The organism is Aestuariibacter sp. GS-14 (genome assembly GCF_006494365.1).
Lineage (GTDB): Bacteria > Pseudomonadota > Gammaproteobacteria > Enterobacterales > Alteromonadaceae > Alteromonas > Alteromonas mangrovi.
The window spans coordinates 57,672-115,342 of record NZ_VHIP01000008.1; the positions used below are offsets into that span (position 1 = coordinate 57,672).

Consider the following 57,671-nt stretch of genomic DNA (forward strand, 5'->3'; position numbering starts at 1 on the left):
GCGTCCGGATATGTCAGGGGTAACCTGGACAGACAAAAAAGTGGCTATCGTAGGTGCGGGCCCGGCTGGTCTTGCCTGTGCGGATATTCTGGTACGTAACGGTGTTAAACCCGTTGTATTCGACAAGTACGAAGAAATCGGCGGCTTGCTGACCTTTGGTATCCCATCGTTCAAGCTGGAAAAAGACGTCATTAAACTGCGTCGTGAAATCTTCACTGAAATGGGTGTTGAGTTCGTTCTGAACACCGAAATTGGAAAAGACATTCCATTCCAGCAGTTACTCGACGAATACGATGCAGTATTCCTGGGAATGGGTACTTACAAGTACATGAAAGGCGGATTCGACAACGAATCAGCGCCAGGTGTATTCGATGCGTTGCCGTTCCTGATTTCCAACACCAACCGTGTTATGGGACTGGAAAAAGACGCGGCTGACTACATCGACATGAAAGGCAAGAAAGTGGTCGTGCTGGGTGGTGGTGATACTACCATGGACTGCGTACGTACCTCTATTCGTCAGGATGCCGCAAAAGTAACGTGTGCTTACCGTCGTGACGAGGCCAGCATGCCGGGTTCACGCCGTGAAGTGGTAAACGCCAAAGAAGAAGGTGTGTTGTTCGAGTTTAACGTTATGCCATTAGACATTGCTGTTGATGAAGCAGGTAATGCAACGGGTGTTAAACTGGTTCGCACTGAAATGGGCGCACCGGATGCACAGGGCCGTCGTAGCCCGGTTGTGGTTGAAGGTTCAGAATTTGTGTTAGAAGCCGACGCGGTAATCATTGCGTTTGGTTTTCAGCCTAGCCCTGCCCCTTGGTTTGGCGACTACGGTATCATCCTGGATGAAAAAGGCCGTGTTCGCGCACCAGCCAAAGGCAAGTTTGCATACCAGACATCAAACCCGAAAATCTTCGCCGGTGGCGATATGGTTCGTGGCAGTGATCTGGTTGTTACCGCGATTGACGAAGGTCGTAAAGCGGCTGAAGGCATCATGGATTACATTGGCGTGTAACACAAACAGCGCCATACATTGTGAATCGGAGCCAAATGGCTCCGTTTTTTATTGGCTATTCTGAGCTTTTACTGCTCTTGATATACATGACTTTCATCATAATCAGTGAAATAAGCACCACAATCGACGATATGCCTAACACCGGCGCGAGCGCGTCATCACCCGCAATACCGCCGTACAAACAATACAATCCAATGATAAGTACCGCTGTGCCAGCCTGATGTAACCAGTACTGCGCCACCGCGAGCTTTGAATCACTATTGGTTAGCCATAATTTATGGATTACCGCGTAAATCATGCTAACAACAAACCCCAGCAACATAATGTGTGCGTGGGTCACTAACTGCCCGTGATTTTTCGTTGCGGCCATGTGAATACCCAACAGTAATCCCAACAGCGCGTAACCCAAACCGGTTAATACATACTTTCTATCCATGTGTTTTCCTTTTTATTGTTATTGCTCACAACAAAGCCCGAAACACGTTAACTGTGCTCCGGGCTAACTTTGGTGTGCGGATTCAACTACACATGTATAAAAAGTAATCTAGTAGTAGTGATATGTAAACTCTACACCGTATTCCCGGCCTTTGGTCAGAGGAGCAAAGGTACCAAAACTTAATTGCGTATCATTACCGTGCTTCACATCATTGGTCAGGTTTTTCCCAAACAAGCTCACTACCCAGGTGCCCTCTTCATTTTGAAGATCGATACCGGCATTCAGAATCTTCTGATCGTCGATATAGCCCTGATTGTTGTCGGTGTAATAGGTTTTGTCGCGATACGAGTAATTGATGCGGCTGGTTAACAGGCCCCAGTCACTCACTTCCATATCGTGGGTTAATCCAATGCTGTACGTAATTTCCGGCACACGTGGGATTTCCAGAGCTTCATCATCCTTATCCACTACACCATCACCGTTCAGATCGTAAATCACCTTGCTGTACTCAGCATCGATCAGTCCCAGGTTGAACATCGCAACCAGGTTGTCGGTAATGCGGAACATACCGTCAACTTCTATCCCCATCAGAGTTGCTTCGGCGGTGTTTTTGATGATTTGAATCAGTGAGCCATCCGGCGCAGGCAAACTCACTTCGCGCTGCATATCGTCAATGTTGGTAATGAACGCGGCGGCGTTAAAGCGGCCCCATGCAGTGTCGCCCTTGTAGCCCACTTCAAAGTTATCAACAGTTTCTTCGTCGAATGGACCTGGGCCGTTGGCTTCGCGTAATTCAGGCGTGCTGATATCGGCGGTATTTCTGAGGTTATAACCACCCGAGCGGAACCCTCTCGACCAGTTGGCAAACAGGTTGGTGTCATCATCCAGTCGGAAGCGAACGCCGACTTTAGGTGACACATTGCTCCAGGTTTTGTTGTCAACAAAATCGAAGTTACAGTCATTGGCTTCGTAAATATTGCATTTCGGGCCCTGTGGAATAATAAACCCGCTGTTAATGCTACTCACGTTCAGGTTCATCGACGAGATCTGAACGTCTTTTTCTTCACGGGTGTAACGCAAGCCGGCAGACAAGGTCCACTGGTCATCCAGGTCATAATCTACCGCAGCAAACGCCCCAAGGCTTGATGTGTCATGCAAACCGCCACCGTCCTGATAAATACCCGCAGCCAGTAAGTCTGGCGTGCCGTCGCCATTAATATCGGCGTATACCGTGGTAATAGGCAGTTCTCGGCGTTCGTGGTACAGCATATCGTTGGTGTAGTGGTACAAACCGGTTGTGACGTTAGCTTTGCCCAACTGGGTGTTAAAACGCAGCTCATGGCTGTGCTGTTCACTGGTTGTCCAGGAATTAGAGTGGAATAGCGAAAATGGCTGCGCATCAATGTCACCGCGAGTTGGCGAGAAGTAATCGCGCCAGCCGTAGATATACGTCATGGTGCCACCTGCAACATCCCAGTTCAGATTCAGCGACAGCAGTTCGGTTTCGATTTTCTGCCAGCCTGGCTCGTTAATCGCGAAATCATGGCTGTCGCGATCAAATGTTACGGCATAAGGCGCTAATGGGTGCGCGCCAGAGAACGCCAGATTCGGATTAATCCCCAAACCATTGGTATGGTTCTGACCTGACGGGCCATCGCCGTCCAAATCCAGATTTTCATACTTTAATTCCAGTGTCAGATCGTCAGTGGCTTCCCACAAGGTAGAAGAGCGAAACAGCGTTTGCTCTACTGCACCGTGATTGCTGCCATCAAATTTGTTCTTAAACCAGCCTTCATCGTTGTTGTGGTATACCGATACTTTGGTAAACAGGTTGTCGGTAAGCGGAATATTAACCGCGCCCTGAATCGTTTTGTTCAGTCCACCCGGGCCACCGCCCGTTACCGAGCCTCGAACTTTTGCGTTGAAGGTATCGTCGGCCTTTTTCGTGGTGATCAGGATTGCGCCGCCGGTTACGTTACGACCAAACAGAATACCCTGCGGTCCGCGCAACACTTCCACGCGTTCAATATCAAACATATCCACTACCACGCCACCGTTGGTCCCAATGAATACGCCATCGATAAATACGCCAACCGTTGGGTCGATTGAGGTGATTGAGCTGTTAATGCCTAAACCGCGAATTGAGAAGTTAGCAACGCCACGCGCCGTTCCCACATCTTCCAGCACCACGTTGGCAATGCCCACAGACAGGTCATTCATGCTTCGGAATTTCATGGCATCTAATTGGTCTTCGCCAAATGCCGTAATGGCCACAGGGACATCCTGAATAGACTCAACGCGTTTACGCGCTGTAACTTCAATTTTCTCGAACAACTTGTCGGCCGTTTTGTTCGACTTGGCGACCTCCTGGGCCTGCACAGGTTGCAATAGTGCAGAGAGGCACAAAGTCAAAGCGGAATACTTAAACAGCGAAGTGTGATTCCTGGTTATGCTGGTAGGGCACATGGTTTTTCCTCAGTTCCAATTTATGTGTGTAATACGCGTTGTTAAATCTATGTTACTAACTGCACACAAAACTAACACCTGTGAAAATTAGTGTCAATATATTGGAATGATATTTCGCTATGTAAAACTAAATAGATAAAAATCGTTATATTGTTTTACTTACTTAGTACTAAAGGCGGATTGGATTTGCAGATTAATTGCTATTAAACAGCCACTTAACAGTACACAGCAGTACAGAGGGAAGTAGATATCAGATTGGTATAGCATTGCACCCAGCGGTGGCCCAAGGGTGTATCCCATCGCAGGAGAGGCTGTCATCAGACCAGTCACTTTGGCGCGTTCAGCATCTGAGCAGCGTTGCGTAGCTGCTGCCGTAACACTGGGATACCCTACCCCAACGCCAACACCGATACCCACCATACCAATGTAGATAAACTGCACCTCGGTGGCCGTTGCCACAGAAATATACCCCGCGGTCATCGCGATGGCCGCCAGATACAGCAGTTGTTTCAGGGTAAAATGGCCGCGTTGTACCAGTGTCCACTGCACGCTGAGCGCGGCTAATGCACTGATCATTAGCGCCGTGCCTGTGATCTGCGCAGCTTCTACGGGGGAATGATGAAAATAGTCAATCAGCAAAAAGCCCAGACTTTGCTGCAACATGGCCATACAGATGAATAGCACTACAGCAAAACTGAGTAACAGCAATACTGGTGACGAAGCCGAAACGTCGGCACTCGATGTTACTTTTTGGGGGACCGGCTGCGACGGAGGCTCGTCAGGCAATTTTCTCCACACCAAAAGCAATGCCAGGCACGTTAATACAATAATGGCGTACAGCGGTGCTACCAGCCCATAGGTAACCAGCAGACCAGCCAGCCCCGGCCCCAGTATTTGCCCAAGGTTATTTGCTGACGTGACCCTGCTTAGCGTAGCCACCGAATGCAGGCTCTGCCGCCGCGCATAGCCAATTACATAGCCCACAGCTGCTGGCGGCGTGGCCGACATAACAGTGGACTGGGCCACCCGCGTTGCCAGTAAGCAACCAAACAGCGCATAGCCGGTAAGCCATTCAGCCAGTCCAACACTAAACACACTAGCAAAACACAGGGTGCCAATAGAGTATCCCGACAAACCGTAAATAAGCGTACGCCGGTTACCTGCCCGCGCCGCATAATAACTCCAGCGGGTGCTACCCAGTGCAAAGATACAGGCTGACGACGACAATATCGCCGCCACCTGAAGTTCAGACAGTCCGGTCTCCCTGCCAAGGGCGGGTAGTATTGTCATCACCACGCTTTGCCCCATGGCCGTAGCCAGCAGGGCAATAAAAAGCACCAGCGTTACCATAGTCGACGGGTAAGCCGGTGCACGAGGTACAACTGTTTCGCCATATAAGGCTTAGTATTAGCGGTTGATTTCAAACAACGCTGCCATGCCCATACCGCCACCAATACACATGGTAGTGACCGCATAACGGGCTTTACGACGCTGTCCTTCCAGCAATACATGGCCCACCATACGGGCGCCACTCATGCCATACGGGTGACCAATGGAGATAGCCCCACCGTTTACGTTGAGCTTGTCATTGTCGATACCCAGCTTGTCGCGGCAGTACAATACCTGCACGGCAAAGGCTTCATTCAGCTCCCACAAATCAATGTCGTTCACGGTTAAGCCATGACGCTTTAATAGCTTAGGTACCGCGAATACCGGGCCAATGCCCATTTCATCGGGCTCACAGCCGGTGACAACCATGCCGCGATACGTGCCCAGTACCGGCAGGTTGCGTTTTTGCGCTTCCTTTGCCGACATCATGACACTGGCAGACGCCCCATCAGACAGCTGACTGGCATTCCCGGCGGTAATGGTGCCGCCGTCGATTACCGGGTTCAGACCCGCAAGGCCCTCCAACGTAGTGGTTGGACGGTTACATTCATCAGACGTAGCGGTTTTATTTACCAGCTCTGTGGTATCCGTGGCTTTGTCGTATTGCGCGTGCACCACGTCCATGGGCACAATTTCGTTATCGTAAATACCGTTTTGCTGAGCTGCCGCTGTGCGCTGCTGACTCTGTAAGGCGTATTCGTCCATTTGCTCACGGCTGATACCATAGCGCTTGGCCACAATTTCAGCGGTTTCAATCATCGACAAATAAATGCCTGAATGCTTCGCTTTCAACGCCTCGCTGTGGGCGCGGAATTTATTCATGTTGTTATTCTGTACCAGCGAGATGGAATCCAGCCCACCCGCAACCGCAACCGGTGCGCCATCTACAATAATGCGCTGTGCCGCCATACTGATGGCCTGCAAACCTGAAGAACAAAAACGATTAATGGTTACGCCAGCGGTAGTCACCGGTAAGCCCGCCATGAGAGCTGCCTGGCGACCAATGTTGCCGCCCGTTGCCCCTTCCGGCAGACCACAGCCAATTAATACATCCTCTACTTCTGCGCCGTCGATACCGGCACGTTGCACCGCCTGGGCAATGGCATGGCCAGCTAACTCTGCGCCATGGGTATTGTTGAACGACCCTCGGTACGCTTTGCCAATGGGCGTGCGTGCGGTACTTACAATTACTGCATCAGTCACAATCTCTCTCCTCAACTATTTAGATGTCAGGTCAGCAAAACTGCGACCTTGTTCGGCAAGGGTTTTCAGTAATGGCGCAACCTGCCAGTCGTCGCCGTAGCGCGCCTGGAACTGTTCCATGTCAGCCACAATCGCAGGCAACCCCACGGTATCGGCATAAAACATCGGGCCGCCGCGGTATACCGGGAAGCCATAGCCATAGATGTACACCACATCAATATCAGACGGACGCTGGGCAATGCCTTCGTCCAGAATCAGGGCCGCTTCATTGATCAGCGGGTAAATAAGGCGTTTTACGATTTCCTCGTCGTCGATTTCACGAGGTTCGCAGCCCAGTGCATCCATCGCCTCTTTAATGATGGCGTCGACTTCCGGATCAGGAACAGGTGTGCGTGAGCCTTCTTCATAGCGGTAGTAACCTTTGCCTGCTTTCTGGCCCAAACGCCCTGCCTCTACCAAACGGTCTGCAATGGCGCCGTCGGTCTCAGGGACATATTCTCCTCGTTCACGGCGTTCTTTTCGCACGCGGTAACCCACGTCCAGTCCAGCCAAATCGCCCATGGTGAGCGGTCCCATGGCCATACCAAAGTCATACAAGGCTTTGTCGATACGTGCCGGCGATACGCCTTCCAGTAACAGTGCACCGGCTTCTCGGCCGTAGCCTTTCAGCATGCGGTTACCGATAAAGCCGTCACACACACCAGACACCACGCCCACTTTATTAATGTGCTTAGCCAGTTTCATGGCGGTAGCGAGTACGTCGTCGGCTGTGCTATCTGCGCGCACGACTTCCAGCAAGCGCATAATGTTAGCCGGACTAAAGAAGTGCAGACCAATCACATCCTGTGGACGCGAGGTAAATGACGCGATGGTGTTAACGTTTAGCGTTGACGTGTTACTGGCCAGAATGGCACCGGGCTTACAGTATTTGTCGAGCTTGGTGAACACATCCTTTTTAACCGCCATGCTTTCAAACACCGCTTCAATCACCAGATCTACGTCGCCCAAGTCGGCATAGTTGTCGGTGCCCGACACCAGTTGTTTTGCGGCCGCGGCCTGATCTTCACTGATGCGTCCTTTGGCTACCTGGCCATCGTAATAACGGTGAATATGTTTAATGCCGCGCTCCAGTGCCTCAAAGCTCAGCTCAAGCATGGTCACCGGAATGCCTTTATTGGTGAAGTTAATGGCAATGCCACTCCCCATGGTGCCTGCACCAATGATGGCAACACTGTTGATATCGCGGGTCGGCGTGCCTTTCGACAGGCCCTGCACCTGAGCAGCCATGCGTTCCGCGAAGAACATATGACGTTGCGATTTCGACTGCGTGCCTTGCATCAGTTCGAGAAACAGCTCGCGCTCTTTTTTCATGCCTTCAGCAAAATCCAGCTCTACCGCTGCCTGCACGGTATCGACACAGCGCTGCGGCGCGTCAAAACCGCGACGGGTTTTCGCCAGCTTGGCGCGGTACTGGTCAAATATGGCAGGGTCAGACACCGTTGCCGTTAATTCGCTGATACGACGAAGCGGTGCTTGGTTACTTACCACCTCTTTAGCAAACGCAATCGCCGCGTTTTGCAGATCGTCGCTTACCACTTTGTCGATCAAGCCTGCCTTGGCGGCTTCTTTACTCGATACCTTACGGCCGCTGGTGATCATATCCAGCGCCAGCTCCACACCGGCGATACGCGGTAAACGTTGAGTACCGCCTGCGCCAGGCAGAATACCCAGTAACACTTCAGGCAGGCCAACTTTGGTAGAATCCAGTGCCACCCGGTAATGGCATGTCAGTGCGACTTCCAGACCACCGCCTAGTGCCGTGCCGTGTAATGCCGCCACTATAGGCTTGTTCAGGGTATCCATTTCGCTTAATAAATCCGGCAATGCCGGTGGCTGCATGGGTTTGCCAAACTCCGTGATATCCGCCCCGGCAATAAAGGTATTACCGCGACAGCTCAGCACAATGGCGTCAACTGCCTCATTTTGTTCGGCTGCACGCAGCGTTGTTTGCAACCCACTTCGTACAGCAAAAGACAATGCATTTACCGGCGGGTTATCTACTTCGATGACGGCGACGTTGTCGACGATATGCATCATTACAGCAGAAGTCATAGTGTGTTTCCTGTATGAGTAAGTTGTGGGCATACTAACCCAACACAATTAAATTTGTAAAATATAATTTCACTATGCGGTATTTAAGAATCATTTAGTCGGGAATATTTAGCGATAACGACGTCATTCTCGGTGTGTTTCGCTCTTCCAAGCCTATTTCAGTCCTGTTTCGTTCACGATTCACACTAAATTGTTAAGTTTATGTAGACTTAAAGTTTCGCTGTGCGGTATTATTTTTCGCGATTTACGAAATTGAACACAGACATTGAACGCATTGAAATAGGACGATTATGAAAAGTGAACAGTTTTCAGATTATGGCGAGGCGCTCTGTAGCCATGATTACCCGACACCCGTTCCAGAAGCGAACCAGGTACTGATTAAGATTGATGCCTGTGGCGTGTGTCACAGCGATATTCACGTATGGGAAGGCTATTTCGATTTAGGCGGCAACCACAAAATTGATATGCGCGGCAGCCATAAACTCCCTTTTACACTCGGCCATGAAATAGCGGGTGAAGTCGTGGCCTGTGGCGAACAATCCGATGCTAACGTTGGCGACAAAGTGATTGTGTACCCGTGGATTGGATGCGGCAAATGCCCGCTGTGTAAGGCCGACAAAGAACACCTATGCTATCAGCCAAAATCGCTGGGTATAGCCGTAGACGGTGGCTTCAGTGACTATGTGGTAGTGCCAGACAGCAAGTATCTGTTCCCGCTTAAAGACCTGCCTGCCGAATTGGGCTGTACCTACGCCTGTTCCGGTGTTACGGCTTACAGCGCCATCGAACAAATAAAAGACATCGTACAAGGGCGTCAGCTATTGATCATTGGTGCTGGCGGTGTGGGCCTGAGCGGTCTGGCGGTAGCCAAAGCCCTGCTCGACTGCGAAATTATTGTGGCCGATATCGACGAGTCCAAACGTCAGCTTGCATTAGATGAAGGCGCCGATGCGGTCATCGACCCTCGCGATCAGGACGCCATTAAAGCACTCATTAAACGTACCTACGGTGGCGTTGCCGCAGCGGTAGACTTCGTGGGTTCCGACCGCAGTGCCGGTTTCGGCGTTCAGGCCCTGAATAAAGGCAGCACATTGGTTGTGGTAGGTTTGTTCGGCGGAGCCATGCCGCTGTCGGTGCCGATTCTGCCGCTGAAAGCCATTACGATTAAAGGTTCGTTTGTGGGTAGCCTCAGCGACATGCACGCGCTCATGGCGCTGGTACATGCAGGCAAGATAGCCCCTATCAAAATTTCTCAGCGCGACATGTGTTGTGCCCACCAGACACTGGAAGATCTGCGCGACGGCAAAGTCGCCGGCCGCGTGGTACTTACCCCTGACACAGCAGGAGACAAATAATGAAAGCCGTGATTTGCAATGAATTTGCCCCACTGGATCAGCTTGTTTTTGGCGAATGGCCCCTGCCTGTTGCGGGTAACGACGACGCCTTAATAAAGGTAAGTGCCATCGGCGTAAACTTCCCGGATGCATTATTAGTACAAGGCTTATATCAGGCCAAACCCGAGCGCCCGTTTGTACCCGGTGCCGAGTTTTCCGGCGTGGTAGAAGCCGTAGGCGACAATGTGACTCACCTTAAAAAAGGCGACCGCGTTGTGGGTCTTAGCACCCATTACAGTGCCTGTGCCGAATTCATCAGTGTACCGGCTGCACGTTTAATTCCGGTACCAGAAGCTATTCCCATGAACGAAGCCGCGGGGCTTATTCTGGCTCACGGTACCGCCCACTACGCGCTTATACAACGCGCTAATTTGCAAGCGGGTGAAACCTTACTGGTATTAGGTGCCGCAGGCGGCACAGGCTTGGCAGCGGTTCAAATTGGCAAGGCCATGGGTGCCCGGGTCATTGCAGGTTGCTCAAGTGACGAAAAGCTAGCGCTTGCTAAAGAAAACGGCGCCGACGAGCTGATTAACTACAGCAGCGACGATCTGCAGACCCAACTGCGCGCATTAACCAACGGCAAAGGCGTAGACGTAGTGTATGACCCGGTGGGCGGCCAGCTGTTTGATGTATGTACCCGCAATATGGCCCCTGAAGGGCGATTACTGGTCGTCGGTTTTGCCGGCGGTGATATTCCCAAGTTCCCGGTAAACCTGGCGCTGGTAAAAGAGTATGCAGTAGTTGGCGTGTTCTTTGGTGCTTTTACACGACGCGACCCGGCAGCCTATGCCGACAATATGCGTGAGCTGCTCGATTGGTATCAATCCGGCAAAGTACACGTGCACATTGATGCCACCTACCCGCTTGCCAACACCGCCGATGCATTTGCCGATGTGATTAATCGCAAAGCCCGCGGCAAGCTGATTATTTCGCCCCTTATCACTGCTTAACACGGCTTAACACCGCGAGGACACTATGCATTTTGAACACAGCGAACGCGTAAAACAGTTGCAGCAGCAACTGACCGCCTTTATGGACGCGCATATTTATCCGCGCCTGCAGCAATACCGCGACGAAGTAAAAGCCGGGCAATATCCGGTGTCATTTATGGCCGACCTGAAAGCGCTGGCGAAAAGCGAAGGGCTATGGAATTTATTCCTGCCGGGATTGCAGGACAACGAACCCGGCACGCGCCTGAGCAATTTGGAATACGCCCCGCTGGCGGAAATCATGGGCCGGGTGCCCTGGTGCTCAGAAGTATTTAACTGCAATGCGCCGGATACCGGCAACATGGAGCTACTGCATTTATTTGCCACACCCGAGCAGCGCGAACAATGGCTGAACCCCTTACTGAACGGTGAAATACGCTCAGCCTTTGCCATGACCGAACCCGACGTAGGCTCGTCCGATGCCACCAATATTCAGACCCGTATTGCACGCGACGGTGACGACTACATTGTATCGGGACGCAAATGGTATATCTCCAACTCGGCGCATCCCCACTGTAAGCTGTTTATATTAATGGGCAAAACCGATCCGGATAACCCCAATCCGCACCACCAGCAAAGCATGGTGCTGATCCCTCGCGATGCCCCCGGCGTGAAGATTCTGCGTAACTTAAAAGTCATGAATCACACTAATCCCCATGGGCATTGTGAGATCCTGTTCGACAACGTACGCATACCAGCCAGCAATTTACTGGGCCAGGAAGGCAAAGGCTTTGCCATGGCCCAGGCGCGATTAGGCCCGGGCCGCATTCACCATTGTATGCGCTCCATCGGACAAGCCGAGCTGGCTCTGCAACTATTAATAGGCAGGGCACAGGAACGCAAAACCAACGGCAAGTTTTTATACCAGCACGGTGCCGTAGCCGACTGGATAGCTCGCTCGCGAATAGAAATAGAGCAAGCGCGCTTACTGGTACTCAAAGCCGCCTGGAAAATTGATGAGGTGGGCTCTAAAGAAGCCGCCGATGACATTTCTCTTATCAAAGCACTCATCCCTACCCTGCACACCACGGTAGTAGACCGGGCAATGCAAACCTTCGGTGCCATGGGCACCTCGGAAGATCTGCCATTGGCCGATATGTGGTCGCAGGGGCGCGCACTGCGCTACGCAGACGGTCCTGACGAAGTGCATATCCGCAAAATTGCCCGTATGGAAATCAAACGCACCAACGAAAAAGCAGTGGATGTCAGCCATTTTTATTTTCGTCCTGATTATGACGAAATAAATTAAAAATGAACTGTTGATTTCGCTATGTGAAACTGTATACTGCAAATGATGATTGATTAACCTATTATTGGGCGTCACTTTTGCAGGATACAGTTTTATGAATATTAATTTCTCCGAACAAGAACTGGCCTTCCAACAGGAAGTGCAAACCTTCTTCCGCGAAAAACTGCCAGAATCCGTTCAGGCTCACATCGACAACGGGTTAAGCTTTAGTGCTGAAGTTACCGTTGCTTACCAAAAAGCGCTATACAACAAAGGCTGGGCTGGCATTAACTGGCCGGTTGAACACGGTGGCACCGGCTGGACGCCCACACAGAAATACATTTTCCAAACCGAGTCAGCCAAGGCAAAAGCGCCGCGCCAGATCCCGTTTGGTTATTCTATGGTTGCGCCAATCATTTATACCTTTGGTAACGAAGAACAAAAGCAACGCTTCCTGCCTGACATTCTGGCGTCGAACACCTGGTGGTGTCAGGGCTACTCTGAGCCAAATGCCGGATCCGACCTGGCCGGGTTAAAAACCCGCGCCGTACGCGACGGCGATCATTACATTGTTAACGGCACCAAAACCTGGACAACACTGGGTCATCACGCCGACTGGATCTTCTGCCTGGTCCGTACCAGCGATGAAGGCAGCAAACAAAAAGGCATCAGCTTTTTGCTTATCGACATGACCTCACCAGGCGTATCGGTAAAACCCATTATTACCCTGGATGGCCGCCGCGAAGTAAACGAAGTGGCATTCCAGGACGTGAAAGTACCGGTAGAAAACCTGGTAGGTGAAGAAGGCCGCGGTTGGACTTACGCCAAGGTACTGCTAACCCACGAGCGCACCAACATTGCTGGTGTGGCGGTTTCCAAGCAGCGCCTGAGTGCCTTGTACGACTTGCTAAACCAGCCACCCGCAGGCTGCCCGGATCTGAAAAACAACAGTGTGTTTATGAGCCGTGTTGTACAGGTTGAAATGGAGCTAAAAGCACTGGAGTTCACCGACTTACGCGTGCTGTCTTCAGTCAGTACCGGTACCGCACCGGGCCCGGAGTCATCCATTCTGAAAATCAAAGGCACCGAGATCCAACAGGCACTGGACGAACTCTACGTAGAGATCGCCGGCATATATGCACTGCCTTTTGTACCCGAGCAGTACGACGAAGCCGGTTACGAGCCTCGCATTGAGCCGTTCTTCGCACCGAATGCCGCGCCGCATTACTACAACAACCGTAAGGTCACTATTTATGGTGGCAGTAACGAGATTCAGAAAAACATTATTGCCAAGCAAGTGCTTGGACTGTAACGGGAGTCAATCATGGATTTTGCATTAAATGATATTCAGCAAATGCTGAAAGACAGCGCCGGTAAATTCATTCACAACGATTACGACTTTGAGACGCGCCAAAAATACAGTCATTCCGAGCTGGGTTATAGCGAAGACAACTGGCAGTTGTTTGCAGAACTGGGCTGGCTGGCCCTGCCCTTTGCAGAAGAATTTGGTGGCCTTGACGGCAACGCAACCGACCTGATGGTGTTAATGACCGAACTGGGCAAAGGCCTGATTGTAGAGCCTTACCTGTCTACCGTGGTACTGGCCGGTAACGCTATTCAGCGCGGCGGCACGGCTGAGCAAAAAGAGGCCTTGATTGGCGGCATTGTGGGCGGCGAACTAAAACTGGCGTTTGCCGGTTTGGAAGCCCAGTCAGCTACCGACATCAGCAGCATTAATACCCAAGCCAGCACAGCAGGCAGCGGTTTAGTGCTCAACGGCAAGAAGCAGGTAGTGCTGCACGCTCAGAGCGCCGACAAACTGGTAGTGGCCGCGCGCTCACATAATAACAATGGCAACATTGCCCTGTACTTGGTAGACGCCAACGCCGAAGGCGTTGCAGCGCATCACTACCCGACTAACGATGGTGCCCGTGCCAGCGACCTGACCTTTACCAACGTCGCCGCCGAACTTCTGGGCGACAGCGACGATGCCGCAGCTGTGATCCAGGCAGTGCTGAACGACGCGATTGTGGCCGTGTCGGCAGAAGCTGTTGGCGTGATGGACAAAATGCTCGCAGCCACGGTGGAGTACACCAAAGTACGCAAACAGTTCGACGTGCCAATTTCGACGTTCCAGATCCTGCAACACAACATGGTCGACATGTTTATGGAATGCGAACAAGCCCGCTCCATGCTGTATTACGCGGCCATCACTATTGGTGGAGGCAATAGCGAAGAACAAGTAGCAGAAGCCAATAAAGCCAGCCAATTCCTGAAGTGGAAAGTGGGTCAGGCTGCACGTCTGGTAGGCCAAACGGCGGTGCAACTGCACGGCGGTATGGGCGTGACCGACGAGTTGGACGTAGGCCATATGTTCAAACGCCTTACCATGATCAACACCCTGTTTGGCTCCATGGACATCCACTTAGACAACCTGGTTAAACAGCGTCAGGCTGCATAGGAGTTCCCCATGAAAGTACTCGTTACCGTAAAACGCGTGATCGACTACAACGTAAAGATCCGCGTAAAGCCCGATGGCAGCGACGTTGACTTAACCAACGTCAAAATGGCCGTTAACCCGTTTTGTGAAATTGCCGTTGAAGAAGCCGTGCGCATGAAAGAAAAAGGCATTGCCAGCGAAATCGTGGTGGTGTCAGTAGGTGCCAGTGAAGCTCAGGAACAACTGCGTACCGCACTGGCCCTCGGCGCCGACCGCGCTATTCTGGTTGAGACTACCGCAAATACCGAATCGCTGAATGTGGCAAAGCTGCTGGCCAAAGTGGTTGAACAGGAACAGCCTTCACTGGTGATCATGGGTAAACAGGCCATCGACTCCGACAACAACCAAACCGGTCAGATGCTTGCGGCCTTGTGCGATATGCCACAGGCAACTTTTGCCTCAGAAGTATCAGTCACCGACAACAGCGTAGCCGTAACCCGCGAAATCGACGGCGGCTTGCAAACCCTGTCGCTGAGGCTACCCGCTATTGTTACCACCGACCTGCGTTTGAACGAGCCGCGCTACGCGTCGTTGCCTAACATTATGAAAGCCAAGCGCAAACCACTTGCCACCGTCACGCCAGACGATCTGGGCGTAACTCTGTCAGCGCACACGCAACTGCTGGGCGTTAACCCACCACCTCAGCGCAGCGCCGGTGTAAAAGTGAAATCTGTTGCCGAGCTGGTCGACAAACTTAAAAACGAAGCCAAGGTGATCTAAATGGCCATTTTAGTGATTGCAGAACACGATAATCAGCAGTTAAAACCTGCTACCTTGAATACCGTTAATGCGGCAAGTCAGTTAAATCAGCCCATCTCCATTCTGGTCATTGGCAGCGACTGTCAGGCCGTGGCCGAACAAGCCAGTGCCGTGAGTGGCGTGGATACCATACTGGTTGCAGATAACGCCGTTTACCAACATCAACTGGCCGAAAACACCGCCAAGCTGATTGCCGAATTGGCAAGTGACTTTGACTATGTGATTGCCGCTGGCACGACGACTGGCAAGAACACCCTGCCCCGCGTAGCGGCACTGCTGGATGTCGCTCAGATATCTGACATTGTGGCCGTGAAAAGCGCCGATACGTTTGTGCGTCCGATTTATGCGGGTAATGCACTGGCCACCATTCAGTCTCTAGACAGCAAAAAAGTAATCACCGTGCGTACCAGTGCTTTTGATGCAGCGGGTACCGACGGCAGCGCCACCATTACCCCCTGCGGCCTGGTACATGCCAACGCGCAAAGCGAATTTGTGTCGGAAGAACTGGCCGTGTCTGAGCGCCCGGAACTGACCGCCGCCAGCGTGATCATCTCGGGTGGTCGCGGTATGGGCAACGGCGAGAACTTCAGCCTGCTGGAAAAAGTCGCCGACAAGCTTGGCGCAGCAGTAGGCGCATCCCGCGCCGCAGTAGACGCAGGCTTTGTGCCAAACGACATGCAGGTAGGCCAAACCGGCAAGATCGTCGCCCCAGATCTTTACATTGCCGTGGGTATCTCAGGTGCCATTCAGCATCAGGCCGGTATGAAAGACTCCAAAGTCATCGTGGCCATAAACAAAGACGAAGAAGCGCCTATCTTCCAGATTGCCGACTACGGCCTGGTAGCAGACCTGTTTGAGGTTCTACCTGAACTGGAAAGTTTGCTGTAACCAAGCGTGACCTCAACATTGGCTGCCAGCTTCGCACTCGCTGCGCAGCCAGTGTTTTCACACTGCAAACGAAGGTCTCCGGCCGCTATTGCCTGGCGGAATAACACAATTTAAGAAAAGAGGATTTGCTGTGGAACGAGAATCGATGGAGTTTGACGTAGTGATCGTCGGTGCCGGACCTGCGGGTTTATCGGCAGCCTATCATCTGAAAAAACTGGCGAACGACAAGCAACAGGACATCAGTGTTTGCGTGTTGGAAAAAGGCTCTGAAGTAGGCGCCCATATTCTGTCGGGTGCCATATTAGAAACCACAGCCCTGGACGAACTGATCCCCGACTGGCAGGAAAAAGGCGCACCGCTTACCACGCCCGTTACCGAAGACGAACTGTACCTACTTAAAGACCAGCAACGCGCCACCAAAGTACCCGGCTGGGCCATACCCGCCCCTATGCACAACGACGGCAACTACATTGTGAGCCTGGGTAACGTGTGCCGCTGGCTGGCCACCCAGGCCGAAGCCATTGGCGTAGAAATCTTCCCCGGTTTTGCCGCTGCTGAAATCGCCTACGACGACAACGGTCGGGTAAAAGGCGTGTATACCGGCGACATGGGCATTGGCAAAGACGGCGAACAAAAAGACAGCTACATGTCCGGCATGGCACTGTACGGCAAATACACCCTGTTTGCCGAAGGCTGTCGCGGCCACCTGGGCAAACAGCTTATCAGTCAGTTCAAGCTCGATGCGAACAGCGATCCCCAGCACTACGGTATTGGCATAAAAGAACTGTGGGAAATCGACCCAGCGTTACACAAGCCGGGCCTCGTCGTGCACGGCTCAGGCTGGCCACTGGACAACGACACTACCGGCGGCTTTTTCCTGTACCACGCCGACAACAATCAGGTGGTGGTAGGATTAATTGTGGATCTGAACTACAGCAATCCGCACATCAGCCCCTTCGACGAATTCCAGCAAATGAAGCATCACCCGCTGTTTGCGGACGTACTCTCTTCCGGCAAACGCCTGAGCTACGGCGCAAGAGCCATTGCCAAAGGCGGCTTAAATGCCCTGCCCGACATGGCGTTCCCCGGCGGCTTATTAATTGGCTGTGATGCCGGCACCCTGAACTTCGCCAAAATCAAAGGCACCCATACCGCCATGAAGTCGGGCATGATTGCCGCGGAAAACGTGCTTAACGCGCTAATACAGAACGAGCAAGAAAACCTGCCAGACACGCTGACCGGCTTCACTGACGCTTTCCGCGATTCCTGGTTACACAAAGAACTGCACGCCAGCCGCAACTTCGGCCCTGCGATGCACAAGTTCGGCCCCATTATGGGCGGTGCTTACAACTGGATAGAGCAAAACCTGTTTAAAGGTCGCTTACCCTGGACCCTACACGACACCAAGCCCGACTACGCGCTAATGAAACCAGCCAGCGAGTGCCCTGAAAAGCACTATCCTAAACCGGATGGCAAGCTGAGCTTCGACAAGCTGTCGTCGGTGTATTTGTCGAACACCAACCACGAAGAAGATCAGCCCAGCCATTTGCGCTTACTCGACCCGGCTATTCCGGTAAAAGTAAACCTTGCCAAATACAACGAACCGGCCCAGCGCTATTGCCCGGCAGGCGTGTACGAAATTGTGGAAGCCGAGTCTGGCCCGCAGCTGCAAATCAATGCGCAAAACTGTGTGCACTGTAAAACCTGCGACATAAAGGATCCGTCGCAGAACATTTGCTGGGTACCGCCCGAAGGTACCGGCGGCCCGAACTACCCGAACATGTAGGTGAATGATGCATACTATTCAACACACAGGGGTAGTCGGCGCAGGCGCCATGGGCCGCGGCATTGCACAGGTATTGCTGACCAGCGGTAAAAACGTGGTACTGGTTGATACCCAGGCCGATGCGCTGTCGTCGGCCCGCGACAACATTAACGCCATGCTGAGTAAGCAAGTCGCTAAAGGCCGCCTGACCGGGATCAGCGTTGAGCAGGCCATGAACAACCTGTCCCTGGCACAAACCGATGCATTGGACCAACTGGCCCACTGCGACCTGATTGTCGAGGCCATTGTTGAGCGCTACGACGCCAAAATTGCCCTGTTTCAACAATTAGAAACGTTGGTAGCCGAGCACTGTATTCTGGCGACGAACACCTCGTCATTATCAGTGACCCAGATCGCAGCCGGTTGTACTAAGCCAGAACGTGTAGTGGGCTGGCACTTTTTTAACCCCGTGCCGTTAATGCGACTGGCCGAAGTAATTGGCGCACTGCAAACTCGCGCCGACGTGGTTGAACAGATCGTTGCCCTTACCTACGCCATTGGCCATACACCGGTAACGGTAAAAGACATGCCGGGCTTTTTGGTGAATCATGTTGGCCGCGGATACGGCGGCGAGGCGCTGCACGTGCTGGCCGAACAAGTCGCCGACATTGCCCAAATCGACCGTATTCTTACCGCCCAGTGCGGCTTTAAAATGGGCCCCTTTACGCTGTTTGACTTAACCGGACTGGATATTTCCCACAAGGTCACCGAGTCGATTTACCAGCAGTTTTATCACGACCCGCGCTATCGCCCCAGCCCACTGGCAGAACAACGTGTGCAGGCAGGTTTGCTGGGCAGAAAAACCGGCAAAGGGTTTTACACCTACACCGACGGTAAGCAACAGCTTCCTGAACTACCAGCCACGCCTTCGCTCGCTGACACCAAAGCCATGCCGGCGTGGATAGCAGGCAGCGGAAGTAACGAACACAAACAAGTGCTGCAATTGCTCAGCAACACCAAAGTGGTGATTGAGCAAGGTGAACAGCCGTCTGATAACGCACTGATCATTATCAGCCCCTGGGGCACTGATGCTTCAGGCTATGCTTATGAACATGGCCTGGACGCTAGCCGCACCATCGCGGTGGATCCTCTGTTCCCTAACACCGACATTCGCGTGCTCATGCGCACACAAGCCACCCGCAGCGATGTAGCACAATTCGCCCACGCCCTGTTCGCTAGCACCGGCAAACAGGTAGAAGTGATTAACGACAGCTACGGCTTTGTGAGTCAGCGGGTTCTGGCCTGCATTATCAATATTGCCTGCGACATGGTGCACAAAGACATTGCCAGCGCCGCAGATATCGACCGCGCCATGCAACTGGGCCTGGGTTATCCGCAAGGTGCTTTTGCCTGGGCCAGCCAAATTGGCCTGGCCAACGTGTTAACCCTGCTACAACGGTTATTCACCCAAAGCGGTGACCCGCGTTACCGCCCCAGCATGTGGCTGCAGCGCGAAGTTCAAACTAACGCGCAAACTGGCAAGCCACTCATTCAAGGAGCCTGATCATGAAACACGCCTATATTTACGATGGGATCCGTACTGCTTTTGGTCGTCATGGCGGGGTGTTGGCCCACACCCGCCCTGATGACCTGTTATCTTTGTGCCTGAAGGGCTTACTGGCGCGTAACGATGTACCGGGCGACGTCATTGAAGATGTGATCATTGGCTGTACTAACCAAGCCGGTGAAGATGCCCGTAACGTTGCGCGTCACGCCGCGCTGTTAGCCGGTATACCCGAAACCGTCGCCGCGCAAACCCAAAACCGCTTATGCGGTAGCGGGCTGTCAGCCAGCATAGAAGCCACCCGCGCCATTATGTGTAACGAAGGCGACTGGATGATTGCCGGTGGCGTTGAAAGCATGAGTCGCGCGCCGTTCGTCATGGCCAAGAACAGCCAGCCCTTTGGTCGCGATGTCGTGGTATTCGACAGCACCATTGGCGCACGCTTCCCCAACCCCAAAGTGGAGGCTGCTGTGGGCAACGACACCATGCCACAAACCGCCGACAACATTGCCAGCGATTTAGCCATTAGCCGGGAACAAAGCGACGCCTTTGCCCTGGCCTCACAACATAAATACCAAAAGGCCAAAGCCGACGGTTTCTTTCACGATGAAATCCTGCTGGTAACGGTACCGGGCGCAAAGCGTAGAACCACTGTTGACGTAGCTGAAGATGAACATCCAAGAGCCGATGCCGAAGCAAGCAAGCTCGCCTCACTCAAACCCTTGTTCGCCAATGGCGTAGTAACCGCCGGCAACGCATCGGGTATAAACGACGGTGCAGCAGCGTTGTTATTGGGTAGCAAGGAAGCCGGTGAAGCACTCGGCATGCGCCCTCGCGCTCGCGTGGTAGCCTGTGCAGTAGCCGGGGTAGCGCCAAGGGTAATGGGCTTAGGCCCGGTTGCCGCTATTCGCAAAGCCCTGCAGCGCGCTAACTTAACCCTGAACGATATGGACGTCATCGAAATTAACGAAGCCTTTGCCGTACAGGTACTAGGCTGCTTAAAAGAACTGAACGTAGCGTTCGACGACAGCCGGGTAAACCCCAATGGCGGCGCCATTGCCGTAGGGCACCCACTGGGCGCATCGGGCGTGCGGCTGGCGTTAACCGCCCTGCGTCAGTTAGAACGACAACAAGGCCGGTATGCAGTAGTCAGCTTGTGTATTGGCGTGGGTCAGGGCGTTGCCATGATCCTTGAGAGGGAGTTGGCTTAGCCTATCGGGTCTGCTGCGCGTTGCCTGAATTCACTCTGGCAACGAACAGCAGATCATGAACTTCCGGAGCATTGGTAAAGCGCGGCATCCGGTGTATACTCAGGCCCAAAGCCAGTTAATTCATAGAGTAAGCAGCAGTTAAGCTTACCGCGACCTAATACGCTTAGAGTAGTAAATAGCGGTTGGACGTTTAGGAAAAGAGTATCACTTTGTATGACAGAGTTTAGTGACCTGCCACGTAAGAAGAGCGACAGTAGCGACCGTAAGTTTATTGAATCACTTGCCCGCGGCCTGGATGTATTACGCGCATTCAGTCAACAAGGCGGTGTACTGGGTAACCAGGATCTGGCACGGATCACCGGCCTACCCAAACCCACTATTTCACGCATGACCTACACCCTGAGCAAACTGGGGTATTTGTCGTACTCAACCCAACTGGAAAAATACCAACTGGACGCAGGCGTGTTAGCGCTGGGTTATGCCTACACCTCTAACCTGCAGGTGCGCCGCATCGCCAAGCCCATTATGGAGCGCCTGGCAGAACGCGTGAACTTGTCGGTAGGCCTTACCATTCGCGAGCGCCTGACCATGATTTACGTGGAAAACTGCCGCGGCGACGACGCCCAGGCACTGCGCATGGACGTAGGCTCAAGCTTACCCATTTCTACCTCGGCAGCAGGCCGCGCCTACTTAGCAGGTCTTCCACAGGAAGAACGCGACGTAGTGATGAAAGAAATGGAAGCCCGCGCCGGCGACAAGTGGCCAAAACACAAAGCCGGCATTGAAGCCGCACTGGAATGCTACGACAAGCACGGCTTCGTCACGTCATTTGGCGACTGGGACCGCGCAGTAAACAGCGTAGGCGTATCACTAAGACTGCAAGACGGCCGCATAATGGCACTCAACTGCGGTGGCCCAACCTATCTGGTATCACAAGAAATGGCCATGGAAAGCTTAGGCCCACAACTGGTGCACGTAGCCAGAGACATTATTGGTACCGGGGTTTAGGTCTTAGTTTTAAGCGTTTTGCAGTTTGATTTAAGAAAGCCAGTTGCTGAGAGGTGACTGGCTTTTTTGTTGTTTAGCGTTGTTGTTTGATCTTGGTCAGTGCCGTTATTTAGCTGCTATTTTTGTCAAACTACTTTGCATTAAGGACACTCAAAAAAGCCTGTGTTATATTTGCGGAATCTTCACCAGTTAAAATTACGTTCGCACTAAAATAAATGGATTATTATCAAACATTAGGTGTTGCTCGCACAGCTGAAGATTTTGTGATAAAAGCTGCGTATAAAGCGTTAATGAAAGCTTACCACCCCGATAAAAATAAAGGTTTTGAAGAGAAAGTTAAGCAAATCAATGTTGCTTATGAGACTCTATCTAATCCATCTAAGCGGGCAGAATATGACAGCGAACTTGAAGTAAACACCGATGAGTCTTCTTTCGCAGATAGTCCTTTTAGTGATGATTTGGAGGAAAGGCTTCAGAATGATTGGGCCGTAATTATTGATTATTACCCTGAAATCGAAGAATGTAGATTATCGTTAAAGTGCTATTCAAACTCCCTTTCCACTAACTTTGTGTTGGTAATTTTAGAAACAAAGAATGTAAAGAATTATTCAGCAATTGCTAATTCACTGAAATCTGACTTTTTGAAGAGTTATTTTGGGAATAATCAGTGCATAAATAATTTAGCTGAACAATTATTAAAACGCCGCTTACGGGACCCTTTACTGGAGATAAATAAAGCAGTGCGCTTTTTTGGAAACAATATTGAAACTTCTCGAATAATCGAAAGATTAAAGCACAAATTTCCTGAAATATCCTTTAACGAATTTAGTGATGAGTTTATTGAAATAGATGAAGTGCTTAAACGAATTATAGTAAAGATACAAAACGGAAATGCTAAACAAGACGATTTAAAACTGCTTTCTCTACGCCTTGGCTTTAAACCTGCATTAACAGTAGGCTTTTTTAAAAACAGTTGGCGGATCGAAGATCTTAATAAAAGACATTGGTCTTTTTCAAATGACAATGATTTTCAGAATTTTCTGATTAAACAATACAAGATAAAGTTTCCCTAATTCCAGCAATGCGCTTTCAGTGCTCACTTGAAGATGTTTATATAGCATCTTTTGACCAGACTCGTGTGAATTCATGTCACTTTAAACTGGTTCTGATTATCACCAGATAATTTCGCATGTCAATTATCATAGTAATACTGTGATTAAAATAGAAGCAAAGCGATGCTCAACTAAAGGATTTTTGATAGTAAGCAAAAGTTACTTTCTGCATCCTGATTGATTGCCTTTCCATATGTCTAAGCCTAAATAGGGTACTCGACAGCGGTGGCCCAACCTATCTGTTATCAGAAGAAATGACCATTGAAAGCTTAGGCCCAAAACTGGTGCACGTCGCAAGGACATTATTAGCACCGGGCTTTGTTTTTTAATATTAAGAATTTTACTGATTGAATTGAAAAGCTAGTTGCTTAGAGGTGATTGGCTTTTTTGTGTTGAAGATTTAGCTTTTGAGGTTAACCGAAAACTAACAATGGGAGATTAATCGCTGATCGATCACCTTTCAGTATTAGCTGACACTTAATCTTTCCCCCCAAATACCTGGCTACTGAAAAGCTGCTATTAGCCATTTAGGCTCGCGTGTCTACACTGTTCTTGAAACCTTTTTTATCGAAGTTATTTGACGATATGGATTGATTTGTCTGAAAATTGACGACATTGACTTTACTAGCAAGTTGGCAGGAGTTTACGGTTGGGTAAGAAATAACAGTTAATACACATTAGCTTGCGAGGATGTAATAGTTAGCACTCTACGTCGGTAAGATTCGCCCTATGTTTGCATTTATCAGCACAGGCAAAACTTCATTTCTGTCTAACAATAGTAATTAAACTGTCTGAATTTTATGAAGAAAGCAAACCTTCTGCCGAAGGACGTGGCGGACTTTTTTGAGGTCATTGGAAAATCAAGTTGAAGCCTCATAAGTTCATATTTGTAAGTTTTTCATAAGTTTATTATCCTCTTCGAAGATTCTTATTTTATCGAAAAGTAAAAGGATGGGTACGGTGACCAGAGAGGACAAGAGAAGTAGATTCTTGGCTTTTTTAGAGATAAGGCAACTAACAACCAGTAATCAACTTATAATGAAGCAGCTATCTCAGTTGGATATAAGACTAATTCCATAAGTAAATTTGCAGCGAGCCTCTCAAAGGTAAGTTTGTATTTTAAGAAAAAAACCTTAGTGATACTTTGCGGGGTGTTTTGAACTGAATGCTGAGCCTCGAAGCTCAGATTGAGACATATTTATTAGCATGCAGTATTTGTTCAATTAATATTGTGGTAATTAAATTTTAGTAAAAATAGATGCCATCGTCAGGGAGTTTATAAGTGAGCATGGAATTAAAAAAGCAAAGCAATCCATTTTCGACCGGCGGTGGAGGTGTAAATTTCGAGACCCGGGTTCAATCAGCTTTTGCTCTTTCACTTTTTACTAAGTCTTGTATTCCTTGCATGTCTAAACTTATGAGAGCCAAGGAAATTAGGTTTCAAGCTAAATATGATGGCGTAGAAACTGATGATTTTGTTTTGGTTGCGTCGGACAACTCAGGCAACAAAAGTCACCTTTTTGCTCAGATCAAGCACGAAATAACTATTAGTGAATCCCAGCAATCAGTTTTTGCTGAAGTCATTAATAGCGCATGGAAAGATTTCAAGAAAAGTACTTTCAGCCTAGAATTAGACCGTATTGCTTTGATAACGGGGCCTTTACCCAAAGTCGATGTCAACAACACTCTACCGCTTTTGGAATGGGCAAAATACTCAGCAAACTCCCAAGACTTTCTGAAAAAGTGTAATACGAATGGCTTTTCTAGCAAATCAAAGCTTCAACGCTTAGAAACGTTCAAGAAGCAATTAGCCAATGCAAATGGTGGGCGTAAGGTAACAGATGACGAGTTATGGGGGTTCTTAAAAACATTCCAAATTCTGTCTTTTGATTTGGATTCGCAGCACTCTGTAGTTGCTAATCTACTCTGTTCGTTGATAAATATTTACTCAGAAGAGTCGCCTTCATTAGTGCTGTCCAAATTAGTTTCTTGCGTTCAAGAGTTCAATCAAAACGCAGGTATATTAACCGCAAGTAACATTCCAATAGAAATTCAAGAGCTATTTACTTCTTCACCCAAAATAGACTTTGAAAATGACCTTGTGAAACTCCAAGAGCGCAGTGAACACATTTTTGAAGGAATTTCGAACACTATTCAGGGGGTCCATATTGAGCGCCCCGATCAAACAGAAAAAATTTCTCGATCATATGCATCGTACGACTTCCTATTTGTAACTGGCGCAAGAGGGGTTGGTAAGTCAGGCGCAGTTAAGGACTTCATATTAACAAAAAACGTTGATGTACCCGTGTTCTACTTGCGTGCTGAAGACCTAGACAAAAGTCACCTCAATGATGTTTTCGCTACAATAGGAATGACCTCTTCTTTGGGTCAAATTGAAGGTCACTTTTCACTACTTAAAGAAAAAATTCTCGTTATAGAGTCTTTAGAGAAAGTACTGGAATTGAACTACCCTGATACTTTTAGCGACCTACTCCAATATATAAAAAGGCAAAGTGGTTGGACTATAATTGCGACAGGGCGCGACTACGCATATCAACAAATTATATTTACCTACCTTCAACCAAGTGATATTCAATTTAGCAGCGTCAGTATTGATGCGTTAACTGATAAGCAAATTCATAGAGTATGCGATCATATCCCTCCGCTAAAGAACTTAGTCTCAAATAGTTCATTGGGAGAACTACTTAAAGTACCTTTCTTCATAGATATTGCTGCTAGGGCAATTGTCAATGGCGCAGTATTTTCATCTGGCGACAACGAAAATGATTTCAGAGAAACCGTATGGCGAACGGTAATTTCTAAGGAAGCCGATAGAAAGTTTGGTATGCCTGAAAAACGAAAGCAGACATTTATCAATATCGCAAAAGAACGCGCAAAGAAAATGTTGTTTGGAGTACGTGTCAGCGACTTTGAACCTGATGTTGTTGCGAAACTAGAAGAAGATAACTTGATTCTGCGGGACGCTAAGACTTCCACTGTCAGTCCAATGCATGATGTACTTGAAGACTGGGCTCTTGAAGAGTTTATTGAGTCCGAATACTTAGTTTATACCGGCAATATAGTTGAGTTCTTATCCGGAATTGGAAGTGAGCCAGCAATAAGTAGAGCATTTCGTTTGTGGTTATTCAGAAAGCTTAAATGTGAAGATAATACTAATGAGTTTATAGAAAATTTACTCAAGTCTTCAACAGTACAGAATTACTGGAAAGATGAAGCAATCTCAGCGGTATTGCAGCATCAATCACCAGAGCGTTTTATTTATTCATTGAAATCTGACCTCTTATCTGAAGATTGTGCTTTGTTGATTAGATTTTGTTTCATTCTAAGAATCACTTGCCAAAGACCTAACCCCAAATACAACAATTTATTAGCTAAAGATGTTAAATCCGGGATGCTGAAATCTCTATTCTTACAGCCATTTGGAAATGGATGGAAAGCTATATTTGATTTTGTATATGAAGTCAGGGAAAGCTTGAGCAAAGCCGCTCGGATTCAATTAGTTGAAGTTATAGATGAGTGGTGTGGCCTGATAAATATTTATGAAGAGCTACCAAAAGCTTCGTGTAGAGTTGGGCTACTAAGCTTGTGGTTATTGGAGCAAGTGAAAGATTCGCACAAAAATAAACGGCAAAGAAAAAAAATACTAAGTGCTTTGTTAAAAACTTCAACCTCAGTAGAGGGGGAATTTAATAGCTTGATGGACAAAGATGTGTTCATTTCAAAACGATCTCCTAGAAGGCTAGGATATGTAGAACAATTAACTAGCTTAGCTTTTGTTGGGATAGATGTAGCTATGCTGTGTAAGCGTAATCCTGATTTCATTGTTAAGCTTGCTTTACATGAGTGGCTTTTGGAAAAACCAGAAGAGGATGAATTTGGTTATGGTTCCTACGGTGAAATCGAAGTAGAAGAACATTTTGGATTAGAGCGAGAGCGTGATTTTTTTCCTGCAAGCGGTGCTAAGGGACCTTTTAAATATCTTCTTCGGTCTAACCCTAGACTAGGTTTAGATTTCATTATAAAGCTGTGCAACATAACCGCACAGAAATATTCTGAGTCAGACTTTGCTGCCCCAAGAGATAATGAACAGGAAAGGTTTTATTCATATGAAACGGTAGTGGACAAAGTAATTATTCCTTTAAATGATGGCTCAAATGTTTCCCAATATTGTTCAAATCATCTTTGGAAAGGATACCGTGGGTTGTCAACGTTACCTTATGTACTTCAATGTGCATTAATGGCTTTGGAGAATTGGCTGATTGATTACATAAAGGATTTTGATGAAACTAATCAGATTGAGCGGATTTTTGACTACCTTTTGCGATCTAGCAACTCAGTCATGCCGACATCAGTTCTCGCATCTGTCGCTATTGGGTTTCCTGAGAAAGTTGGAAAGGCAGCCTATCCATTGCTAAAAACTTCTCGCTTATATGATTTAGATCTTGTGCGTATGACAGCTGAAAAGGGAGGAAATGAACATCATTATTTCGGCTTAGATAGAGACGTGATGACGAGCATGTTCATTGAGGAACGAAGAACTGCTGCACTTCGAGAATGGAGAAAAGAGTCTTTAGAAACGCTTTTAACAAGACTACAGTTCAATACTGAGCATAGAGATTGCGCATTAGAAATACTTGATGAGTTAATAGCTGAAGCTAACTCTGACAACAATAAGAATCTCAGGTTCATGGTACATCGAGTAGATACTAGAACTTGGAAAGCTGTCGAAGATAAAGAAAATAATAGGGTCTTGTTACAAAGCTCAACAGAACTGCCAGAAGACTTAATGAAAGAGCAGCAAGCTTATAATAAGAAGCATGCAATCGATAATAGTGTTATAACCCTGAATTTATGGGGGAGAAAGATATTCGAAGAGCAAGTCTTTGAAGATAAGTACTTTGATTCTTATTCCAGTGCACTATTGGCGGCACAGGAGTTGCTTCAATCTCTGCAAAAAAATGAGGTTGGGAATTTTGCAGAAATGGCAGTTGGCACAATCACTATCGTTGCAGCTGCCTGTGTACGCGATGCTTTTGAAGAGCTGTGTGTTCAGGAAAAAGAGTGGTGCTTTAACGTAATCTTAGAATCAATATTCATGCATGCCCATATTGTCGATGGAACAACAGCCTACGATACGACCGATTACTATGGTACAGGAGCGTGTGCATTTGTTCTTCCTAGATTGTTTGACTTGGAGTTAGATCCTGAACAAGTCTCAAACTTGAAATATGCAATGGCAACCGCGTTAACACACGAAAATTTAGATGTTAGCCAAAATTTAGCTAGAGGGATTAGAGAATTCCTGTGGACAAGAGATTCAAAGCTGGCAACGTACTTTGTTAGAGGTGCAGTTGCATATGCTAAGTTTAGACGAGAGAACAATCAGCAAAGAAAATTTTACCATCTACAAAACGAAGAATTGAAACAAGCACTTGAAAACTGGAACAGTTTAATTAACTCTTTTCATGAAGATTTAATCGAAGGTAGACTCAATCAATCAGTCAGCAAAATCAGCTTTCAAAGTCATTCTTCGTGTTTTTTTCATTTACCGATGTTGATGATTCCGCTAGGCCCAGTTGAAGACGAATACATTCGACTTGTGCAAAACACTGTGAACATGGTTTACGAAAATGAGTACGCGGATTACCGACAAGGTGATGATGAACAAATTCACCATGACATTGTAAAGCATATTCAAGATTGTTTAACAGACCATATTATCCATTCAAGGAACAACGACTTCTTACCTTTTAAAGAATTACTGATATCTGGTTGCTCTTTAGCACCGAGCTTCATTTATTCGCTTGTATTGTCTTTCAATGTTGCCGTAGAAAAGATTGAAAACTACGAAGCAATTTGGTCTCTTTGGTCTCTACTTGAACCTGAAATGCATAAAATAGCTTTAAATGACGTTAATGAACGTTACAGAGGCCGACAAAGTGACCTCACTAGATTGTTGCGAGGAATGATGTATGCAGACACTCCTTGGCAGGGCCATGAAAATGAAGCGAAAGACATGAATAGGGGCGCAGTTTACCTACTTGAATTTGCAAAATGCTCCGCTTCTAATAGTCATGTATTCGAAGCTTTAGCATCTTTAATTTATAACTTTCACAATGTATTTTTTAATGAAGGTATTAAGATACTTTCCCAAAAATTTTCTCATAATTCTCAATTGATCTCCAAGCAAGTGAACACTGCATTTTATTTAGAAATGACTATAGGTAGGTATTTACAAATAGAAAATAGGGGCACCTTGAGTAGGTCAATGTATGAAGTCTGTTTAGGTTTACTAAATGGCATTGTAGAGACAGGGTCTGCCAGAGCTTATTATTTGAGAGAACACCTCATTCGTTCAAGGAGAGTAAGATAGCCATATTGGTTGTAGCACGCAGATTTTTAACAATGAATTGTAGTGTCAATACCTAACTCTATTTTGAATATTATTCAAAAAAACACTGGTAGTTACTTTGGTTCGTAATCCGTACTAATTAATGTACAGTCACGAAACTTTTATCCTGTTGCCTTGTAGTCTTGCGTTTTTAGTTAAAAAAACCAAACCGCTACCCCTCCCCCAAAACTCAAGCTATACTCCCCAGTCAACAACGGTTAGGAGAGTATTGATGATTGTCGTCACCCTAACCGGGCTATGGGTTAACTAAAACCACCCTGTTTCGCCCGGTGCTAATGCCGGGGCCTTTTGCCCCCTTAATGAAAACATTAACGTTAGTTAAGGGTTAGTTATGACTAATTTTCACATTCTCGCCACTATGGGCTGGCGTCCTTTTTTTCAGCAACAACTCACTCTTGAAGAGTGGGATTGCGTTATTCCTGTAAGAGTTACCGAACAACACAAATCTCAGCTTACCGTAGTGTCTGATTCGCATACCATTAGTTTGCCGGTTGTGCCCAGCATGCCTGCTTTGGTGGTAGGCGATTGGTTGTTGCTTAACGAGCAGCATCAGTTCCTGCGTTTGCTGGAGCGCTATAGCTGCTTTAAACGCAAGTCTGCCGGTACCGGCCACGACTGGCAGTTAATCGCAGCCAATGTCGATACCGCGTTTATTGTGTGCTCCATGAACGAAGACTTTAATCCCAGCCGTATTGAGCGCTACCTGGCGCTGGCCGAGGCTGCCGAGGTTGAATCTGTGGTGGTGTTAACCAAAGCCGATTTAACCGAACAGCCTGAGCAATGGATTGATAATGTTCGCAGCATCAACAAGCAACTACAGGTAGTTGCCCTGAATGCGCTGGATTCATCTTGTGCCGATGCATTAAGTGACTGGCTGAAACCCGGTAGTACGGTTGTGATGCTGGGCTCGTCGGGTGTGGGTAAATCCACTCTCGCCAACTCGTTACTGGGAGAGGCGCGTCAGCTTACTCAGGGTATTCGGGAAGACGATGCCAAAGGGCGTCACACCACCACGGGGCGTTCGCTTTTGCCGTTGCCCAATGGCGGGTTGATTCTGGATACACCTGGCATGCGGGAACTGCAGCTAGCCGATTGCCATGATGGCATTGTGTCGGCCTTTGCCGATATTCAGCAACTGGCCGAAGGGTGTCGGTTTGCCGACTGTCAGCATCACAGCGAACCGGGTTGTGCGGTGCTGGCCGCGTTGGCGGAAGGCGAGCTTGATCCTCGGCGACTCGCTAACTACCAGAAGCTGCTGAAGGAAGATGAACTGAACTCAGCCACGTTGGCAGAAAAGCGCGCAAAGGATAAAGCCTTTACCCGCTTTGTGAACTATTCACAAAAGGAATCTCGTAAGTTTAAAGGCCGATAAACGCTATCGGCTTACTCTCTGCAAACAGGGTTAAGTCGCACGGTAGTGTTAGCGGTTAGCATGATTTGGTCCATACAAAGCCAGTAACTCTAAAGTAACTGGCTTTTTCTTCGCTCCACTAGTTGGATTAGTGTCATTGTGAATAAAATCAGTCTCCAGAACGCAAAACTCCTTCAACAACGACATCATAATCTACGGAACAAGTCCCGCCGTTGTTAACTTGATCAACGGTTTTTGCAGTACCAATAACTTTTATACTGTCTTGTATTTGTTCTGTAACCAACAAATTAAAACTGTCAGATCCGTCACTAAATTTATTCGTTAGGGATATAGAGCCAGTCGATTTGTCGTAATCGCCAGATATATCAACAATATCGCCATCCCCTTCGATATCTAATTGCAACGTTGCCTGCCCCCTGCCTTCATCAAGTATCAATACGGCTGTTATCGATTCAACTTTACCTACAGGCTCATCATCAAAATCACAATCAGAATCACCAACGGACTTGCTGGTGATGGTAGTCGTAAGTTGGGAATCGTAGGTCAGTACTTGTGGCGGTAATTGAATCGGAATCTCTATTGTGGAATAGGTTTGTTGGTTTGGCAAAATAGCATTAGCAGTACTCAAGTTGCCACTCACTATTAACCTAACGTTATTTTCTAAAGTTTGAAATCCTTCAGAGACGCGAAGCTCAATTGTAGTCGTACTTGAAGTCTGCCCAGATTCTACTGCACTAAGAGGCTCAAGATAATTAGTATAAGGCCCAATTTCTACGCGGGTCGAACCATCAATAGACAAAGTGTAAGTTGACGAGGCATGGCCTAAATTCGCAAGGCGAATAAAAAGTTTGTACTGAGAACCATTGAACGAAAACTCTTGAGGCTTTGAAATTATCAATGTTTCATTACTAATGCTTCCATCCAACTCAAAACTGTTACCTGTGTTGGTCACTACAACCCATGGCTGTGTACGTTTTATTTGTAGCGCGAAATGATGTCTATTAGATGTACCGCCCTCTGAATCAAATACATCAATAAATCCCTGGTGCTCGCCATCAGTATCAAATGAAAGGCTAAACTTAAGGTCCCCCTCAATAGTTCGATTACTAAATTCAGTGACCAATGTTGGTTCTGTTGGTATCTCATCATTAATATGATGATGAGTGACTTCAGCATAGCCACAATATTCGGGAACCTGCGGATCAGTGGTGATTTTATTTTCACACGACACAGTGAAATCAACTACATATGGCGGATCACTGTTGTAAACTAATCCGTGACAAGCTGTCGACGGCAAATTATCACTGTCTTCTGCAATACAATCACCAGAATACTTGAATGCGATGTCACTGGTAAATTGCGTCAACTCTGAATCCGTAAGGTATGCTGCCTGCTCGGGTTCGATTCCTGTATAAGTACCAATTGGTGAAATAGAGATGGTGCGGTTATGCTCATTATTTATTGGAAAAAACTGAACCGATTTACCTACACTGTGCTCAGCAGAAACTTTTCCAAGACCAATTCCCAACTTTGTAAGGTCGAGTATTTTGGAAAACTTACCAATAACCTTACCAAATTTACTTAAAAACCTTCGAAATCTGCTGACATTTCCGAAATCATCCGGAATACATGAAAGGTTTTCTATCGCGTTACTTATGAGCGTTCTTTCATAAAACTTAGGCGCAAATTCAATTGCAAGTTCATCAATATAGGCTCTAGTAAACGCTTGTTGTAAAAGAGGATTATCTAATTCATCTACTGCTAAATCCAATGCAAATTGGGAAAGTACAAGTTTCGGACCGCTTGGTCCGCTGATTGTTGTCTCGTATAGCGATCTAAAGCAATCAAAATATGGCGTGGCCACCCTAAGTATCGGAGCCGCATAATCCAACACTAGCGATTGAGCTAACGCGACTTTGTATGCTTGAGCAGAGAGTCCTTTAGTTGGGCGATTCTCATAGTCACCAATACTAAAGCCATATAAATACAAACCATATCTGTCATTGTTCGGTCCTAGCGGTTCAAATGGTGAACTCTCGGTAAAGGTAAAATCCCCCGACCTGCTTAAGAAACCTCGAGAATTAGCAACTATTACATTCTTGTCGTTGAGGTTGATTTCCTCCTCCCGATTCGGGTCATTGGTTACCAAGCCAATCAGAGTTTTACCCCAGTTTTCGTTACTAAACGAGAATGAAAACCCTTGCCCTGACGTTGCTGGATACAATGACAAGCGAGAGTTAAACTGCTCGGCCACATACGTTGGCAGAATTCCACTACTAATACTGCCGCGGCCATCTCCAATAAAAAAAGAATCCGCATGTTTCTTGTCATTGTTAAAAGCACTGACAGATTTCTCATACGACAGCTTTAGCTTTTCTGCAGTATCGCTATCGATTGGATTAGCATTCATGTACTCCATCGCAGCGTCGATTGCACCGGCGATGATTTGTTCTGATTCATTGTTGGAATCAATGGACCATGTTGAATTGGTATTGATAAAATCTGCTGCAGCTACTACTTCAGGTAATGTTGCCAGTTCAGTATCAAAATTATTTGCGGATTCAATATATTCCCGCAAATCCGAGACCATGTAAAACAATGATTCTAATGTAGTTATTCCAGATAGGGTAATATTTTCTAATTGATTATCTTTGGCAAAACCCATTAACCTGACATCATCACTGGCCGTTAGAGCTAAAACAAGAGTTGGCGCAGCAGAGTCTTTTGCAGATACCGATGTCTGAGAATTTTCATCAAGCGCTAAGTCTCCCCAGTAACCTGATGTCACCAATACAACGTCATTTTTAATGTCATCAGGAATAATTACTTTGATATCAACAACTGTTCTTGGCCTCACTGTAACGTTAATTTCGACACTATCGGTTGCTGCTTTGTCATCTGTAACCGTTAACCTAAATGTAAGCACCGTTGACTCTTCAACAGTTGGTGCTACAAAAGACGCAGTCAATACTTCAGCATTAGTGAGAGACACGGCGGGGCCGCTCAACTGCTCCCACAAAACAGATACAATTTGGCCATCATCTGTTGCAGATACGTCAAACGTTACAATTTCTTCAGCTGTTACCTCAATCGCTGTGGGGGCAGTAATATCTGGTGGAATATTAGGAACCGGAATTATTACAACGTCTGTCGACGCGATAGCAGTTGCGCCATCATTGTCAGTTACCGACACCTGAAGTGAAACTGCACTAGACTGGCTAACGTCCGGTGCAATAAACTCAACAGTACTTCCACTATCGCTGTTCAGCTCTATTGTCGGGCCGCTGCTTTGAACCCAAAGAAAGGCAGTTACAGTTCCATCAGCATCTGAAGCTGTCGCACTTATTACTACAGCTTGCCCAGATTGGTACTCACCGTGTGAATCAATACTGACCGTCGGTGCCTGATTTATTAGAGGTGCTGGCGAAGGCGTTGCAGACGATGAATCGCCCCCACAGCCGCTTAGAGTTAAAAACGCAACAATTAAAAAAGCTGATATCTTCCAAATATAAAAGACTTTTGGCATCTGTATGAATCCGCATCCCTGCTCACAATTTAATCACCATGATTACACAAGAAGACATCAAGTGACAAATAGACATGTGCATTTTTCAAACAGAAATTAGGGTGACTCGTATAAAAAGACGACAGCTGATTATACGCCAAATAAATCTTTCGCCAGAAAATCAATGCCCTCAAAGTAAACCAATATTCTCTAACAAGTTTACGCAGATAACTTCCGTGCGCTCGTCCTAAGCTCCTTTAGTTATTAAAACAATGTTGTCGGGTGCCATACTTTGTATTTTCAACGTCGTAGCATCGTAATGTGGTTTGCTTTTGATATGGCGGCTTCCAGTTAAAAAGCTCATCGTAATAAGAATCGATTTCTGACCGACGAGCGGCCTTTCTGATATTCGCCTCTGACCATTCAGCTTCTTGTCGTGCTTGTTCACGCATCTTGCGATTATGGAAACTCTGCCAGGCATTACGAGACACTTCTAAACTTTCCGGTGGCAAAACCGTACAGAGATACTTTCCCGGCGCATTCCATTCCTTGAATTTACGTGCCAATACATAAAAATCCTGTTGAGCCTGAGTCATCTTAGCCCATTCCCAAGCGCCATTTTGCGCAAACCATACTATTGCAAGACAGTTTGAACCTTCACTGTAATTCGCTTCCGAAAACGTGAAATTTCGCCACATCCACTGCTGTGCAAAGCGCTGCAGTTCATCATCACCCATAGTAATGGGTTTGCTCTCGCGAAATTCGATATCAGCCCCATAAGCCTCGAACAACTTGGTATCCTGCGCCTCAACCCAACGACTTAGCGCCTCTGGCATGAGCGGACACGCCTGGGCATTTTGGACTGCATTTTCCGCCTTAACGGCCCACGAAATAGCGTCTTCAGGAATATGCCCTTCAATCCAGCTATATTTGGAACGATTGATTCCATTGATTACATAACTATAAGCAATCTGGCAACCATCTAAGCTACCGAAACGTTCTTTTTCATTTCGCGCCAGCAGAGTTTCACGACGACTTTCGCGTATTCTGGCAAATTCGCGAGCTTCATATCTTGCGGCCTTTTCAGCAGCTTCGTTTGCAATTTTTTGCTGCTCGCGTTTGTATGCATCTGTTTCTTTAAGTGCATAGCCTTGTGAGTCGTAGTAATTCTTAAAACTAGTCACCAATTCTGCTGGCACCAACTCACAAACTTCTGGACGTGGATTAGGGCTATACTTCCTATTATTAGTTAAGTTATAAACATTCTGCCCCCAATCCTGGTACATTTTGAGTTGCTCATCAGTTATATCGGGTCCTTTAACCCGACTCCGTTTACCCCATCGAAGTGTATCTCCTGCAAGAGTACAAATTTCCATCGGCAGTGTTAATTGCGCTATGCCAGCATCTTCAAATGAAATATTTTCAGCAACATCACCAAAGCAATCTCCAATCTCACTCATGGCAAATCGAATGGCGCTCTTTGGCGGCGGACTCTGAAAATATCTAAACGTTTCTGTGTCAGGTGTAAAAACTCGTCTTTTAGCTTTAAGCTCTTGTGCAATATTTAAATTTGTTGGCAATCCACAGCTTTTTTCGCCATTAAAACAATCAGAGAATTTTTCAAAATCCAGATAGTGAATATTACTGACAAATTGCTTTCCATAGATGTGCCAAGCCAAAATCATAGCGCCATCTGAATGATAAGGAAGTGCCATTGCAACAGTCCCAGACTGTTCAAAAAAGTTTTCGGATAGCAAACAAAGGGAGTTCTGCTGATACGGTGTCCATATTTTGTCGCTGGCTTGAGCCAAACAACTAAGACAAAGGCTTACAATGAAGCCTAATAATCGAATTGACAAATACCTCATTCAACTTTCCTTCTGTGTGAATCGTCCAAATACTACATAACTTTTTAAATTGATGTGACTATTTCACAGGACATACATTCCGCAAGCTTAAAGTCCAGTAAACCCTATTTGAATTCTCTATGCAAACAAGCACCAGTTGAACGTTAACGTTGGCTGACGCTTTTTCTGCATCTCCCAATCTCTGTTGTTCTGGGTCATGTTCTGTCCAAACATATGAGCCACCAGCATGGTTCTGCTGCCAAAAGAAAACATTGATTTGTTCAATCGGTGAGCATAACGTAAATCGGGATAACCAAAAAAAGGAACAATAATGCGGTTACTAACGACACTCACTTTGTTAACCGGCTTACTGACCGGCATGCCGTTACAGGCTGAAAATATCGCCCTGGTGGGCGGGCGACTCATCGACGGCACTGCCGAACAACCTCTACACAACAGCGTGATCCTGGTTAAAGATGGCATCATTGAACAGGTAGGCACGGTAGACTCGTTACCCGTACCTGCTGGCTATCGGGTTGTGTCTACAGAGGGCCACGATGTACTGCCCGGTTTGTGGGAAAGCCATGCTCACATAATGCTAACCGGCCACGCCAACTATACCCACTGGCAAAAGGCCTATCGCGACCGTCAGGTTGACGAAATCATGCCAGCCTCACTCGTGCAGTTACTGCTTGCGGGTATTACCAGCGTGCGCGATTTAGGCGCACCGCTTGAAGACTCCGTGGCGATAAAACAAAAGCTCGCCAAGGGCGAAATTCCCGGGCCGACTTTGTATACCTCTGGCCCATTCCTGCAAGCCAAAGTGGACGACTGGCAAAAGCATTACCGCTGGGAGGTTACATCAGAGCGTGAAGCCAAAGCGGCAGTTAAACGCCTGCACGATGCGGGAATGGAAATTGTAAAACTTATCGACCACGACGACATGCCCCGCCCTGTAGCCCAGGCCATTGTAGACGAGGCTCACCGCCTGAAAATGAAAGTGGTTGCCCATGCCCACAAGCCTGATGAAATTCGCGTTGGGGTGGAAATTGGTATCGACAACTTTGAGCATACCGGGTTGACCACTGCGCCGGGCTATCCTCAGGATGTATTGGATACCCTGGTTGAGCGCACCGCAACGGGCATATTTGATGGGTTACTGTTCTGGACACCCACCATGGAAGGGTTATTTACCTACCCTGATCTGGTGAAAAACCCGGAAGCCCTCGACGATGCCTGCTGGAAGCGCGGGTTAAAAGACGACACCATTGCCGACATCAAGCAATCTATTGCCAAGCCGGGCCACCTTAATTACATGCAGCTTACGCCGCTTCGAACCCCTACCATTCGCAATAAGATTAATCAGTTAAAAGAAACCGGCGTCATGATGTTAGTGGGCACCGACTCCGGGATCCCAATGAAATTTCATTGCCAGTCGACCTGGCAGGAAATGGCGGTATGGGTACATGACATGGGATTTGATGCTATGGACACCATTCGCGCAGCTACGTACTGGCCTGCAGTAATGATGGGCGTGCAGGACCGCTACGGCTCAGTCACCCCAGGTAAAGTAGCCGATGTTATCGCCGTCCGCGGTGACGTACTGAAATACATGAACCTGGTACGGAACGTAGACATGGTAATGAAAGACGGCGTGATCTTTAAACACAACGGCATTGTAGATGAAGCGCTGCTGCTGAATTTTGGGAAGTAGTAGCGGTTAGGTTTACGGAAAGTTTCTTAACTATGCTGTTAAAGTTTTAAATCGACTGGCCCCATCGTTACCGATGCCGGGCCAGTGGTAATTCAAAGGCTATTAAGACGGTGTCCGCCACGGAACAATACCGCAATAGCAGTCAGGGTGACCTTACCGATAACAATAATATCTTTCGCCAGCGCTAGGGGTTTCGGCCAGAGTATAGTTGCATTAACTGCCAGCTTCTGAAAATCACGCCTCCTGACGAAATTCACTCACTTAGTACAGCTTTATTGCGGACTATTTTCAGGCATCCTGTTACTACTCATTCAGTGCCTTACGCTTCTCATTCAGTGCCTTATACTACTTTCGAATATTTCGAAAAATTGACTTATTTCGAATATTTCGGATAATGCGTGGTGTTATAAACGAACAGGACATTCGAAATACGATTAAATCCGAGGTGCGAAAATGACACGTGTGCAAACACTACCAGATGAGCAAGAGATAGCCCTGGCAAAGTTATCCAGCCAAACTCTCACTGCGTTACTCGAGAGTAAAGGCGGTGTGCAGGAGATAAACGTGGTGAGTAAAAATGGCGAAGTTCATCACGTTAAACTCCCAACCAGCGCACTGGCGCTGATGGTTGAGGTACTGACCCAATTAGGTCAGGGTAACAGTGTGAAAATTACCCCCATTCATGCCGAATTAACCACACAGGAAGCTGCAGATTTGCTAAACATGTCACGTCCAACGTTTATCAAACTGTTAGACTCCGGTGAACTCCCTTATTCAAGAACGGGTAACAGGCGTAAAGTCGCGTTTAGCGATGTCATGACTTACAAACAAAATCTTGATGCCAAGCGTCTGGCTGCGTTGAATGAATTATCTGCACTCGATCAGGAGTTAGGGTTAGGGTATTGAATGGCACATTACACTGTAATCCTTGATGCATGTGTAATGTACCCTGCTCCCTTGAGGAGCTTGTTGTTATATCTGGCTCAGACCGGGCTATTCAGAGCCAGATTCACCAACAAAATTCACGATGAGTGGATAAACAACCTACTTAAGAATCGACCGGATCTGTCTTTCGAAAAATTATCCAGAACACGCGCATTAATTAATGCACATATGCCAGACTGCTTAATTGAAGGATTTGAACCCTTTGTTGAATCTCTCCATCTCCCCGATCCTAAAGACCGACACGTATTAGCGGCAGCAGTGAAAGGACAAGCAGAAGGGATCATTACATTCAACCTAAAGGATTTTCCCAATGATGTGTTATCGCCGCTGGGAGTTGTTGCCATTCACCCCGACATGTTTTTATGTGACATGCTGGAACTCGATACCGCAGCTGTTTTATTTGCAGCTCAAAATCACAGGCGCTCATTAAAAAATCCACCGATGGATGCGCACAGCTACCTGGATGTCCTGCAAAAGCAAAATCTACGTAACTTTACATCCCGATTAAAAAAGCTCACGCTTTTGCTGCAATACACCTATAGCTATATGCTGCCTACGTGGTGATGTGCAAGCTATTGACCAACTTCGCCTCACCCACCCACTCCTCAAACCATTGTAAATCACTTGTTACTTTTCGTTGACTTTTGCTACGACAAAAGAATAACATGAAACATTAATTTCACAATGCGAAACTTAGTGTCGAAATGAATAGATTTACTCACTGTGTTATTGGACTCTGCATAAGCTTATTGCTTATCCCTACATTTGCTCAGGCTGAGTCGCCCCGCGTGTTGCGTCTGGCGTCCTGGGGGCCGCCTAAACATTACCTGTCGCAGTCGCGCAATGCGTGGATTGAAGCAGTGAACGAACGGGCGGCGGGTCGCATTCAGATCATTGAATATCCGGGTGGGCAGCTGTATGGCCCTAAAGATATGCACCGTGCCGTAGCGCGTGGGCTCATTGCTATGGGCGTCATATTGCAGCCTCGTTTAATGGCTACCGTGCCGTTGTTGCAAGGCGTGTATCTGCCATTTGCCTACGACACCATGGAACAGGCCGCCAATGCCTATGCCGGTGAGTCGTTGGCAATTATTCAGCAAGCCATGCAGGAGAAAAACCTGCAACTTGTTTACCCGGCATTTAGTGGCGGTGTGCAGGTATTCAGTGCCCAGGGCGGTATTGATGGCATTGCCGATATTAAGAACCTACGCGTGCTGGCCACCAGCCCGATGGTGACCGACTTACTGCATAAATTAGAAGCCGCGCCCGATACCTCAATTCCTCAAAGTGAACAATACATGGCGCTGAAACGCGGTGTAGCCGATGCCATGCTGAACGCCGTTGTTACCGGGTATTTTCAGCGCAATCACGAAGTCGCTCCGTTTGTTACTTTAACCGATATGAGCTTCCCTACTGTGCTGATGACGGTAAATCTGGACGTGTGGAATTCGCTGCCTGAAGACATTCAACAGATCATGCTGGAAGAAGGCGAGAAGCAAAAAGCCTACTCCCTTGGCGCGTCAGCGGCCATGGAGGCGCACTTTAAGCAGGTGATCAGCGAGAACGGTGGCAAGGTATCGGCCCTGCCCGCTGGCACACGCTCACTAATACAACAAGCCAGCCAGCAGGTTTGGCAGGAGTGGGCGCAGCGCAATGGCCCTCAGGCCCAGCGCCTGCTCGAACTTAACTTGCCCCAACCAGCCCCGTCTCAGGAGTAACCCATGCAGCTTCATCGTTATTCGTTTCAATACACCATTGATGCCCTATGCAAAGCCGGCGCATGGCTGGCCGCGTTCTGTTTATTAGTGCTCGCTCTGGTGGTGAGTTACGAAGTTATAGTGCGTTACACCACTGGCGTGTCCAGCAGTTGGATTCAGGAGTTCTCGGTTTACTTAATGATGGCCGTTGGCTTTTTGGCCGCTGCGTATGCGCTGCAAATGAACAGTCACTTCGCCATTACCTATTTTGTCGATAAGTTGTCACCGGCTAAGCGCCGCCGACTCACCATTACCACCAACGCAGTGGGTTTGTGTTATTCACTGATGTTTGTGGTGAAAGGCACCGATATGGCCATGGCCATGTACGCGCTAGGCGATACCAGTACCGGTTTAATGCAAACGCCGTTATGGCTGCCAGCCAGCCTGGTGCCCATTAGCGGTGTCTTGCTGAGCCTGCAGTTTTTGAGTCACACCATCGACAACATTGCCCAGGGGAGCCACTAACTTATGGATACGTTAATGATTTTACTGGGTATCGTGGTTTTCATGCTGGTACTGCTGAGCGGCTTTCCCGTTGCATTCGGGCTGGGCTTTTTAGCTATTCTATTATTGAGTGCCTACGTGGGCCCGGACACGGCCACCGACATCGCCGTAGACAAAGCTTACTCGGCTATCGACTCTGACATTCTGGTTGCGATCCCGCTATTTATTCTGGCTGCCCAGCTTATTTCCGCTACCGGTATGGGAAAGCGGTTGTTCAGTGCCGCTGAAGTGTTTTTATGGCGGTTACGCGGCGGTTTAGGTGTTGCCACCATCGGCAGCAGCGGCGTGTTTTCTGCTATGACCGGGTCGAGCTTTGTGTCGTCATCAACTATGGGGTTGATTGCTATTCCGGAACTGCGTAAAGCAGGTTATGGAGAGACTAAAATTGCTGCTGCGATCACCGCGGGCGGCACACTGGGCAGCATGATCCCGCCCAGTATTGTAATGATTGTGTACGGTTACCTCACCGATGAATCGATTAGCAAACTGTTTATGGCGGGCGTGATCCCGGGCATGCTGCTGATTGTGCTGTATTCGCTGTTTATGGTATTCACCGGACATGCTGAACACACCTCCCCGGTTCAGAAGCCGTCGCAAAAGAAACGCCACGCCGTAAAAGAAGCCTTCTGGGGGATCATGGCCCCGGTGATCATTCTGGGCGGCATTTATCTGGGTATTTTCACCGCGTCAGAAGCGGCAGCCGTTGCCGTGGTGTACTGCATGGTGATTGGCTTTGTGGTATATCGCACGCTTACCCTTAAATCCCTTTGGGAGCAACTTATCGCCGCCGCGGTAACGTCAGCCATAGTAACTATGATCATTATTGGTGGGGCGATTCTGGGCCACAGCGTGATTTTCGGGCGCATGCCGCAGGAAGTGCTAAGCGCTATAATCAGCATGGATATCTCGCCCATGGCGCTACTGATTATTATTAACCTGGTGTTGTTTGTGCTGGGTATGTTTCTGGAAGTGCTGGCACTGATGTATCTGGTTATTCCATTGCTGGTACCAGTAATTGCGCACATGGACTGGGATAACATCTGGATTGCGGTAATGCTGCTGATTAACGTGAACCTGGCGCTCATTACACCGCCTATGGGTGGCGTGCTTTATGTGGTATCGCACATTGGTAATATGCCGCTTAGCACGGTAATGAAGGGCGCGCTTATGCCTATTACCGCGCTTATCATTGTGTTAATCCTTACCCTGATCTTTCCGTCACTGGCACTGTGGTTGCCGAGCATGACGTAGCCACATCGATTATTCACAAAGTACAAAAAAGCCGGGGGATGTTGTTACATCCCCCGGCTTTTGTTTTTCTAATTACTCTACGACCTAAGCTCGGTTACTTATTTGCCGGTATCGGATCCTGACTACGGTAGCGAAACGTCCCTTCGCCAAAAGCCAACAAGTTACCTTGAGCGTCTTTCACTTCACCTGACGCGCTGTAAATGCGTCGGCCCTGTGCTCTTACTTTACCGCTAGCCGTGATCAGCCCTTCGCAGCACTGGCCGGTAAAGGTAGTCGTAAGTGACAAGGTGACCGAGCGGCGAATCACCTGCTCGTCCGGAAAGTAAATCCCGGACTGCGCGCACACAATATCGAGTAAGCCCGACAGCACACCACCGTGTAACACGCCGGCTAAGTTCAGGTGTTTGGGCTCAATTTGCAGGGTAACGGTAGAAAACCCTTTGCCCCAATCGCGATGCTGATAATTCAGCATCGCATGATAGCCGGTTTGCATAAGTTCGTAGGCCATGTCTGGCAGCTTTACTCCAGCGCTGCCTGTCATGACTTGTACCAACCCAGTACCGATTTAATCTCCAGGAAGTCCTGCAAGCCGTGCTCGCCCCATTCCCGGCCATTACCCGACTGTTTGTAGCCGCCAAACGGGGCGTGTAAATCGGGCTGGGCGCCATTCAAATGCACCATACCGGTACGCATCTGACTGGCGACACGACGTACTCTGTCTGTATCGGCACCCGACACATAACCGCTCAGGCCATAAGGACTGTCGTTGGCTATGGCTACCGCGTCAGAATCATCCCGGTAACCAATGATCACCAAAACCGGTCCAAAGATTTCTTCTCTGGCAATGGTCATGTCGTTGGTTACATCGGTGAATATCGTCGGTTTTACGTAGAAGCCCTGGATCAGGCCCTCCGGTTTACCGGTGCCACCACATAACAAGGTTGCGCCTTCTTCAATGCCTTGGGCAATCATGGCCTGAATCTTTTCAAACTGACGTTGATGTGCCACTGGTCCAATGCCGGTTTTGTCGTTAGTCGGGTCGCCTACTGCATGTTGCGACGCTTCGCCCACGGCCTTAGCAATGGCAACAACTTCGGCCATTTTGCTATTGGGTACCAGCATACGCGTTGGGGCCGTGCAGGTTTGCCCGGAATTGGCGAACACCGCTTTAATGCCGTTAGTCACCGCTTTGGTCATGTCGGCGTCATCCAAAATAATGTTGGCAGATTTACCGCCAAGCTCCAGCGCAACGCGCTTCACAGTATCAGCGGCGGCTTTACTGACTTCAGCGCCGGCCTGAGTAGAGCCGGTAAAAGAAATCATGTCGATATCGGGGTGGCGACTCATGTAGTCACCAATTTTGGAGCCTGAGCCTTGCACCAGATTAAATACACCAGCGGGCACACCCGCCTCGTGCAGTACCTCTGCCAGAATAGCCGCACTCAGGCTGGCATCCTGACTGGGTTTAAGCACAATGGTACAACCCGCAGCCAATGCCGGTGCGACTTTGCACACCACCTGATTCATTGGCCAGTTCCAGGGGGTAATTAAACCCACCACGCCAATGGGCTCTTTGCGGATTTCGGTTGTGCCCTGCTGATGACTAAACTCGAAGGACTTCAGTATTTCCAGCGTGGCAGAGAAATGCCCGATGCCCATCGCCGCCTGAGCACTTTGGCTCAGCGACACGGGCGCGCCCATTTCCAGCGTAATCGCCTGCACAATATCGGCGTAGCGTTTTTTATAGCAGTTAATAATGCGTTCCAGCAACGCAATGCGGTCTTCAACCGGGCTAACCGACCAGGACGGAAACGCCGCTTTTGCCGCTGCAATGGCGGCATCAACATCGGCACTTTCACCCATTGCCACTTCGCCGCTAACAGCTTCTGTGGCAGGGTTAATCAGCTTTCGCGTATGCGAGGTGCTGGGCTTTACCCATTCCCCGTTAATGTAAAATTCAGTGGTGTTCGCTTGCATTGTGATTCCTGATTGGCTTAATTCACGACAGGTGAAACGGCGGACTGCGATTGCGGGCTGCGCAGATCAGACAATACGCTATCATCTGGTTCGTCTGCATACAAAGCCGCGACGTCGTTGGCGCGCAATACCTGTACTTTTCGTTGATTAATAGAGCGTTTATCTGACATCTCACCGGTATCCATGCTGGGCGGCGTTGTCAGAATACGGGCGCGCTCAATGCGGGTGGACGCGCCGCTGTGTTGTATATTGTGTTCATATAGCGACTGGCGAATTCGAGCGATCACGCGAGGGTGCGCTGCCAGTTCTTCGGAGGTCGCATCCGGCATGCCAAATACCCGTTTCACGACATCTTCGTTTAGCCAAATCAACAGCCCCAAATAGGGTTTGTCCTGACCAGTGATCACCACATCAAACACCAGTGGGGCTAACACGCTTTGTAAATCGATGCGCAGCATGCTGGTATGTACCCAGGTGCCGTTAAGCAGTTTGAAGTCTTCACTTACCCTGCCGGCAAACTGCAACCCTTTTTCCGGCTGTTCAGGATCGAGCCAGCGCACTGCGTCTCCGGTGTGAAAGAAGCCTTCGCTGTCGAACACCTGTTTGTTCAGGGCATCGGCCTGATAATACCCGGGTGTAATTTGTGGGCCTTTTACGCACAGTTCGTATTTGTCGTCTTTGGGCATTAACTTCAACTTCGTGCCGGGGATAGGTAAACCAATGCTGCCCATTTTGGTGGTCGGCCAGTGCACAATCGTAGTTACCGCGGCACTCTCGGTTGCGCCCAGTGCGGTGATCATACTGATGCGTTTGCCGGTTTCGCGGATAGCCAGTTGCTGGAAGTGATCAAAGGTTTCCTGTGGCATATCCGAGCCGCCGTAGCTGCACCAGTCCATATGGCGGAAAAACGCTTCCCGCAGAGCATCGTCGCGCTCCATCGCATCCACCAATAAAGCATATACAGCCGGCACGGTGGTGTAACAATTCAGCGGTACGGTTTTAATGTTGTTGAGGGTTTTCTCGAACATACCCGGAAGTGGCTTACCATCGTCGATATACAGCGTACCACCGCTTTTGATTACCCGATGTACATTCTGATTCCCGCCGTAAGTGTGGTGCCAGGGCATCCAGTCGAGCAGGATCGGCGGGTTATTTTCCTCATCAACGTCTATCACGGTAAGCAGTGATGCCTGTGTGAAGCACAGATTCGTATGGGTATTCACTACGCCTTTGGGTTCGCCGGTTGAACCCGAGGTAAACAGGATTTTCGCGATATCGTCGCCTTGTATAGCCTGAATGGCGTCGGTGACCTGAGACGTCACAGCCGTTCTGACCGCATCGGCAAACGCAATCGCATTGATACCCGCAGGCACTTCACCTTCGGCGTACAGCACCACACAATGTTCCAAAGGCAATGCTTTTAGCGCCCTGCCGTATTGACTGATGTTTTGTACAAATATGACCTGGGGCTCAAGCTTGGCAAAAATCGCTTTCAGCTTATTGAAGTCTTTCGACAACAGCGAATAATTAGGCGAGATAGGCGCAATGGGACAGCGCGCTTTCATACCAGCAAGGTTTACCGCGGCATGTTCCAATGTGTTGTGCGACAAGATCATCACGTTGGCTTGAGGCTGGGTATTATCCAGAAACCATTGAGCCAGCGCGTCAGTTTGCTTGTCGATGGCTTCGTAGGTGACGAAAGTCCAGTCTGTTTCTTTTTGGCGAGCTGCACGGCTTGCTTGCTCGCCAAATCGATCAGCCCGCTTTTCCGCCATAAAATGGCGCTGTGGGTACTTGGCAACCGTGCGCTGTAGCATCTCAATCACATTGTGATAACTGCGCTGCGGTTCGCGATCGCAATCCACCAGCAGTGAACCATCGTCGCACCGCTGCACATTCACACTGGGCGCTGCCCATAGGTTTTCTTTGAAAGGCGGTAAATCAGTCATAGGGCGTCTCTGTATTCTTGGTATTAAATGCTGGTACAACGCGGGTGCCAGCCGGGTAGGGATTTGGTTGATTCAGGCAATGCACGGCAATGTGGTGTTTGCGCAGTGTGCCAATGTCAGACGTTTCAGCTGTGATAGGCCGATAATCGTGTTCAAACTCAAGCCAGTAATAAGCTCGGTTTCGCGGGTCGCGACGACAATCAGTAGCCACCCGCTTTATGCTGCCTTCGCTGCCCTCGCACCAACTCACAACTTGCACTTGCTGAGGGGGAATTGCCGGAAAGTTAATGTTCACACACGGGGCTTTTTGCCACTTTACGGCCAGTAGTTCACGGATAATGCTCGCCGCATAGGTTTTTGCGGTGCTCCAGTAGATCTGGTCGGCGCGTTTAAAGGCCTGACTCAGTCCAATTGCCGGCACGCCAAATTGTGCAGCCACTTTGGCAGCGCCAAGAGTACCTGAAAACCCCACGGCATCGCCCACGTTAGCGCCGCGATTGATGCCGCTTAACACCACGTCCACCGGGCCCGGCAGTAAGCTGTATAGTCCCAGTAATACGCAATCAGCGGGGGTGCCGTTTACACTAAACCGGCGATCACCATGATCGGTAACACGCAGCGGTGTGTGCAACGACAACGACTGGGCCTGCCCGGAGCAATCCTGATTGGGGGCGACCACATACACTTCGCTTGCCAGTTCACCGGCTAATATCTGTAAATGCGTGATGCCCTCGGCATCAATGCCATCGTCATTAGTGATCAGAATGCGTTGTAAAAGCGGCTGGCTCATACTTTCATGCCCGGCAAATTCAGCGAGGCGGTGTTGCCGCCATCCACGGGTAACGCTTGCCCGGTAATGTAGCTGGCATCGCTACTGGCCAGAAAGGCAATCGCCGCAGCAACTTCCGCAGGCTGCCCCGCGCGTTTTAATTCACAGCGTTCGCCAAGCCGATGTTCTATGCCTTTTTCTCTGGCTAACTCAAAGAAGGGGCTGGTCATGCCGGTTTCAATTAAACCCGGACACACGGCATTAACGCGAATGCCTTTGCTGGCTAAATCGCAGGCGGCGGTTTGGGTAAAATTAATAACGGCCGCTTTCGAGGCACTGTAAGCATTGCCACCCGCCCCAGAGCGGATCCCGGCAACCGAAGCAGTATTCACAATCGCTCCGCCCTCGGCCTGACCGGCCATAATGGCAGCCACCAGCGAGGTAAGTTTAACGCAGCCATACACGTTGACTGCCATCACGCGCTGCCATTCCGCAATATCCTGTTCATCGGCAAGCTTTCGGCTGCTGACCACACCCGCGTTATTGCACAGCACATCAAAGCGGCCAAATGTGGTATGCGCTTCGTTGATCGCCTGAGTCAACTGGGCTTCGTCGGCAATATCCACCACGCTCGCGAGAACTTTGGTTTTGTGGCTTAACCCCTGGGCAACGGTTTTTAAATTTTCCTCGTTGCGATCCAGTAACACCAGCCCGGCTACCTCTTCTTCTGCCAGGCGCAACGCCGTGGCAGCGCCAATGCCGCTGGCCGCTCCGGAGATCACAGCCACCTTGTTGGTAAATCTTCCCATGGCACATCGCTCCGTTCTCAATATTTAAAATTTTGAAAAATGCATGATTGCACAATGTAAATGATTTGTTTATTCTGCTATACGAAACTGAATACCGCAAGAAAAAATAGATGATGAATTTTGAATCTGTCGACGCACTCGATAAACACGTAGGAAAGGCACTGGGTGTTAGCCCCTGGTTTAGCCTTAGTCAGCAACAGGTGAATGTCTTTGCCGATACCACACTGGACTTTCAGGGCATTCACCTGAATGCAGGCGCAGCCAGAGCCTCTGGCTTTGATGCCCCTATTGCCCACGGCTACTTACTGTTGGCGCTTCTACCGCACCTTGCTCAACAGGTGTATTCGATAGATGGCATGACCAGCAAAATCAATTACGGTCTCGACCGCTGCCGCTTTATTACACCCGTACCAGCGAATGCCGATATTCGCGCGTCATTTACCCTTGTTGAGGTTTTGCACAAACCCAAAGGTATCCAAATAACCGTAGATGCCGAGTTGCAAATACGGGATCACGATAAGCCCGCTGTGGTTGCCCGCACACTGGCGTTGTTAATTCCATAAGGAGGCTGTTATGCAAGATTTGTTTTCTCTGAAAGATAAGGTGGCGCTGATCACCGGTTCGACTAAAGGTATTGGTCTGAGTATTGCCGAAACCTATGCCGCTGCCGGTGCTAAGGTTGTAATTTCCAGCCGTAAGGCGGAAGTCTGCGAAGCTGTGGCTAACGAGCTACGCGAAAAAGGTTTTGAGGCGATTGCCAAGCCTTGTCATATTGGCGACAAAGCGCAGTTGCAGGATCTGGTAGATACCACCCGTGCCACCTGGGGAAAGATTGATGTGCTGGTATGTAATGCTGCAACCAATCCCGTATACGGGCCGCTGTCAGAACTAACTGACGAAGCCTGGGACAAAATCATGGATACCAATGTAAAAAGCACCTTCTGGCTGTGCAACATGGTTTTACCCGGCATGGCTGAAGCCGGCGGCGGTTCGGTGATTTTACTGTCGAGTATCGCAGCCATTAAAGGCAACGACAAAATCGGCTGCTACGGTATGTCAAAAGCGGCCGAAGCCGCCCTTACCCGCAACCTGGCTGTTGAGTGGGGACCAAAAGGTATTCGAGTTAACGCCATTGCACCAGGCGTGGTAGTCACTGAATTTGCCAAAGCGCTGGTAGACGACCCAAAACGCAAGGCCATTGTAGAAAACCAAACGCCACTTCGCCGGCTCGGTCAACCTATCGACATCGCGGGCGTCGCGCAGTTTTTGGCTACAGACGCCTCGGCCTACATGACGGGCCAGTATTTAGTCGCCGATGGCGGCACGACTATTTGTTAAGGAGGCATTATGAGTGCTCATGAAGCCACCTTAGTTGATGTGCTCGCTGCCCATGCGTTTGACGAGTCGGCACTGAAAGCCTATTTGCAAACGACGCTGAATAAGCCGTTTGCTCGCTTTTCGATTCAGCAATTTCAGGGCGGGCAATCCAACCCGACCTTCAAAGTCATTGCCGACGATCACCAGTGGGTGCTACGTAAAAAGCCAGCAGGAAAGCTGTTGCCATCAGCCCACCAGATTAACCGGGAATACCGGGTAATGTCAGCGCTTGCTGATACGCCTGTGCCGGTACCAGTCATGATTTGCTACTGCGACGATCCAAGCATTATTGGTACCGAGTTCTATGTGATGGACTATGTGCCGGGTTTGCTGATTGAACATCCGGCATGTGATGGGTTGTCAGCGTCTGACACACATCACATATATGCCAGTATGGCTGACACACTGGCCGCTCTGCACAATGTCGATATTGCCAGTGTTGGCCTCGAAGATTATGCAAGAGGCGGTGATTATTACGCGCGCCAAATTAAGCGCTGGAGCGAACAATACCGCCAGTCTTGTGAGCCACCAGCAGGCGGCGGCGAAGGTGCCAGAGCCATGCAGTATTTAATGGCCTATCTGCCCGACAACATCCCGGCCGATACCACTACGTGCTTAGTACACGGTGACTTTCGCATTGGCAATCTGTTGTTTAACCGCGACAGCAAAGATGTGGCTGCCGTGCTGGATTGGGAGCTATCCACCTTAGGGCATCCACTGGCCGATCTGGCCTATTGCTGTATTCCTTACCACCTGCCGCAAGACGACACCGGCACAAAGGGGTTAGTGGGTATAGACCTTGAAAAGCGCGGTATTCCCAGTGAAGCAGAGTTTATCCAACGATACTGCAATGGCACAGGTCGTGACAACATTGAACAGTGGCCCTTCTATGTGGCGTTTTCCATGTTCCGGCTGGCTGCCATTTTACAAGGCGTGTACGCCAGAGCCATTCAGGGTAACGCCAGCTCTGCCAACGCCCTCACAGTAGGCGCACGAGCCGCATTACTGGCCACTACTGCGGCACGGTTGGTGAGTTAATATGTCCTGAAACACCACTAACCGTCATCCCTGACAACGCTGCGCGTTTCAGGGATGACGGTGAATTGCGTTTAAGGGATGGCGATGATTTGTGTTTACAGAGTGACAGAAAGAAAGCTTTCAGTAGCTCAGCAAAGTGAATGATTCGGCAATACTGAAAGACAGAGTGATAATCACAACATCATACCGCCCGATGCTTCAACCCGCTGGCCATTAATCCAGTAACTCTTATCACTTAACAGTATGGCGATAGCGCCGCCGATATCATCAGGCAATCCAACCCTTCCTAACGCAGTTTGCGAAGCAATGGCCTGATTAAGCCCATGATTGTCCCTGACTTCACCGCCTCGAAAATCGGTTTCTATGGCACCCGGGGCTAATGTATTTACCCGAATCTTTCTCGGGCCAAGTTCTTTCGCCATGTAACGGGTCATCACCTCTACCGCCCCCTTTGCCATGCCATAAGCGCTGTAGCCCGGAAAACAAAAACGACTTAGCCCCGATGACACATTTAAGATTGCACCGCCATTAGCAATCACCGGCAACAATGATTGGCTCAAAAAATACGGCCCTTTCACATGCATGTTTAATAAGGTATCCACTTGTTCCAATGTAGTATCTGCAAACAGCGCGTTAATGCCCACACCAGCATTATTCACCAGGTAGTCGATGGTACTTCGACCGAATTTATTGGTTAGCTGATGCGTTAAGTTTGCAACAAATGGCGCAAAGCTATCCATATCAGCCGTATCCAGTTGCAGAGCCAGCGCCCGTTGGCCTGCCCACTCGACTTCGTTCACCAGTGAATTGGCCGCCTGTTCATTACTGTGATACGTGATCACTATGTCGCAACCTTCTGCTGCCAGTGCCAACGCGCCCGCTCTGCCCAAACCCCGACTTCCACCGGTAATTAATGCAATCTTGTTCATCTGTTCTGCCTCTGTTAGTAAACCCACATGGTTAATTCAGGATGAGTGTAAGCCCTAACAATTGTTTGAAAAACACAGCAGAACCGATAACATTGTTCACCAAAAGAAAACAATGAGTAGCGTGATGGACAAATTCGATATGTTTACCCGCTTTTCGGAAACCGCCAGAATCGGAAGTTTTAGCGGTGCAGCTGATTATCTGGGGTTACCTAAATCCAGTGTGTCTCAGGCGGTGCAGAGTTTAGAGGCATTGCTGGGCACCCGCTTGCTTCATCGCAGTACTCGCCGGGTAAGCTTAACGCCCGACGGCGAAGCGTTTTTGCCACAATGCCGCGCATTACTTGCTGAGCTGGAAGCCATGGAAACGCAGTTTGTGAGTAATCCGGCGGATCTGCGCGGTGAACTGCGTGTAGATATGCCAAGCCGCTTTGCATCCAATATCCTGATCCCCAAACTGGCCGATTTTACAGAAAGGCATCCCAACCTGAGGTTGCGCATTAGCAGCTATGACCACCGTATTGATATGATTAAAGAAGGCATTGATTGTGTGATCAGGGTTGGCGAGTTAACAGACAGCAGTCTGATTGCCCGACCACTATTACACTACCGAATGGTGAATTGCGTAAGTCAGTCCTATGCAAATCGTTTCGGTATTCCCAAAACCCTGGATGACCTTCAACATCACAGGCTGATTGATTATTCGCACTCATTAAGTCAGCGCCCCGGCGAGTTTGAATATACCACTGCGAGCGGTACACAAACCCTCACCATGCCAAGTACCCTCGCGGTAAATGGCACAGAAGCCTATTACGCGGCCTGCCTTCACGGATTGGGGATTGCGCAAATTCCGGTGGTTGGCGTAGAACAGCAAATTGCCAGCGGAGAGCTCATCTGTGTGCTGGAGGCCTATCAGCCTCCCCCTATGCCGGTTAACCTGCTGTATCCTTCCAGGCAGCAATTGTCACCCAGGTTAACAGCATTCGCAAACTGGCTGGTTGCTATGCTTATTCAGGTTAAATCCAATACCGCGCACCATACCTAACTCACTGTATCAATACCTAATGTTACCGGTAAGGCATTGCCAGTCGCAGCTGGCTCTCCTATAGTGTATGCATGACCAATTCACGAATCATGACGACTACCATGACCATGCGCCGGTATTTACTTTCTGCCCTTGGGTTTTCAATGATGACATGGAGCCTGTCTGCTCAGGCGACGTCGGCACCCGAGTCGCAACCGAAAATTACTTCGTGCCCTGCGTCGTTTTATGCGGTTAAAATTCATGATGAGGCTCGCCAGTGTCAGCGTTTTGACGCTCAGATGCCGGCATCTATGGTGTATTTTGTGAATGATTCCACCGATGCACTGGTTGCCTTTTATCTGGCACTTATGCCTAACCTGCATTTAAAAGGCGAACACAATGCCAGAATCCTGCTCACCAATGACGCCGGCGATGTGCGGGTAGTGGTATCCCCCGATGGCAACGGTGCTCAAATTGATATTTTAGTGGTTGCCGATACCACTGTGCCCGGCAATTCATCTTCTGCCGAATAGGCTTATACCAATTCGATTATTGGCATTGCCTTTGCAATTTCTTCAATACGTTTGTTAACGGCTCTGAAAAGTCATTTTTTTGACGTTTCAGACTGCTACACATTGAGGAAATTATGGAACTTGCCATTGTCTTATTTATGTTACTGATTGTTGTTGCGATTGGTGCGCTCAAGCTGGTTGATCACGGTGTGAGTTTTCCTTTCCGTAAAAAGCCACAACTGTTTACCCAGGTTGAACACACGTTTATTAATTTACTCGAACAAGCCGTTGGCCGGGAATTTCGTATTGTATCCCGGGTGCGATTAAACGATTTACTGGCAGTGCGCACTTCGGCCAATAAGCGTCAGGCGCGTCAGGCGTTATTGCGTGCTGGTAGCAAACAACTCGATTTTGTGTTGTGCCGCCGTGATGACATGACCCCTGTACTGGCGATAGATTTGGTACACAAGCAAGGCAAAGACGGATACAAAACCCAGCGCGACTGGTTTGTAACCGGCGCACTGGATGCAGCAGGAATTCCACATGCGCGCTTTAAAGTGAAATCGGGTTATTCGGTAGAAGAAGTTCGCGAGTGCGTAGAAACCAAGTTGCTTCCACTGCGCAAACAGCAGGCTAAGCTGGATGCCAGCAAGATGAATCCACCCGCCCCTACGCGCCCAACACGCCCAGTTCGTTCAAGTCGTCAAACAGCCGGCCAGCAGGTTGCGGCTTAATCTGGCGATGACATTGAGCCAGGCAATAACCAAAGGTTACTGCCTGGTTTGATACACCACCGTCAGGTGGTCGGGTATTGGTGTATCTGCCGGAAAAAATGCTACCGTATCTTTGTGGGTAGATATGTACGCTAGTAAATCGTCTATATCCTGCATTTCTCTTGGCGGTTTTGAACGGCCACTAAAACGCATTTGCGACCAGTAGGACTGGATCCTCGACTCCGTCAGACCGATCACTTTGGTATTGAATACCGCTCGGGTTAACGTTTCCGGCGGCAAAGAGACCGGCTCGAGCAACACGTCTATCGCATTCCCCATAAACAAATTACGCACAGCGCGTTTATCAAGGCGAATGTCTTTGTTATCAACGTTAGCGACAACCACTACATCCCGGCTTTCAGCCACGCACTCGCTGGACCCAATTGCCCCCCAAAACACCAACATTAATGACATCTTGATAAAATATCGCATCAGAACACAAACTCCATTCCAATTTGATACAAATTCGCCCGCTCATCAAACGCAAACGCCGCGCTCTCAGAGAGTGCCTCAAAGGTAGAAATACCAATCCCGCCCTGATAATGCGTTACTTCTGCTTTAAAGGCCACATTCACGCCCGCATCCCAGCGCACGCCAAGCGTAACGCTTTTTAAATCTGACGCCTTGGTTCGTTGCAGAGTGGTGTTATAAGCAATGAACAACTGATCCAGACCAGGGTTCACACCAAACGGAATCTCGTTCGCAGTCTCAACTTCAGAGGTAATGAGGTTGGCAAACGTTAAATTCACCGTTATCGGATCAAATACGTAGCCCCCCTGCACGTAATAGCTGGTAATTTTGGGAGCAAGAATGGTTTTAGAAGAAATCTTCATCCATTCCCAGGCCAGATGGTAATCAAACTCTTCGTAAATAGCGCCAGCCTGATAAATATCAAATTCGCCTTCCATAGTGAGCGAGTTTGCACTTTCCACAAAGCCCGCCCCTCGCAGGATGTTAGCAAAAGTCGTAATCTCTTCTAAATCCAATGAAAAATCTGCGGTAATGAAAGAACTCCGCAATTTGAGATTTCCACCCACAAGGGCATTCAGGACTATCCCACGCAAGTTATCAATGTCGGTTGGGTAGCGCTTTTGCTGGAAACTGGTATCGCCATTATAACTGCCAGTGTAAAGCTCAACAGAAGCACTCACTGGCCCCAAGGCAAACCGGTGGATCCCGCTAATGCCCTCATACTGGTTAAACAAAAACGCACTGTAAAGTTGTTGGGGGGGAGATATCCAGGCATAAGCAAATCCCACATCCATTACGTCGGAATAATGATAAAACGGCGTGCGCATTTTACCGGCTTTAAATAACCAGTTTGCATTGGGTTGATAGCTTAAATAAAACCATTCGATGCCAGAATCCCGTTCGGCATTATTGTGAGCAAGTAACTGGGAGGTAACAGATACTGTGTCGGTAAGTTGATAATCGGCCTGAATGGCTAACAAACTTTGTTCGCTGAAAGTTAACTCATTGGTATAACCTTCAAACGAGACATTATTATCATCGAGATAACCCGCAACCAGCCTGCCAAAACCTGAAATGTTGAGTTTTTCATCCGCAAAGCTTACGTTGACAGAACAAAAAAAAGCAAAGAGTAAACACACCACAATACGCGAATGCAGGCGCTTGCACATACCACTATCCCTTTAAACTCATACAGTTTGTAGTATAGATTAATTTGGCGATTTACTATGCGTTTATTGTTATTCATATTAAACTTTCGCACTTTAATTTGATCAAACGCAGTATTTGAAAATACTCAGTCATTGGGAAGGTATACCATGAAGATCGGAATTCTGGGCGCAATGGACCAGGAAGTAGCGCTGCTTCAGGCCAGTTTGCAAAATGTGTCGGTTGAAGAGTGGAAACATTTAACGTTCTTTACCGGTAAGCTGCACGGCGTAGATGTAGTGGTAGTTAAGTGCGGTATTGGTAAAGTAGCAGCGGCTGTGGCCACCACCGCGCTGATAGACCGCTTCTCCCCCGACTACGTGGTAAATACCGGCTCAGCTGGCGGCTTTGATACCGAGTTAAACATTGGTGATTTGGTGATTGGTACATCCGTACTGCACCACGACATCGACATTACTCACTTTGGCTATGCGCTTGGGCAAGCGGCGGGCATGCCGGCCACTTACGAATGCAACGACGCACTCATTGCAGCGGCAGAACAGGCCGCCAGCAGCGCGCTGGACGTAACCACCAAGCGTGGACTGATTTGTACCGGTGATTCATTTATCGGCAGCGATGAGGCTGCACAGCGCCTGCGCGAATTATTCCCCGCCATGGCTGCCGTAGAAATGGAAGGCGCCGCCATTGCGCAAACCTGCTTTATGCTGAACACGCCGTTTTTGGTGATTCGCTCGCTATCCGACATCGCCGGCAAAACCTCAACCGTGTCGTTCCAATCGTATCTGGAAAAAGCAGCTAAACACTCTGCTGAGCTGGTAATGCAAATGATCGCTGTACTGGCTAAACCAGCCTGACACAGGAACATCAATACATCCTATGGACACCAGCTCGCTTTCACCCCCGCTAATTGCGCTAATGACAGTATTGCTGGTGATCCTTATCGATCGGGTCTGGCATATTCCCGAACGCGTTAATCCGGTTACGCTGTTCCGGTTAATGGTAGTGAACCTGAGCAAACGAGTGTGTCCGGATGCCTCATCTCCGGTATCTCAACATATGATTTCCGGCACACTGGGCATTATCGTACTGCTACTGCCACTCCTAGTGGTAACCGCCATTATTATCAGTGCGATGGAATTTAAGTATGTCATAGACGGTATTATTTTGTTTGGCTGCCTGGGCTTTCACCGCACCAGACAACAGTACAAAGCCGTGATTGCTTGTTTGTCGAAACAGAAAAAACTACTGGCTCGCGAGCGCTTGAGTTATATGGTGGCGCGACAAACCGACCGACTATCTGACATCGGTATAGCCAAAGCCGCTATCGAGTCTTACTTACTGCGCTTTTTGCAGCAATACGTTGGTGTGCTGTTTTGGTTTTTAGTTGCTGGGCCGATGGCGGCACTTAGCTACCGTTTGTTACTTGAATTCCGCTGGCAATGGCACCGTCAACAGGCGGGCTTCAGCCATTTTAGCCAACCTGCGTACTATCTTACCCAATGGCTGATATGGCCAGGCTATGTAATTGGTACACTGTTATTGTTACTGGTAACGTCGCCCGCTAAAGGCATGGCAGCGTGGCGAATGGCAAAGCAAAACGATCTCACCAGCACCGTACTGGCCCTGTTCGGTGGTAGTTTGAATATCATACTGGGCGGTCCCAACATTTACGCGGATCGCACCGTGCGACATCATCGTGTGGGTGGAGCTAATCAGGTGCGGTTCTCAGATTTAACCTATGTGCTGCGCGCCATCAATCGCGCAACCTGGCTGGGCATGACCCTGCTAACACTGGTTATGTTAACCCTGTGGCAATTATCTCAATGAAGACGTTTTATCTGGCATTACTGGTTCTCCTCTGTTGCTCACCTGCATGGGCCAAGCCCCGTATCGTTACATTAGCGCCGCATTTAACCGAGTGGATGTACAGTCTGGAACTGGAATCGCAGTTGGTTGGCGTTAGCGCCTTTAGCGACTATCCGGAAGCAGCAAAAGCACTACCGGTAGTGGCGGATTATCAGGGAGTCGATTTTACCGCGTTAATGGCGTTAGAGCCGGACCTGATCCTGGCCTGGGGCGGCGGCAACAAACCGCAGGACATTGCCCGTTTGCAATCATTAGGATTTGACGTATTTGTGTCTCAACCGCGCACACTGAAGGACATTGCATCGGAAATTACCGCGGTGGCCACAAAGTTAGGACGCTCTGAACAAGCCAGGATACTCACCGGGCAATACCTGGCTCAACTGGCGAACATCGAGAGCCTGTATGCTCACAGCCAGCCAATTACTGTTTTTTACTATTTGTGGCAGCAACCCTTAATGACCATTGGCGCTGGCGCCTGGGCAAACCAAGCATTGTCGTTATGCCGGGCTGAGCATATTTTTAATGATTCACCGATTGATTACCCCCAGGTTACCCTTCGTCAGGTGATAAATCGCCAACCCGCGTTATTGATAGCGGCCAGCGATCAAACGCAACAAGTGCTACAATCGTTTTGGGCAAGTCACGACGC

General features: G+C 48.8%; 45 protein-coding genes (2 of these 45 cut by a window edge). 30 read left to right on the plus strand and 15 right to left on the minus strand.

What is annotated here, in order from left to right; genetic code table 11:
• Positions 1 to 1,012, plus strand: the 3' portion of a protein-coding gene (locus FJ444_RS13800; RefSeq protein WP_140959072.1) for an FAD-dependent oxidoreductase. 404 nt of this gene lie to the left of the window's left edge; only the last 1,012 of its 1,416 coding nucleotides appear in the window; its start codon lies beyond the left edge, outside the window; its stop codon occupies positions 1,010 to 1,012.
• A 55-nt stretch (positions 1,013 to 1,067) separates the two neighbouring features.
• Here FJ444_RS13800 and FJ444_RS13805 read toward each other — a convergent pair whose 3' ends face one another.
• From FJ444_RS13805 to FJ444_RS13825, 5 genes are all read right to left on the minus strand, one after another.
• Positions 1,068 to 1,448 carry a TonB-dependent receptor gene (locus FJ444_RS13805; protein WP_140959074.1) on the minus strand — a complete coding sequence of 127 codons (381 nt, stop codon included), beginning with the start codon at positions 1,446 to 1,448 and terminating at the stop codon, positions 1,068 to 1,070.
• 108 nt (positions 1,449 to 1,556) lie between these two features.
• A complete protein-coding gene (locus tag FJ444_RS13810) occupies positions 1,557 to 3,860 on the minus strand; it encodes a TonB-dependent receptor (RefSeq protein ID WP_181405165.1) in 2,304 nt (767 codons plus the stop codon).
• A 213-nt stretch (positions 3,861 to 4,073) separates the two neighbouring features.
• Positions 4,074 to 5,264: an MFS transporter gene (locus FJ444_RS13815; protein ID WP_140959078.1), complete on the minus strand. Its 1,191-nt coding sequence runs from the start codon at positions 5,262 to 5,264 to the stop codon at positions 4,074 to 4,076.
• A 57-nt stretch (positions 5,265 to 5,321) separates the two neighbouring features.
• Positions 5,322 to 6,506: an acetyl-CoA C-acyltransferase gene (locus FJ444_RS13820; RefSeq protein WP_140959080.1), complete on the minus strand. Its 1,185-nt coding sequence runs from the start codon at positions 6,504 to 6,506 to the stop codon at positions 5,322 to 5,324.
• 15 nt (positions 6,507 to 6,521) lie between these two features.
• Positions 6,522 to 8,618, minus strand: coding sequence for a 3-hydroxyacyl-CoA dehydrogenase NAD-binding domain-containing protein (locus tag FJ444_RS13825; protein ID WP_140959082.1), 2,097 nt, complete (start codon positions 8,616 to 8,618; stop codon positions 6,522 to 6,524).
• Between the two features lie 290 nt (positions 8,619 to 8,908).
• On the opposite strand from FJ444_RS13825, the gene FJ444_RS13830 reads away from it, so the two are divergent.
• From FJ444_RS13830 to rsgA, 14 genes are all read left to right on the plus strand, one after another.
• Positions 8,909 to 9,973, plus strand: coding sequence for an alcohol dehydrogenase (locus tag FJ444_RS13830; RefSeq protein WP_140959084.1), 1,065 nt, complete (start codon positions 8,909 to 8,911; stop codon positions 9,971 to 9,973).
• On the plus strand, positions 9,973 to 10,962 hold the full coding sequence (locus FJ444_RS13835) for an NADPH:quinone oxidoreductase family protein (protein WP_140959086.1): 990 nt from the start codon (positions 9,973 to 9,975) through the stop codon (positions 10,960 to 10,962). The genes FJ444_RS13830 and FJ444_RS13835 overlap by 1 nt, the downstream gene beginning before the upstream one ends.
• A 25-nt stretch (positions 10,963 to 10,987) precedes the next feature.
• A complete protein-coding gene (locus tag FJ444_RS13840) occupies positions 10,988 to 12,250 on the plus strand; it encodes an acyl-CoA dehydrogenase family protein (protein WP_140959088.1) in 1,263 nt (420 codons plus the stop codon).
• A gap of 94 nt (positions 12,251 to 12,344) precedes the next feature.
• A complete protein-coding gene (locus FJ444_RS13845; protein ID WP_140959090.1) occupies positions 12,345 to 13,541 on the plus strand; it encodes an acyl-CoA dehydrogenase family protein in 1,197 nt (398 codons plus the stop codon).
• Positions 13,542 to 13,553: 12 nt separating this feature from the next.
• Positions 13,554 to 14,690, plus strand: coding sequence for an acyl-CoA dehydrogenase family protein (locus FJ444_RS13850; RefSeq protein ID WP_140959092.1), 1,137 nt, complete (start codon positions 13,554 to 13,556; stop codon positions 14,688 to 14,690).
• Between the two features lie 9 nt (positions 14,691 to 14,699).
• Positions 14,700 to 15,449 (plus strand): electron transfer flavoprotein subunit beta/FixA family protein, encoded by a 750-nt coding sequence (locus FJ444_RS13855; RefSeq protein ID WP_140959094.1) that lies wholly within the window; start codon positions 14,700 to 14,702, stop codon positions 15,447 to 15,449.
• Entirely contained in the window at positions 15,450 to 16,376 is a 927-nt protein-coding gene (locus tag FJ444_RS13860; RefSeq protein WP_140959096.1) for an electron transfer flavoprotein subunit alpha/FixB family protein, read from the plus strand. It abuts the gene before it with no gap.
• 145 nt (positions 16,377 to 16,521) lie between these two features.
• Positions 16,522 to 18,162, plus strand: a complete 1,641-nt coding sequence (locus FJ444_RS13865) for an electron transfer flavoprotein-ubiquinone oxidoreductase (protein ID WP_140959335.1) — start codon at positions 16,522 to 16,524, stop codon at positions 18,160 to 18,162.
• Positions 18,163 to 18,166: 4 nt separating this feature from the next.
• On the plus strand, positions 18,167 to 19,705 hold the full coding sequence (locus tag FJ444_RS13870; RefSeq protein WP_140959098.1) for a 3-hydroxyacyl-CoA dehydrogenase: 1,539 nt from the start codon (positions 18,167 to 18,169) through the stop codon (positions 19,703 to 19,705).
• Positions 19,706 to 19,707: 2 nt separating this feature from the next.
• Positions 19,708 to 20,916: a 3-oxoadipyl-CoA thiolase gene (locus tag FJ444_RS13875; RefSeq protein ID WP_140959100.1), complete on the plus strand. Its 1,209-nt coding sequence runs from the start codon at positions 19,708 to 19,710 to the stop codon at positions 20,914 to 20,916.
• 213 nt (positions 20,917 to 21,129) lie between these two features.
• Positions 21,130 to 21,924 (plus strand): IclR family transcriptional regulator, encoded by a 795-nt coding sequence (locus FJ444_RS13880; protein ID WP_140959102.1) that lies wholly within the window; start codon positions 21,130 to 21,132, stop codon positions 21,922 to 21,924.
• Positions 21,925 to 22,139: 215 nt separating this feature from the next.
• Positions 22,140 to 22,997 carry a J domain-containing protein gene (locus FJ444_RS13885; protein ID WP_140959104.1) on the plus strand — a complete coding sequence of 286 codons (858 nt, stop codon included), beginning with the start codon at positions 22,140 to 22,142 and terminating at the stop codon, positions 22,995 to 22,997.
• Positions 22,998 to 24,318: 1,321 nt separating this feature from the next.
• On the plus strand, positions 24,319 to 29,430 hold the full coding sequence (locus tag FJ444_RS13890) for a hypothetical protein (protein ID WP_140959106.1): 5,112 nt from the start codon (positions 24,319 to 24,321) through the stop codon (positions 29,428 to 29,430).
• A 370-nt stretch (positions 29,431 to 29,800) separates the two neighbouring features.
• Complete coding sequence (gene rsgA, locus FJ444_RS13895; protein WP_140959108.1) at positions 29,801 to 30,841, plus strand: ribosome small subunit-dependent GTPase A; 1,041 nt, start codon at positions 29,801 to 29,803, stop codon at positions 30,839 to 30,841.
• A gap of 148 nt (positions 30,842 to 30,989) precedes the next feature.
• On the opposite strand, the gene FJ444_RS13900 is transcribed toward rsgA, so the two are convergent.
• Together FJ444_RS13900 and FJ444_RS13905 are read right to left on the minus strand one after the other, a co-directional pair.
• Positions 30,990 to 34,367 carry a hypothetical protein gene (locus tag FJ444_RS13900; protein ID WP_140959110.1) on the minus strand — a complete coding sequence of 1,126 codons (3,378 nt, stop codon included), beginning with the start codon at positions 34,365 to 34,367 and terminating at the stop codon, positions 30,990 to 30,992.
• A 236-nt stretch (positions 34,368 to 34,603) separates the two neighbouring features.
• A complete protein-coding gene (locus FJ444_RS13905; RefSeq protein WP_140959112.1) occupies positions 34,604 to 36,214 on the minus strand; it encodes a hypothetical protein in 1,611 nt (536 codons plus the stop codon).
• Positions 36,215 to 36,524: 310 nt separating this feature from the next.
• On the opposite strand from FJ444_RS13905, the gene FJ444_RS13910 reads away from it, so the two are divergent.
• The 6 genes from FJ444_RS13910 (at position 36,525) to FJ444_RS13935 (ending at position 42,364) form a co-directional block, all read left to right on the plus strand.
• Complete coding sequence (locus tag FJ444_RS13910; protein ID WP_140959114.1) at positions 36,525 to 37,907, plus strand: amidohydrolase family protein; 1,383 nt, start codon at positions 36,525 to 36,527, stop codon at positions 37,905 to 37,907.
• Between the two features lie 453 nt (positions 37,908 to 38,360).
• A complete protein-coding gene (locus FJ444_RS13915) occupies positions 38,361 to 38,813 on the plus strand; it encodes a helix-turn-helix domain-containing protein (protein WP_140959116.1) in 453 nt (150 codons plus the stop codon).
• Complete coding sequence (locus tag FJ444_RS13920) at positions 38,814 to 39,416, plus strand: PIN domain-containing protein (RefSeq protein WP_140959118.1); 603 nt, start codon at positions 38,814 to 38,816, stop codon at positions 39,414 to 39,416.
• A 140-nt stretch (positions 39,417 to 39,556) separates the two neighbouring features.
• Positions 39,557 to 40,570 (plus strand): TRAP transporter substrate-binding protein, encoded by a 1,014-nt coding sequence (locus FJ444_RS13925; RefSeq protein WP_140959120.1) that lies wholly within the window; start codon positions 39,557 to 39,559, stop codon positions 40,568 to 40,570.
• A 3-nt stretch (positions 40,571 to 40,573) separates the two neighbouring features.
• A complete protein-coding gene (locus FJ444_RS13930) occupies positions 40,574 to 41,074 on the plus strand; it encodes a TRAP transporter small permease (RefSeq protein ID WP_140959122.1) in 501 nt (166 codons plus the stop codon).
• 3 nt (positions 41,075 to 41,077) lie between these two features.
• On the plus strand, positions 41,078 to 42,364 hold the full coding sequence (locus FJ444_RS13935; RefSeq protein WP_140959124.1) for a TRAP transporter large permease: 1,287 nt from the start codon (positions 41,078 to 41,080) through the stop codon (positions 42,362 to 42,364).
• Between the two features lie 94 nt (positions 42,365 to 42,458).
• Here the strand turns inward: FJ444_RS13935 and FJ444_RS13940 are convergent, their stop codons facing one another.
• From FJ444_RS13940 to FJ444_RS13960, 5 genes are read right to left on the minus strand one after another with little or no spacing between them, the layout of a single operon-like run.
• Positions 42,459 to 42,905 carry a PaaI family thioesterase gene (locus FJ444_RS13940; RefSeq protein WP_255439181.1) on the minus strand — a complete coding sequence of 149 codons (447 nt, stop codon included), beginning with the start codon at positions 42,903 to 42,905 and terminating at the stop codon, positions 42,459 to 42,461.
• Positions 42,902 to 44,341 (minus strand): aldehyde dehydrogenase family protein, encoded by a 1,440-nt coding sequence (locus FJ444_RS13945; RefSeq protein ID WP_181405166.1) that lies wholly within the window; start codon positions 44,339 to 44,341, stop codon positions 42,902 to 42,904. Before FJ444_RS13945 ends, FJ444_RS13940 begins: the two co-directional genes overlap by 4 nt.
• A 17-nt stretch (positions 44,342 to 44,358) precedes the next feature.
• Positions 44,359 to 46,290 carry an AMP-binding protein gene (locus tag FJ444_RS13950; protein WP_140959128.1) on the minus strand — a complete coding sequence of 644 codons (1,932 nt, stop codon included), beginning with the start codon at positions 46,288 to 46,290 and terminating at the stop codon, positions 44,359 to 44,361.
• Positions 46,283 to 47,080 carry a 5'/3'-nucleotidase SurE gene (gene surE / locus FJ444_RS13955; protein WP_140959130.1) on the minus strand — a complete coding sequence of 266 codons (798 nt, stop codon included), beginning with the start codon at positions 47,078 to 47,080 and terminating at the stop codon, positions 46,283 to 46,285. Before surE ends, FJ444_RS13950 begins: the two co-directional genes overlap by 8 nt.
• Positions 47,077 to 47,868, minus strand: coding sequence for an SDR family NAD(P)-dependent oxidoreductase (locus FJ444_RS13960; protein WP_140959132.1), 792 nt, complete (start codon positions 47,866 to 47,868; stop codon positions 47,077 to 47,079). The genes surE and FJ444_RS13960 overlap by 4 nt, the downstream gene beginning before the upstream one ends.
• Before the next feature lie 110 nt (positions 47,869 to 47,978).
• On the opposite strand from FJ444_RS13960, the gene FJ444_RS13965 reads away from it, so the two are divergent.
• Genes FJ444_RS13965 through FJ444_RS13975 form a run of 3 tightly spaced genes read left to right on the plus strand, consistent with a single transcriptional unit; the run spans position 47,979 to position 50,283 of the window.
• A complete protein-coding gene (locus tag FJ444_RS13965; RefSeq protein WP_140959134.1) occupies positions 47,979 to 48,431 on the plus strand; it encodes a MaoC/PaaZ C-terminal domain-containing protein in 453 nt (150 codons plus the stop codon).
• A gap of 10 nt (positions 48,432 to 48,441) precedes the next feature.
• Positions 48,442 to 49,206: an SDR family NAD(P)-dependent oxidoreductase gene (locus tag FJ444_RS13970; RefSeq protein ID WP_140959136.1), complete on the plus strand. Its 765-nt coding sequence runs from the start codon at positions 48,442 to 48,444 to the stop codon at positions 49,204 to 49,206.
• Positions 49,207 to 49,215: 9 nt separating this feature from the next.
• Positions 49,216 to 50,283 (plus strand): phosphotransferase family protein, encoded by a 1,068-nt coding sequence (locus FJ444_RS13975; RefSeq protein ID WP_140959138.1) that lies wholly within the window; start codon positions 49,216 to 49,218, stop codon positions 50,281 to 50,283.
• 173 nt (positions 50,284 to 50,456) lie between these two features.
• Here the strand turns inward: FJ444_RS13975 and FJ444_RS13980 are convergent, their stop codons facing one another.
• Positions 50,457 to 51,212, minus strand: a complete 756-nt coding sequence (locus tag FJ444_RS13980) for an SDR family NAD(P)-dependent oxidoreductase (protein WP_140959140.1) — start codon at positions 51,210 to 51,212, stop codon at positions 50,457 to 50,459.
• Between the two features lie 112 nt (positions 51,213 to 51,324).
• Here FJ444_RS13980 and FJ444_RS13985 point away from each other — a divergent pair, with 112 nt between their 5' ends.
• The 3 genes from FJ444_RS13985 to FJ444_RS13995 all read left to right on the plus strand — a co-directional run bounded on the left by FJ444_RS13985 (position 51,325) and on the right by FJ444_RS13995 (position 53,479).
• Positions 51,325 to 52,254, plus strand: a complete 930-nt coding sequence (locus FJ444_RS13985; RefSeq protein ID WP_255439182.1) for a LysR family transcriptional regulator — start codon at positions 51,325 to 51,327, stop codon at positions 52,252 to 52,254.
• Positions 52,255 to 52,325: 71 nt separating this feature from the next.
• A complete protein-coding gene (locus FJ444_RS13990) occupies positions 52,326 to 52,766 on the plus strand; it encodes a hypothetical protein (protein WP_140959142.1) in 441 nt (146 codons plus the stop codon).
• Between the two features lie 113 nt (positions 52,767 to 52,879).
• Complete coding sequence (locus FJ444_RS13995; protein WP_140959144.1) at positions 52,880 to 53,479, plus strand: DUF2726 domain-containing protein; 600 nt, start codon at positions 52,880 to 52,882, stop codon at positions 53,477 to 53,479.
• A gap of 36 nt (positions 53,480 to 53,515) precedes the next feature.
• Here the strand turns inward: FJ444_RS13995 and FJ444_RS14000 are convergent, their stop codons facing one another.
• Together FJ444_RS14000 and FJ444_RS14005 are read right to left on the minus strand one after the other, a co-directional pair.
• Positions 53,516 to 53,950 (minus strand): hypothetical protein, encoded by a 435-nt coding sequence (locus FJ444_RS14000; RefSeq protein ID WP_140959146.1) that lies wholly within the window; start codon positions 53,948 to 53,950, stop codon positions 53,516 to 53,518.
• Positions 53,950 to 55,158, minus strand: a complete 1,209-nt coding sequence (locus FJ444_RS14005; protein ID WP_140959148.1) for a hypothetical protein — start codon at positions 55,156 to 55,158, stop codon at positions 53,950 to 53,952. The genes FJ444_RS14000 and FJ444_RS14005 overlap by 1 nt, the downstream gene beginning before the upstream one ends.
• A 147-nt stretch (positions 55,159 to 55,305) precedes the next feature.
• Here FJ444_RS14005 and FJ444_RS14010 point away from each other — a divergent pair, with 147 nt between their 5' ends.
• The 3 genes in view from FJ444_RS14010 to FJ444_RS14020 are tightly spaced (at most 22 nt apart) and all read left to right on the plus strand, a layout consistent with a single transcriptional unit that may run on beyond the window.
• On the plus strand, positions 55,306 to 56,010 hold the full coding sequence (locus tag FJ444_RS14010; RefSeq protein ID WP_140959150.1) for a 5'-methylthioadenosine/adenosylhomocysteine nucleosidase: 705 nt from the start codon (positions 55,306 to 55,308) through the stop codon (positions 56,008 to 56,010).
• 22 nt (positions 56,011 to 56,032) lie between these two features.
• Positions 56,033 to 56,983 (plus strand): cobalamin biosynthesis protein, encoded by a 951-nt coding sequence (locus FJ444_RS14015; RefSeq protein ID WP_140959152.1) that lies wholly within the window; start codon positions 56,033 to 56,035, stop codon positions 56,981 to 56,983.
• Positions 56,980 to 57,671, plus strand: the 5' portion of a protein-coding gene (locus FJ444_RS14020) for a cobalamin-binding protein (RefSeq protein ID WP_140959154.1). The gene runs 127 nt beyond the window's last position; the window shows 692 of its 819 coding nt (coding positions 1–692); it begins with the start codon at positions 56,980 to 56,982; its stop codon lies off the right edge, out of view. The genes FJ444_RS14015 and FJ444_RS14020 overlap by 4 nt, the downstream gene beginning before the upstream one ends.

Bases quoted from the DNA above. Each gene is read 5' to 3' on its own strand.
- FJ444_RS14005 (WP_140959148.1), bottom strand. From the start codon at position 55,158: ATGTGCAAGCGCCTGCATTCGCGTATTGTGGTGTGTTTACTCTTTGCT.
- FJ444_RS13930 (WP_140959122.1), top strand. From the start codon at position 40,574: ATGCAGCTTCATCGTTATTCGTTTCAATACACCATTGATGCCCTATGC.
- surE (WP_140959130.1), bottom strand. From the start codon at position 47,080: ATGAGCCAGCCGCTTTTACAACGCATTCTGATCACTAATGACGATGGC.
- FJ444_RS13920 (WP_140959118.1), top strand. From the start codon at position 38,814: ATGGCACATTACACTGTAATCCTTGATGCATGTGTAATGTACCCTGCT.
- FJ444_RS14015 (WP_140959152.1), top strand. From the start codon at position 56,033: ATGGACACCAGCTCGCTTTCACCCCCGCTAATTGCGCTAATGACAGTA.
- FJ444_RS13870 (WP_140959098.1), top strand. From the start codon at position 18,167: ATGATGCATACTATTCAACACACAGGGGTAGTCGGCGCAGGCGCCATG.
- FJ444_RS13975 (WP_140959138.1), top strand. From the start codon at position 49,216: ATGAGTGCTCATGAAGCCACCTTAGTTGATGTGCTCGCTGCCCATGCG.
- FJ444_RS13880 (WP_140959102.1), top strand. From the start codon at position 21,130: ATGACAGAGTTTAGTGACCTGCCACGTAAGAAGAGCGACAGTAGCGAC.
- FJ444_RS13865 (WP_140959335.1), top strand. From the start codon at position 16,522: ATGGAGTTTGACGTAGTGATCGTCGGTGCCGGACCTGCGGGTTTATCG.
- FJ444_RS13990 (WP_140959142.1), top strand. From the start codon at position 52,326: ATGACCAATTCACGAATCATGACGACTACCATGACCATGCGCCGGTAT.
- FJ444_RS14000 (WP_140959146.1), bottom strand. From the start codon at position 53,950: ATGCGATATTTTATCAAGATGTCATTAATGTTGGTGTTTTGGGGGGCA.
- FJ444_RS13960 (WP_140959132.1), bottom strand. From the start codon at position 47,868: ATGGGAAGATTTACCAACAAGGTGGCTGTGATCTCCGGAGCGGCCAGC.
- FJ444_RS13875 (WP_140959100.1), top strand. From the start codon at position 19,708: ATGAAACACGCCTATATTTACGATGGGATCCGTACTGCTTTTGGTCGT.
- FJ444_RS13940 (WP_255439181.1), bottom strand. From the start codon at position 42,905: ATGACAGGCAGCGCTGGAGTAAAGCTGCCAGACATGGCCTACGAACTT.
- FJ444_RS13965 (WP_140959134.1), top strand. From the start codon at position 47,979: ATGATGAATTTTGAATCTGTCGACGCACTCGATAAACACGTAGGAAAG.
- rsgA (WP_140959108.1), top strand. From the start codon at position 29,801: ATGACTAATTTTCACATTCTCGCCACTATGGGCTGGCGTCCTTTTTTT.
- FJ444_RS13830 (WP_140959084.1), top strand. From the start codon at position 8,909: ATGAAAAGTGAACAGTTTTCAGATTATGGCGAGGCGCTCTGTAGCCAT.
- FJ444_RS13950 (WP_140959128.1), bottom strand. From the start codon at position 46,290: ATGACTGATTTACCGCCTTTCAAAGAAAACCTATGGGCAGCGCCCAGT.
- FJ444_RS13815 (WP_140959078.1), bottom strand. From the start codon at position 5,264: ATGGTAACGCTGGTGCTTTTTATTGCCCTGCTGGCTACGGCCATGGGG.
- FJ444_RS13855 (WP_140959094.1), top strand. From the start codon at position 14,700: ATGAAAGTACTCGTTACCGTAAAACGCGTGATCGACTACAACGTAAAG.
- FJ444_RS13935 (WP_140959124.1), top strand. From the start codon at position 41,078: ATGGATACGTTAATGATTTTACTGGGTATCGTGGTTTTCATGCTGGTA.
- FJ444_RS13970 (WP_140959136.1), top strand. From the start codon at position 48,442: ATGCAAGATTTGTTTTCTCTGAAAGATAAGGTGGCGCTGATCACCGGT.
- FJ444_RS13825 (WP_140959082.1), bottom strand. From the start codon at position 8,618: ATGACTTCTGCTGTAATGATGCATATCGTCGACAACGTCGCCGTCATC.
- FJ444_RS13945 (WP_181405166.1), bottom strand. From the start codon at position 44,341: ATGCAAGCGAACACCACTGAATTTTACATTAACGGGGAATGGGTAAAG.
- FJ444_RS13900 (WP_140959110.1), bottom strand. From the start codon at position 34,367: ATGCCAAAAGTCTTTTATATTTGGAAGATATCAGCTTTTTTAATTGTT.
- FJ444_RS13995 (WP_140959144.1), top strand. From the start codon at position 52,880: ATGGAACTTGCCATTGTCTTATTTATGTTACTGATTGTTGTTGCGATT.
- FJ444_RS13885 (WP_140959104.1), top strand. From the start codon at position 22,140: ATGGATTATTATCAAACATTAGGTGTTGCTCGCACAGCTGAAGATTTT.
- FJ444_RS13925 (WP_140959120.1), top strand. From the start codon at position 39,557: ATGAATAGATTTACTCACTGTGTTATTGGACTCTGCATAAGCTTATTG.
- FJ444_RS13915 (WP_140959116.1), top strand. From the start codon at position 38,361: ATGACACGTGTGCAAACACTACCAGATGAGCAAGAGATAGCCCTGGCA.
- FJ444_RS13980 (WP_140959140.1), bottom strand. From the start codon at position 51,212: ATGAACAAGATTGCATTAATTACCGGTGGAAGTCGGGGTTTGGGCAGA.
- FJ444_RS13910 (WP_140959114.1), top strand. From the start codon at position 36,525: ATGCGGTTACTAACGACACTCACTTTGTTAACCGGCTTACTGACCGGC.
- FJ444_RS13845 (WP_140959090.1), top strand. From the start codon at position 12,345: ATGAATATTAATTTCTCCGAACAAGAACTGGCCTTCCAACAGGAAGTG.
- FJ444_RS13905 (WP_140959112.1), bottom strand. From the start codon at position 36,214: ATGAGGTATTTGTCAATTCGATTATTAGGCTTCATTGTAAGCCTTTGT.
- FJ444_RS13805 (WP_140959074.1), bottom strand. From the start codon at position 1,448: ATGGATAGAAAGTATGTATTAACCGGTTTGGGTTACGCGCTGTTGGGA.
- FJ444_RS14010 (WP_140959150.1), top strand. From the start codon at position 55,306: ATGAAGATCGGAATTCTGGGCGCAATGGACCAGGAAGTAGCGCTGCTT.
- FJ444_RS13985 (WP_255439182.1), top strand. From the start codon at position 51,325: ATGAGTAGCGTGATGGACAAATTCGATATGTTTACCCGCTTTTCGGAA.
- FJ444_RS13835 (WP_140959086.1), top strand. From the start codon at position 9,973: ATGAAAGCCGTGATTTGCAATGAATTTGCCCCACTGGATCAGCTTGTT.
- FJ444_RS13860 (WP_140959096.1), top strand. From the start codon at position 15,450: ATGGCCATTTTAGTGATTGCAGAACACGATAATCAGCAGTTAAAACCT.
- FJ444_RS13850 (WP_140959092.1), top strand. From the start codon at position 13,554: ATGGATTTTGCATTAAATGATATTCAGCAAATGCTGAAAGACAGCGCC.
- FJ444_RS13840 (WP_140959088.1), top strand. From the start codon at position 10,988: ATGCATTTTGAACACAGCGAACGCGTAAAACAGTTGCAGCAGCAACTG.